Source organism: Streptomyces sp. NPDC017202, assembly GCF_044331705.1.
Classification (GTDB): domain Bacteria; phylum Actinomycetota; class Actinomycetes; order Streptomycetales; family Streptomycetaceae; genus Streptomyces.
In genome coordinates this window covers 1-54,853 of record NZ_JBIRNP010000030.1, presented here as the reverse complement: position 1 = coordinate 54,853, position 54,853 = coordinate 1, and the positions used below count along the sequence as shown (strand labels likewise).

Sequence of the window (54,853 nt, the reverse complement as noted above, 5' to 3'; positions counted from 1 at the left end):
CGCCCGTACACCTCCACCCCACGACGTCCGGCGTCATCGGCCTCACCGACGACGACCTGCACCTGCACACCACCCCGCGCCGGCAGCACCAACGGTGCCGACAGCAGCAGTTCGTCGAGTGTCTCGGTGCCGGTCTGCTCGCCGGCGCGCATCGCCAGTTCCACCAGGGCGGTGGCCGGCAGCAGGATCCTGCCGTCGACGGCGTGTTCGGCCAGCCAGCCGTGGGTGTGCGACGACATCCGTCCGGTGAAGACGTGGGTGTCCCGGTCGGCCAGGTTCATGGCCGCGCCGAGCAGCGGGTGCCGGGCGGACGTCAGGCCCAGGCCGGCGGCGTCCAGCGGGGCGTTCGGGCCGTCCAGCCAGTACCGCTCGCGCTGGAAGGCGTACGTGGGCAGGTCGACCCTGCGGGCGCCGGGGAGGACCCTGGTCCAGTCGGGGCCGGCCCCGCGCAGTCGCAGCAGGGCCAGTGCCGCCGCCACGGACTCCGCCTCGGGGCGCCCGCGGCGCAGCGCCGGGGCGAGCACCCCGGTCTCCTCCTCGGTCAGGCACGCCGCGGCGAGCGCGGTCAGGACGCCGTCGGGGCCCAGCTCCAGGTATTCGGTGACACCCTCGGACTGCAGGAACCGCACACCGTCGTGGAACCGGACGGTGCCCCGGATGTGGCGGACCCAGTAGTCCGGTGACATCAGTTCCTCGTCGGTGGCGAGGACACCGGTCACGTTGGAGACGACGGGGATCTCGGGGGCCCTGAAGGTCAGGTCCGAGATGATGTCGCGGAACTCGTCGAGGATCTCCTCCATGTGCGGGGAGTGGAAGGCGTGGGAGACGGCCAGGAGCCTGGCCCGGGCGCCCTTGGCCCGCCATTCCTCCATGATCGCGGTGACGGCGTCCTCGTCGCCGGAGACGACGGTGGCGCGGGGGCCGTTGACGGCGGCGACGGAGACCCGCTCCTCGCCGTACGGCAGCAGGGAGGCGCGGATTTCGTCCTCCGCGGCCTGGATGGAGGCCATGGCTCCGCCCTCGCGGGCGGCCTGCATCAGCCGTCCGCGCTCGGCGACCAGGACACAGGCGTCGGTGAGGTCGAGAACGCCGGCCAGATGGGCCGCGGTGACCTCGCCGAGGGAGTGGCCGAGCAGGTAGTCCGGCCGCACGCCGTAGTGCTCGAAGAGGCGGTACAGAGCGACTTCGACGGCGAACAGCGCGGCCTGGGTGAAGGCCGTCTGGTCGATCAGCGCGGCGTCGGCGGACGTCTCCGGGGCGAAGAGCACTCCCTTCACGGGACGGACCAGCTCCGGGTCGAGATGGGCGCACACCCGGTCCAGCGCCTCGGCGAACACCGGATTGGTCTCGTACAACTCGCGTCCCATACCGAGCCGTTGGGCGCCCTGACCGGTGAACAGGAAGGCGGTCCTGCCGGGGCGGGCGGTACGGGTGCCGACCACGCCGGGGACCTGCCGGCCGTCGGTCGAACCGGCGAACGCGGCCAGGCCCTCGAGGAGTGCTTCGCGGCTGTCGCCCAGGACGGCGACGCCCTGGTCGAGCAGGGCGCGTCCGGTGGCCAGCGAGTAGGCGACGTCGGCCGCCTCCAGCCCGGGCCTCGCCTTGACGAACCGGCGCAGGCGCTCGGCCTGGTCGCGCAGCGACTTCTCGGTCCTGCCGGTGATGATCCACGGCAGGACACGGGAGGGCGCACCGGATGCACCGGCCGCACCGGCCGCTCCCGACGTGCCGGACCTTCTGGCCGGGCGCGGCTCGGCCGGGGGTTCCTCGATGAGGACGTGGGCGTTGGTGCCGCTGATGCCGAAGGAGGAGATGCCCGCGCGGCGCGGCCGGCCGTCGGTGGCGGGCCATTCCCGTGCCTCGGTCAGCAGCTCCACCGCTCCCGCGTCCCAGTCCACGTGGCTGGACGGCTTGTCGGCGTGCAGGGTCGGCGGCAGTACCTCATGGCGCATGGCTTCGATCATCTTGATGACGCCGCCGACGCCGGCGGCTGCCTGGGAGTGGCCGATGTTGGATTTGAGGGAGCCGAGGTAGAGGGGTTTGTCGGTGGTGCGGTTGCGGCCGTAGGTGGCGAGGAGGGCCTGGGCTTCGATGGGGTCGCCGAGGCGGGTGCCGGTGCCGTGGGCTTCGACGGCGTCGACGTCGTCGGTGTTCAGGCCGGCGTTGGCCAGGGCCTGCTTGATGACGCGTTCCTGGGAGGGGCCGTTGGGTGCGGTGAGGCCGTTGCTGGCTCCGTCCTGGTTGACGGCCGTGCCGCGGATGACCGCCAGGATCTGGTGGCCGTTCTTGCGGGCGTCGGACAACCGCTCCACGAGGAGGAGGCCGACGCCCTCGGACCAGCCGGTGCCGTCGGCGTCGTCGGAGAAGGACTTGCAGCGGCCGTCGGCGGACAGGCCGCGCTGACGGGAGAACTCCACGAAGGTGTTGGGGCTGTTCATGACCGTGACGCCACCGGCGAGGGCGAGGTCGCACTCGCCGTTGCGCAGCGCGTTGACGGCCATGTGCATGGCGACGAGCGAGGAGGAGCAGGCCGTGTCGACCGTGATGGCCGGGCCCTCCAGGCCGTACGTGTACGACAGGCGGCCGGAGAGGACGCTGGAGAGGTTGCCCGCGAGCAGGAAGCCCTCGAACTCCTCCGGGGTGCCCTCCAGACGCGAGGCGTAGTCGTCGTACATGGCGCCGGTGAACACGCCGGTCTCGCTGCCGCGCAGGGTGGCCGGATCGATGCCCGCGTTCTCGAAGGTCTCCCAGGCGGTCTCCAGCAGCAGGCGCTGCTGCGGGTCGGTCGCGGTCGCCTCGCGCGGTGACATGCCGAAGAACTCGCGGTCGAAGAGGTCCGCGTCGTGCAGGAAGCCGCCCTCGCGGACGTACGACGTGCCCGGCCGGTCGGGGTCCGGGTCGTACAGCTTCTCGACGTCCCAGCCGCGGTTGGAGGGGAACTCGCTGACGGCGTCGACCCCGTTGGCGACCAGGTCCCACAGGTCTTCGGGGGAGGACACACCGCCGGGGTAGCGGCACGCCATGCCGACGATCGCGATCGGGTCGTCGGTGCGGGCCCCGGCGCGCTCGCGCCGGGCCTGGTCCTGGTCCCGGCCCTGGTCCTGGGACGCCTGGGTGGCCACCGCCTCGGTCAGCAGGTAGGCGGCGAGGGCGTTCGGGGTCGGGTGGTCGAAGACCGCCGTGGTGGGCAGCCGCAGGCCGGTGGCGGCGGTCAGCCGGTTGCGCAGGTCGACGCCGGCCATCGAGTCGAAACCGAGGTCGTTGAACGCACGCGCCGGGTCCACGGCCGTGGCGCCCGGGTGGCCGAGCACCGCGGCCACGACGGTCCGCACCAGGGTCAGCACGGCGTCGCCCCGCTTGCTCTCCGGCAGGCCGGCGATCTGCCGTGCCCACTCGGAGCCGGAGCCGGAGCCCGTACCACCGGGCGAGCCGCCCCGCGCGGCGCGCCGCGGCCGCGGGCGCACCAGCCCGCGGTACAGCGCCGGGACCGGTACCGCCTCGTCGGCCGCGAGCCTGCCCGGGTCCAGGGCCACGGGTGCCAGCAGCGGCTCGTCGCCGGCCAGCGCCAGGTCGAAGAGCGCGAGGCCCGCTTCCGGGGTGAGCGGGGTCATGCCGGCGCGCGCCCAGCGGGCCAGGTCGGCGTCGGTCAGGGACGCCCCCATGCCGTGCGTGGCGTCCCACAGGCCCCAGGCCAGCGAGGTGGCGGGCAGGCCGTGCGCGGCGCGGTGCTGGGCGAGCGCGTCCAGGTAGGTGTTGGCCGCCGCGTAGTTGGCCTGGCCCGCGGTGCCGGTGAGGCCGGACACCGACGAGAACAGCACGAAGGCCGTCAGGTCCAGGTCCCGGGTCAGCTCGTGGAGGTGGCGGGCGGCGTCCGCCTTCGGCCGCAGGACGGCGTCCAGCTGTGCCTCGGTCAGCGACTGGAGGGTCGCGTCGTCCAGGACGCCTGCCGTGTGCACGACGGCGGTCAGCGGGTGCGCGGCCGGGACCGAGGCGACCAGGGCCGCGACGGCGTCCCGGTCGCCGACGTCGGCGGCGGTGACGGTCACCTCGGCGCCGAGCGCGGTCAGTTCCCGGGCCAGCTCGGCGGCGCCGGGCGCGTCGGGTCCCCGGCGGCTGCTCAGCAGCAGGTGCCGTACGCCGTGCCCGGTCACCAGATGGCGGGCGAACAGGGCGCCCAGTCCACCGGTGCCGCCGGTGACGAGGACCGTGCCGTCCGGGGCGAAGCGGGGGGTGGGCGCCCCGGCCGCCCGGGGGGTACGGGCGAGCCGGGGCGCGTGCAGCCGGCCGTCGCGCACGGCCAGCTGCGGCTCCTCGGCGGCGAGCGCGGCAGGCAGCAGGGAGTCCGCCGCCGGGTCGTCGTCGAGGTCGATGAGAACGATGCGGTCGGGGTGCTCGGACTGCGCCGAGCGGATCAGGCCCCACACGGGTGCGCCCGCGAGGTCCACGTCGTCGCCGGTCCGTGCGGCGACGGCGCGCCGGGTCACCACGGCGAGCCGGGAGCCGGCGAACCGCTCGTCGGCCAGCCACCGCTGGACGAGGCGCAGCACCCGGCCGGTGGTGGGCCGCGGGTCGCCCGCGCCGTCCGGGACGGCGGGCACCCGCAGGACGACCACGTCGGCCGCCTCGACCGAGTCGTCGAAGGCCTCGAAGTCGTCGGAGACGACGGCCTCGGACCACACCGGGGAGGTGTCCGGTGCGGGCGGGGGCAGTTCCTTCCACTCCACGGTGAACAGCGAGCCGGCGCTGGTGTGTGACGCCGCCGCGAGCCGGTCCCGGGGGACGGCGCGCAGCGCCAGGTCCAGGTCGGCGACGGGGGCGCCGGTGCCGTCGGCGACGGTGATGGCGGCGTGCCCGGGGCCGGCGGGCGAGATCCGGGCGCGCAGCTCGGCGGCGCCCGCCGCGTGCAGGGTGACGTCGTTCCAGGCGAACGGCAGTTGGATGTGCGCCGGGTCCGTCTCCGCGACCGCGTCGAGCACCAGCGGGTGCAGTACGGCGTCGAGCAGCGCGGGATGCAGTCCGTACGCGGCGGCACCGCCGGTCTGCGCGTCGGGCAGGCTCACCTCGGCGAAGACGTCGGTGCCGCGCCGCCAGACGGCGCGCAGGGCCCGGAAGGCGGGGCCGTAGGCGTAGCCGAGCGCGGCCAGCCGGTCGTAGACGTCGTCGAGGTTCTCGGCGGTGGCGCCGGCCGGGGGCCAGGAGGCGAGGTCCGCGTCGGCGGCGGGCGCCGCGCCGGCCCGGGCGAGCAGCCCGGTGGCGTGCCGGGTCCAGGGCAGGGCGCCGTCGGTGGTGTCCGGGCGCGCGTGGACGGTGAACGGGCGCTGCCCGTCCCGGTCCGGCGCGCCGACCGCCACCTGGACGCGGACGGCTCCGCGCTCGGGCAGCGGCAGCGGCGCCTCCAGCGTCATCTCCGTCAGGTGCGGGGCGCCGACGTGCCCGCCCGCCGCGACGGCCAGTTCGAGGAAGGCGGTGCCCGGTGCGATGACCGTGCCGGCGATCGCGTGGTCGCCCAGCCAGGGCTGGGCGGCGCGCGAGAGGCGGCTGGTGAACAGCGCGTCCTCCCGCTCGGCGAACTCCACGGCGGTGGTCAGCAGCGGGTGCTCGGCCGGGTCGAGGCCGAGGCTGCGGGCGTCGGTGCGCGGCGCGGCGTTCAGCCAGAAGCGGGTGCGCCGGAAGGGGTAGACCGGCAGGTCGGTGCGGGCCGCGCCGGGGAAGAAGGAGGCGACGTCGAGCGGGGCGCCCTGGGCGTACGCCGCGGCCGTCGCGGTGGCGAAGGTCTCCGCCTCGGGGCGTCCGGCGCGCAGCACGGGGACGGCGGTGACCTCGGCCGCCGGGGTGTCCTCCAGGGTGCGCCGGGCCAGTGCCGTCAGCACGGCGTCCGGGCCGACCTCGACGAGGACGGTGGCCCCCTCGGCCGCGAGGCGCCGGGTGGCGGCGGCGAAGCGGACGGTCTCGCGGATCTGCCGCGCCCAGTAGTCGGGCGAGGTGAGCTGCTCGGCGGTGGCGATCTCGCCGGTCACCGTGGAGACGATCGGGATGCGCGGGCGGTGGAAGGTGAGGCCGGCCGCGACGGCCCGGAACTCCTCCAGGACGCCGTCCATGTGGGGGGAGTGGAAGGCGTGCGAGACCGTCAGCGCGTGGGTGCGCCGGCCTGCCTCCCGCCAGCCGCGGGCGGCCTCCGCGACGGCTTCGGCGTCGCCGGAGATCACCACGGACGAGGGGGAGTTGACGGCGGCGACCGACACGGCGGACTCCTGTCCGGCGAGCCCGGCGGCGATCTCCTCCTCGGTGCCCTCGACGGCGGTCATCGCCCCGCCGGCCGGTGCGGACTGCATGAGCCGGCCGCGCGCGGCGACCAGGACCGCGGCGTCCTCCAGGGAGAGGACCCCGGCGGCGTGGGCGGCGGCGAGTTCGCCGATCGAGTGCCCGGCGAGCAGGTCGGGGGTCAGCCCGTGGTGGGTCAGCAGCCGGAAGAGGGCCACCTCGACGGCGAACAGCGACGGCTGGGTGTACGCGGTGCGGTCGATCAGCCCCGCGCCCGCGCCCTCGCCGAACAGCACGTCGCGCAGGGGCACCTCCAGCAGGCCGTCGAAGGCGGCGCACACCTCGTCGAGGGCGGCGGCGAACACCGGCCGGGCGGCGTACAGTTCGCGGCCGGATCCGGCGCGCTGCGCGCCCTGGCCGGTGAACAGGAACGCGGTGCGGCCCGGGGTGTCCGCGGTGCCGGTGACGGTGTTCGGGGCGCCGGTGCCGGCGGCGAGCCCGGTCAGTCCGGCGAGCAGGTCCTCGGTGTCGGAGGCCACGACGACGGCGCGGTGCTCGAAGGCGGTGCGGGTGGTGGCGAGCGAGAAGCCGAGGTCGGCGAGGCTGGTGCTGGTGCTGGTGCTGGTGCTGGTGCTGGTGCTGGTGCCGGAGTCGGAGTCGGCGAGGCCGGTGCTGGTGCCGGAGTCGGTGACGTGCGCGGCCAGGCGGGCGGCCTGCTCGCGCAGCGCCTCCGGGTCGCGGGCGGTCAGGACGTACGGCGCGGGCCCGCCGGCGAGGTCGGCGGTGCCGCCGGGCCGCGCGGACTCCCCGTCCGTGCCGGCCGGGGCGCCGGCCGGCGCCTCCTCGACGACGAGGTGGGCGTTGGTGCCGCTGATGCCGAAGGAGGAGACGGCGGCACGCCGGGGACGGCCGGTCCCGGGCCACGGGCGTTCCTCGGTGAGCAGGGCGACGGTGCCGTCGGACCAGTCGACGCGGCTGGTCGGCCGGTCCACGTGGAGCGTTCTGGGCAGCACGCCGTGCCGCATCGCCTGCACCATCTTGATGACGCCGCCGACGCCGGCGGCGGCCTGGGTGTGGCCGAGGTTGGACTTCAGCGAGCCGAGGTGGAGGGGGCGGTCGCTGTCGTGGCCGGGGCCGTAGACGGCCTTGAGGGCCTCCGCCTCGATGGGGTCGCCGAGACGGGTTCCGGTGCCGTGGGCCTCGACGGCGTCCACGTCCGCGGGGGTCAGGCCGGAGTCGGCCAGCGCCTGCTGGATGACGCGCTGCTGGGACGGGCCGTTGGGTGCCGTCAGGCCGTTGCTGGCCCCGTCCTGGTTGACGGCGGAGCCCCGCAGCACGGCGAGGACGGTGTGGCCGTTCTTCTGCGCGTCGGACAGTCGTTCGAGCAGGAGCAGGCCGACGCCCTCGGACCAGCCGGTGCCGTCGGCGCCGTCGGCGAAGGCCTTGCAGCGGCCGTCGGGGGCCAGTCCGCGCTGGCGGGAGAACTCCACGAACATGCCCGGCGAGGACATGACGGTGGCGCCGCCCGCGAGGGCGAGGTCGGTCTCGCCGGAGCGCAGGGAGCGGATCGCCAGGTGCATGGCGACCAGGGAGGAGGAGCAGGCGGTGTCGACCGTGATCGCCGGGCCGACCAGGCCGAGCTGGTAGGCGATGCGGCCGGACATGACACTGGTGGTGGTGCCGGTCAGCACGCCGCCCTGGACGGACTCGGGGGCCTCGTCCATGCGCGGCCCGTACTCCAGGCCGGTGGCGCCGACGAAGACCCCGGTGCGGGTGCCGCGCAGCCGCGCCGGGTCGATGCCGGCGCGTTCGACGCTCTCCCACGCGGTCTCCAGCAGCAGGCGCTGCTGCGGGTCCATGGCGAGGGCCTCGCGCGGGGAGATCCCGAAGAACGCGGCGTCGAAGTCGCCCGCGTCGTGCAGGAACCCGCCGCGGCGCACGGAGCTGCGGCCGGGCCGGTCCGGATCCGGGTCGTACAGGTCCTCGGGCCAGCCGCGGTCGGCGGGGAACTCGCCGACGGCGTCGCCGCCCTCGGCGACGAGGCGCCACAGGTCCTCGGGCGAGGCCACGCCGCCCGGGTAGCGGCAGGCCATGGCGACGACGGCGATCGCCTCGCCGTCGGCGCCCGCCGCCGCCGTCCCGTCCGTGACCGCGGCCTCGCCGAGGAGTTCGGCCTCGACGAACTCGGCGAGGGCCCGCGGCGTCGGGTGGTCGAAGAGCAGGCCGCCGGGCAGCTTCAGGCCGGTGGCCCGGGCGAGCGTGCCGCGCAGTTCGGTGGCCATCAGGGAGCTGAAGCCGAGGTCCCGGAAAGGCGTGTGGTCGGGTATGCGCCGACCCGGTTCGTACTCCAGGACCGCGGCGATGTGGGGGTGCAGCAGATCCTCGACGGCCCGCCGGCGTTCCGCCCCGTCGAGCGCGGCCAGACGGCGGCCCAGTTCGCCGCGGGGGGTGGCGGCCGGGGGAGCGGCCGGCGCGGCGGCCTCGGGGGCGGGGGCCGGCCGCGACGGGTCGACGGCCGTGCGGACACCGGCCGGCCAGTGGGGGCGGCGCTGGAAGGCGTACGTCGGCAGCTCGACGTGGCGCGCGGGCCGGCCGCCGTACAGGGCGGTCCAGTCGGGCTCGGCGCCCCGGGTGAACGCGGTGGCCAGCGCGGTCTGCGCGGTCAGCGGCTCGGGGCGGCCGGCGCGCAGCAGCGGTACGGCGGCGACGGCGTCGGCGTCCGCGGCGCAGTCCCCGACCAGGGAGGACAGGACGCCCTCGGGCCCCAGCTCCAGGAAGGTGCGCACGCCCGCGCCCTCCAGGGCACGGACGGTGTCGAGGAAGCGCACCGGACGGCGGACCTGTTCGACCCAGTAGTCGGGCGAGGTGAACTGCCCGGCGGTCACCGGCTCCCCGGTGACCGTGGAAACGACCGGAATTACCGGCTCCGCATAGTCGAGCGAGGCGGCGACCGCGCGGAACTCCGCCAGCATCGGGTCCATGTGCGGGGAGTGGAAGGCGTGCGAGACGGTCAGGCGCTTCGTGCGGCGGCCCCGGCCCCGCAGCGCGGCGGCCACCTCCGCGGCCGCGTCGGCGTCACCCGACAGCACGACGGAGCGGGGGCCGTTGACGGCGGCGACGGCGAGCGCGCCCTCGCGGTCCGCGAGGAGCGGCAGCACCTCGGCCTCGGTGGCCTCCACGGCGATCATCGCGCCCCCCGTGGGCAGCGCCTGCATCAGCAGGGCGCGGGCGGCGACCAGGCGCGCGGCGTCGGCGAGGGAGAACACGCCCGCGACGTGGGCCGCGGCCAGCTCGCCGATGGAGTGCCCGGCGAGCAGGTCGGGCCGCAGCCCCCAGCTCTCGACGAGGCGGAAGAGGGCGACCTCGACGGCGAACAGCGCGGGCTGGGTGGCGCCGGTCTCGTGCAGCGCCGTGTCGTCGGCGACGAGCTCGGCGAGCGGGCGCGGCAGCAGCGGGTCCAGGTGGGCCGCGACCTCGTCGAAGGCGGTGGCGTACGCCGGGAACGCCGCGTACAGCTCCTGGCCCATGCCGGTGCGCTGGGCGCCCTGACCGGTGAAGAGGAAGGCCAGACCGCCGGGCCGTACGGCCCCGGAGACGACGGAGGCGGCGGGGGCCCCGGTGGCGAGCGCGTCCAGGCCGGCGAGCAGCGCGTCGCGGCCGTCGGCGACGACGACGGCGCGGTGGCCCAGGAAGGTGCGGGTGGTGGCCAGCGCCCGGCCGGTGTCCTCGGCCGACTGACCGGGGCGCTCGGCGGCGAAGGCCCGCAGCTTCGCGGCCTGGGCCCGCAGCGCGTCCCCGTCGTGGCCGGTGACGATCCACGGCAGCGGGACGCCGGCCGCCGGGGCGCCGGGGCCGGCGACGGCGGTGGGGTCGGCGGGGGCCTCGGAGGTGACGGCGGGGTCGGCGGGGGCCTCGGAGACGACGACGTGGGCGTTGGTGCCGCCCATGCCGAAGGAGCTGACGCCGGCGATCAGCGCCCGGTCCTCGTCCGGCCAGGCCGACGGTTCGCGCTGCACGGCGATCCCGAGCTCGTCCGGTGCGATCCGCGGGTTGGGGGTCTCGAAGTTCAGGCTGGCCGGGAGCCTGCGGTGGTGCAGGCTGAGCAGCGTCTTGATCAGGCCGGCGATGCCCGCGGCACCCTCGAGGTGGCCGATGTTGGTCTTCACGGAGCCGACGCGCAGGGCGGTGCGGGCCGTGCGGCCGCGGCCGAGCGCGGCGCCGAGCGCGGCGGCCTCCAGCGGGTCCCCGACGGGGGTGCCGGTGCCGTGCAGTTCGACGTACTGCACCTCGTCGGGGGCGATCCCGGCGCGCTCGTACGCCTCCCGCAGCACCGCTTCCTGGGCGGCCGCGCTCGGCACGGTGAGCCCGTCGGTGGCGCCGTCGCTGTTGACGGCACTGGAGCGGACGACGCCGTAGATCCGGTCCCCGTCGGCCCGCGCCCGGCTCAGCGGCTTCAGGAGCACCATGCCGCCGCCCTCGCCGGGCACGAAGCCGTTGGCGCGGGCGTCGAAGGTGTAGGTGGTCCCGTCGGGCGACAGCGCCCCGAAGCGGGACTCGGTGACAACGTTCTCCGCGAGCAGGTTGAGGTTCACACCCGCCACCAGCGCGCCGTCGGCCTCGCCGGTGCGCAGGCTCTCACAGGCCAGGTGGACGGCCACCAGCGAGGACGACTGGGCGGAGTCCACGGTCATGCTCGGACCGTGCAGGCCCAGGTGGTACGAGACCCGGTTGGCGATGACACCGCGGTTGACGCCGGTCATGGTGTGCTGGGTGACGGCTTCGGCGCCGTGCAGGTACAGCAGGCTCGTGTAGTCGTCGCGCAGGGCGCCGACGAAGACGGCCGTCCTGCTGCCGCGCAAGGAGGCGGGGACGACGCCGGCGTCCTCCAGCGTCTCCCAGGCGAGCTCCAGCACGAGCCGCTGCTGCGGGTCCATGGCCGCCGCCTCACGCGGGGAGATCCCGAAGAACGGCGCGTCGAACGCGTCGACGGCGTCGAGGAAACCACCGCGCCCGGCACCGAGGGAGCGCCCGTCCGGGCCCCAACGCCCCTCCGGTACCGGGGTGATGGCGTCGGCGCCGCGGGTGAGCAGGTCCCAGAACGCGGCGGGGGAGTCGGCGCCTGGAAGCCGGCAGGACATGCCGATGACAGCAATGGGCTCCGCCCGGTCCCCGGTCGCGCCGCCCTCCCAGGTGGGTTCTGCGTGGGTGTCGTGCTCGCTGGTCGTCACTGTCGGGTGCCCTTTCCGTTCTGCCTGTCGCAACGGTCCAAGACGTCCGCCTGCGCATTCGGAGCCCGGACGGCTCGGCGCGGCCTCCATCGACGGTATGTACCTGGGGTCTTCCAAAGGTCCAGCGTGTGATCACGGCCCGGTAATCGGAGCCGCGGTGCCGGGTTCCGGCGTGCGGCGTTACCCCTCGGTGAGCCCCGGGTTTCCGGCCTGCGGATAGCTTTTCGGCGTAGTTGTCACCTCATCGCTCTTTCCATCCTCACTTTCCGGAGGACAGAAGAATGTCGAACACCGCCACGGCCGTCGAGCTTCCCAAGGAGCTCGCGGCGCACCTCGAGAGTTATGTCGCCGCCTTCAACTCGGGCGACGCGGAGCGCGTCAATGCCCACTACACCGAAGCCGGCATCATCGCGTGGGAGAAGGGCAATCCGGTGAGCGGCGCGGACCGCCGGGCCGCCATCGAGGAATTCCTCACCACCATGCGGCCGCACATCGAGACCGACCTGCGGGAGGCGTACGTCACCGGCGACACGGCCCTGCTGGTCGTGGACTGGACCATGGAGATCAACACCGCGAGCGGCGAGGGCCGCGAGAGCCTGCGCGGCGTCGGCCTGGACGTCCTGCGCAAGCAGGCGGACGGCTCGTGGCTGTACGCCGTCGACGACCCGTTCGGCGAGGAGCCGCGCGACTGACACCACGCACCGCGACCCAGCGGGCACATCGCGAAGAGGCCGGGCTCCCCTCGGGGGAACCCGGCCTCGTCCGTCGTGCCACGGGTGGTGCGGGTGGTGCGGGTCAGACGGTTCAGACGCTGATGTCGGCGACCGGACGGTCCACCGCCATCATCCACTTGCCGTCCTCGGTCCGGCGGATGACGTCGGTGCAGCTGCCCTTGACCTGGACCAGCTCACCGTCCTCGCCGGGCAGTCCCAGCTCGAAGTCGACCACGATGAGCGTGACGTCGTCGGCGGTGTAGGAGTGCTTGACGACGGACTTCAGCGTCGGGCCCTTGGCGAGCAGTTCGATGATGCCCTTGGTGCGGGCCTCACCGGTCAGCGGGCCGCCCGTCAGGTTGGAGATGGCGTCGTCGAGGTAGAGGTTGTCGAAGGCGGCGCCGTCCCCGGAGTTGAAGATCTTCAGGAAGACGTCGTTCTGGACCTCCGGGTCATCGGTGAGTTCCAGGCTGTACAGGTCGACTTCGGGGGTCGAGGCGGTCATGAGCATCTCCTTCGTGTGATTCGTCGTGTCCGGCCGGTGTGTGCGGCCGGGGTGTGCGGCTGGTGTGTACGACCGCGCGCCGTCATGGCGTGCGGAGTCGTCAGGCGGCCCGCGGGGCGTGGCCGAACTTCCCGTCGAAGAACGTCAACGCCGCGTCGTCGCAGCCCCGTCGGCAGTCCAGCACCCTGCCGACGAAGATCGTGTGGTCGCCCGAGGCGTGCGCGTCGATCACGTCGCACTCCAGCCAGGCCAGCGCGCCGGCCAGGAGTGGGGCGCCCGTGCGCCCGCCCGGCGCCCACTCGACGTCGTCGAACTGTGCGAGCCCGAGGGCACGCTTCTTGTCGGCGAAGTGCCGGGCGAGCGACTGCTGTCCGGCTGCCAGGATGTTCACGCCGAAGTGCCCGGCCCCGGTCAGCTCGTCGAACATGACGGCGCTGTGATCGATGGAGACCAGCACGGTCGGCGGGGCGAGCGACACCGAGCTGAAGGCGTTGGCCGTCATGGCGTGGATGTGGTCGCCACCCACCGTGAGCACGGTGACGCCGGTGGCGAACTGGGACATCACATCCCGCAGCGAAGTGGCCTCGACAGACGTGCGCAGCCCCGTCCGCGAGGCTGCGGGTTCGAGCTCTGCGGATGCAGGAGTCATTTCCCCTCTTCGGATTCGGCTTGAGGGCCCCCTACGCAATAAAGGGGTGGGTGGAAAACGTATCCGCTCGGCACTTTCTCGCGTCTAATCGCCAAGTAATCGATGCCTTTGGCCGCGCCGACGGCCGCCGATGACCGCGCTGTTACCGCACGCTGGCGCGCATTCGGTCATGTTGGCCCCATGACCGATGCTTCGAATGCCCCCGCCGAGCAAACGCAGTTGGCCGAACCCCATCTGGGGGCCGTGCTGGCCTCCGCCGGCCTGGACGCCGAATACGTCCGCGCCGAGGGGAACCTTCTCTACCAGCGGGGCGAGGACGGCCGCGAGGTCGCCGTCGTGGACTACGCGGGGGGATACGGTTCGCTGCTGCTGGGCCACAACAACCCCGCGATCACCGCGTACGCGAAGGAGCTGCTGGACAGCGGCGTCCCGGTGCACGCGCAGTTCTCCCTGCACCCGGAGGCCGCCGAGCTGGCGCTCGCCCTGGACCGGATCGTCCGCCGCGAGACCGGCGACGACGAGCCGTTCTTCGCCGTCTTCGCCAACACCGGCGCCGAGGCCAACGAGGCCGCCCTCAAGCACGCCGAGATGGACCGGGGCGCCCGCCTCGGTGCGCTCCTGGAGTCCGTCCGCGAAGGCCTCGACGCGGCGCGCGCGGCCGTGCGGGACGGTTCGGCGACGGTGCCCGCCGAGGTCCTCGCCCGCTTCGGCGTGGCCACGGACGGCCCGGCCCCCGCCGCGCTGGACGAGCTGATCGACCGCCTCGCCGCCCACAACGAGGAGCTGGCCGGGCGCCCGCCGGTCTTCCTCACCCCGGAGGGCTCCTTCCACGGCAAGCTGGTCGGCACGGTCCAGCTCACCCACAACGAGGGTTACCGCGTCCCGTTCGGGGCGCTGGCCGCGCAGGCGCGGTTCGTCCCGCTCGGCCAGCCGGGCGCCCTGCGCAAGATCGTCGACGAGGAGCGCGCCACGCTCTTCGGCCTGACCCTGGAGGACGGCCGGGTCCGGCTGTCGGAGCACGAGGCGCCCGTCGTCTGCGCGTTCGTCCTGGAGCCGATCCAGGGCGAGGGCGGCATCCGCGAGCTGTCGGCGGAATTCGTCCGGGAGATCCAGGAGGTCTGCGCGGAGATCGGCGCACCGGTCATCGTGGACGAGATCCAGAGCGGCATGGGACGCACGGGTGACTTCCTGGCCGGCACGCGCCTGGGGCTGCGCGGCGACTACTACACCCTCGCCAAGAGCCTGGGCGGCGGCCTCGCCAAGATCTCGGTGCTGATGGTGCGCGCCTCGCGCTACCGCGGCGAGTTCGAGCTGATCCACAGCTCGACCTTCGCCAAGGACGGCTTCTCCAACCGCATCGCCCTGAAGGTCCTCGAGCTCCTGGAGGCCGACGACGGCGCCGCCTACCGCAGGGCCGCCGAACGGGGCGAGCGGCTGCTGGCCATGCTGGACTCCGTGCGGCAGGACTTCCCCGAGGTCGTCAAGGACGTCCGCGGCCGTGGCCTGATGCTCGGCCTGGAGTTCCACGACCAGTCCGAAGCTCCGGTCCCCCCGATCGCCGAGGCGGCCCGCGCCGGGCTGTTCGGCTATCTGGCCGCGGGCCACCTGCTGCGCGGCCACCGGGTCCGTACGTTCCCGACCGCGAGCGCCCCCGACACCCTGCGCTTCGAGCCGTCCGTCCTGCTGTCGGACGACGAGATCGCCTGGCTGGAGACGGCCCTGCGCGACACCTGCGACATCATCCGGGGCGGCTATCAGCGTCCCCTGGCGCTGCCCGCCGCGTAACGGACGGGACGATCCTCACGAGGGCCGGCGGCCGGGACGAAAACCACGTCCCGACCACCGGCCCTCGCCTGTGCCGGCCCTCACCCGCACCGCGCGTGCGCCCGCACCGCGCCCGCGCCGGGCTCGAGCCTGTGCCGGCCACCGGCCACCGGCTGGCGCCCGGCACCGCGCCGCTCGCACCGCGTCGCTGTGCCGGGCTTGTGCCTGGTGCCGACCACCGCGCCTGCGCTCGCACCGCGCCTGCGCCCACGTCCGCACCGGGCTCGCGCCGGGCCCGAGCCTGTGTCGACCACCGGCCATCGGTCGGCGCCCCGCACCGCGCCGCCCGCACCGCGTCGCTGTGCCGGGCCTGTGCCTGGTGCCGACCACCGCGCCTGCGCTCGCACCGCGCCTGCGCCCACGTCCGCACCGGGCTCGCGCCGGGCCCGAGCCCGTGTCGACCACCGGTCCGCGCCCGCGCCCGTACCACACCCGTGCCAACCACCCTGCATACGCCCGCACTTGTGCCGGGCCTGCGCCCGCACCGTCCGCACCCCGCCGCGAGCCGCACTGGTGCGCGCGGCCGGGTGGTACGCCGCTTCGGATCACGCCGCCCGCGGCGAGCCGCTGGAGTCACGCGCCCGCACGCACGCGTCCGGCCGTGGCCGTGGCGGAGCCGGCCAGGGTGAGGTGCGGCCCGCGGCCCGCTGCCCGCATCGCGAGCACGGCGGGCAGCCGGATCGCGCACGGAGGCCTGCCGGGATCCGTGCCCGTCCGGCACGCCGCTGGGCGGGACCCGGCACGAAGCCGTGTCCCGCCCAGCGGGTTCCTGCCTCACCGTGTGCGTGACGTCCCGGCGGGGGACGTCGGGGGTCAGCCCTGCTTGAACGCCTCGACCAGGCTGGCCAGGCTGTGGCCGGCGTGGCCCTGCTCGACGCGACGCTCGATCAGCGCCTGGATGGCGGCCGAGAAGTCGCTGTTGATGCCGAGCTGCTTGCTCGTGGCGACCAGGTGCTCGATCGCGGCCTTGTTGACGCCGAGGCTGGAGATCTCGGTGTCGAAGCTCGCCGAGTCGATCTCCTTGGCGCTCTGCGGGATCGACGGGGTGATGACGTGCTCGATCCAGGTCAGGGCGAACGGGGTGAAGGCCTCCGCCGAGACGCCGGCCGAGTTCACGAGGGCCACGGCGTGGAAGTAACCCGCGAGGCTCGACCACAGCAGCGACAGCAGACCGAGGTCGTAGATCATCGCGACCCCGGTGTCCGCACCCAGGTACACGTTCGTGCCCGCGAGCGGCTTCAGCAGCTCCTCGTGCTCGGCGTACAGCTCCTGCGCACCGGCGTAGAAGATCAGGGCCTGGGGCAGGCCGATCATCTGCGGGACGGCCATGATGGCGCCGTCCAGGTAGCGCACGCCGTTCTGCTCGGCCCAGACGGCGAGGGCGCGGGCGTCCTCGGGGGTACCCGAGGTGAGGTTGATGACCACCTTGCCCTTCAGCTCGTCGGTGGCACCGGCGAACAGGTCGTTCAGCACCTCGTAGGTGGAGACGCACGCCACGACGACCGGGCTGGCCGCGATCGCCTGCTTGATGTCCGCGGCGAAGACGGCGCCCTGCTCGACGAGCGCGTCCGCCTTGTCAGCGGAACGGTTCCACACGGTGGTCGGATTGCCGTTCTTCACAAAGGCGGTGGCCAGGGCGGCGCCCATCATTCCCAGACCGAGAACGGTCACCGGACCCTGGTTCGTGTTCGACATTGACTTGCTCCTCAATTTTCTCTTCGGAATCACCACGCCACCGAAGGCGGCGTGTTACAGGAAAAGGCTGTCGGGGTCGAGGCCGAGCAGCGTGCGGCCGTACACCTCGAGGCCCATGTTCGGGGCCATCAGACCGTGCCGGGACAGGCCCTGCAGGTCCCGGTAGAAGCGCTGGAAGGGCGCCTTGCGGGAGAGCGAGCCGGCGCCGCTGATGGAGTGGAGTGCCTCCAGGGCCTCCTGGGTGAGCAGGATCGCGGCGCCGGCCTTGCCGCGCACCTCCGCCTTCTCCTCCCAGGTCGGCTGCTCGCCGGCGTCGGCGCGCTCCTGGAGGAAGCCGAGGTAGGTCTCGGAGAGCGCCTGGGCGGCCTCGATCTTGCTGTGGGCCAGCGCGATCTGGATCTGGGTCAGAGGGTGCTGCGCCTGGTCGGTGACGTTGCTGTACGCGAGCGGCTTGCCCTTGACCGTGGCGATGAGCTCCTCGTGCGCGGCCCGCGCCATGCCGATGTAGACGGCGACGGACTCGGCGACGACGAAGCTGATCAGGCTGTAGTCGCGCCCCTGGGAGCCGGTGACGGCACCGCCGCCGCTGGTGCCGAGGACGGCGGCCTCCAGGGTGACGACCCGGTGGGCGGGGACGAAGAGGTCCGTGGCGCTGGACGTCGAGCTGCCGGTGGCGATGGCGGCCGAGACGTGCCAGTCGTCGGCGATCGTCAGCTCGTCCACCGGGACCATCGCGTAGACCTCTTCGACGGTGCCGTCGGCGTGCTCCAGCTCGGCGGCCAGCAGGTCCCAGTGGGCGCCGCGGACACCGGAGTTGAAGCGCCAGGCGCCGTTGAGGAGGTAGCCGCCCTCGGTGGGGACCATCTTCGCGGTCGGGGTGAAACCGCCGGAGATGCGCACCGAGCCGCCCTTGAAGATCTCCTCCTGGGCCTCGAGCGGGTACAGCGTGGCCATCCAGGCGCTGGAGATCCAGGCGACGGCCACCCAGCCGGTGGAGCCGCAGCCCCGGGAGATCTCGGTGATGATCTCGACCTGCTCCTTCAGCGGCAGGTCCAGCCCGCCGAAGCGCTTCGGCACGGCGATCCGGAAGACGCCGGCCTTCTCCAGCAGGTCGATGTTCTCCTGGACTATCCAGCGCTGGTCCTCGGAGGCCACGCCGTTCGCCCGCAGGGTCGGGACGATTTCCCGGACCGCCTTGAGAATGTTTTCCGCTTCGGTGGACCTGACGACGGCCATACCAGCTCCTTGGTGATTTCGGCGGGGTGAAAGGCATGGGCGTAGGCCAGCCAGCGCCATTGCCGTTTCGGGGGTCCGAACAAATTAAGCGAGACCGGACCATCCCCCCGCCACCAGCGAGTAACCGTCCCGTCCTCGCCAAGCTAACCAGAAGCGAACCAGACCTCCTGCCCCGCACGGCCATCGAGCGCCCATCGGACGGTAACTCGCCGATCTGCGGCAATCCCTAAACCTGCGAGGGAGGGCGATTATCAGTCAATGGGAAATGGTCGATCGATTTCGGTCAATCGCAACTAGTGTGGTTTCACGTTCAGGTGACCACAGCAGCGCTTGATTCCTGGACAACGGACCACGTTGTGTACGAGGGGACTGGGATGAAGCCCAAGAAAGAGACATTCTTCGGGGGAGCGCGCACCTCGCGTCGCGCGATACTCAAGGCCGGCGCCGCCACGGGCGCGTCGGTCGCCGTCGGCGTCGCCTCCACCCGCCCCGCCTTCGCGGCCGGGACGACCGAGGCCGGCCGCAGCTACGACGCGATCGTGATCGGCGGCGGCTTCGCCGGCGTCTCGGCCGCGCGGGAACTCAAGGCCAGGGGCAAGCGCACGCTGATCATCGAGGCCCGCAACCGCATCGGCGGCCGGGCCTGGTCGAGCACCTTCTCGGGACTGCCGATCGAGTTCGGCGCGACCTGGATCCACCCCAGCCAGACGCTGATCTGGAACGAGGTCCAGCGCCTGGGCATCGCCAGGGTGGACGACCCCAACCCGGACTTCGCGGTGTTCGCCACGGAGACCGGCGGCTACGCCAAGCAGGAACTGACCTTCCTCGACCAGCAGGACACCCTCCTGCGGAGGTTCGTCGAGGGCGCCGAGACGTACCTGCCGAACGCCTACGACCCGTTCTCCCGCGAGGACCTGCTGGTCGACCTCGACAAGCTGACCCTCGGCGACCGGGCGCGCCAACTGCGCCTTTCGCAGCTGGAGATGGACTGGGTGAGCGCCACCACCGGCGCGTACGGCGGCGGCTTCGAGCGCGGCTCGCTCACCCAGCTCGCCCACTGGTGGGCGCTGTGCGGCTACAACACGGAGACGTTCCACGGCATCAACGTCACCCGCCCCGTGGGCGGGATGAGCAACGTCATCTCCCGGATGTTCGCCGAGTCCGGCGCCTCCCTCCTCTACAACGCGCCCGTCACCAAGGTCACCGACACCGGTTCCCGGGTCCAGGTGACGGCGAACGGCGTGGTGTACGACGCCGCGGCCGTGGTGGTGGCCGTCCCCGTGAACACCTGGAACTCCATCAACTTCGCCTCCGGCCTGCCGGCCGAGTTCTCCCGGATGAGCACCCAGACCGTCGGCGTGCCCACCGCCAAGAAGGTCTTCATCCAGGTCCAGGGCGACATCGGCCGCCCGCTCATGAACGGCAAGAGCGGCGCGATGCTCGACCTGGTCCTCGCGCACGCCGACAAGTCGGCCCAGGGCACGATGCTCATCGGCTTCAGCGTCAACCCCAACCTGGACGTCACCAGCGTGTCGCAGGTGCAGAGCGCCGTCAGCGAACTGCTCCCGGGCACCAAGGTGCTGTCCGTCAAGGGCCACGACTGGGGCAAGGACGCCTACGCCAAGGGTGGTTGGACCTTCCGGACGCCCGGTCAGCTGCTCGGTTCGCTGCGCGCCGTCCGGCAGCCGCACGGCCGCCTGGTCTTCGCGGGCAGCGACATCGCGACCGGCTGGGGCGGCTATGTGGACGGCGCCATCGAGACCGGCATCCGGGCCGCCGGCCTCGCGGCCGGCCTGACCGCCGCCGCGGCCTCCGCGACGAGCTGATCCCGAACAGATCCGGACCGGTCACCTCCCCGGGGGAACGGGGCGGGTGACGGGCGACCGGCCGGACACCGCGATCGATCGAGGGGGATCGCGGTCGTCCGGTCGGCGCCCGCGGGGGCCGGCCGGACGGGGGTTCACCAGGAGTTCGGTCCGCGGACGACCGACGTCCCTCCGCGGCGGACCGGCCGGCACTGTCGCCGCCGGGAGAATCACCGACTCGTGAGGGATCGAACACAGATTGCTGTGGTATTGGCTCGTACTCTTAGTAGCATTGGCAGTGTTCCCGGCGTAAAGGGGGGTGAGCCCTGCGCCGCACGCCAACCATGCTGAGGGACTATGTGGTTCAGGATGTTAGGTCCGTTAGAGGTCATATCCGGTGGGCAGCCCATCTCGCTGGGGGGCAGCAAACAGCGGGCGACGCTCGGATATCTCCTCCTCCACCCCAACCAGACGGTACCCATCAGTAAACTGCTGAAGGCGCTGTGGAGCGTCGAAGAAGCCCCGATGACCGCCCGCAAGATCCTGCAGAACTCGATCTGGAGCCTGCGCCGCAAACTCGTCACCGGCCCGACCGCGGAAGCGCCCGTGGCGCTGCGCACCCAGCCTCCCGGCTACTCCCTGGACGTCGCCCTCGAACGCGTCGATCTGCACCTCTTCCACCGGTGGGTGCGCGAGGGCCGGGCCCGGCTGGAGGCGGGGGAACCCGACGCGGCGGCCACACTGCTCAGCGACGCCCTGGAGCTGTGGCGCGGTCCCGCCCTCGCCGACCTGACCGAAGTCGGCCTGTTGTGGCCGGAGTTGACCACCCTCCAGAACATGCGGCTGGACGTCCTGGAGGACGTCTTCGAAGCCCAGCTCGCCTGCGGACGCCACTACGCGGTGCTCGGCGAACTGGAGTCGCTGGTGGAGAGCGAGCCGCTGCGCGAGCGCGCCTGCGGCCAGCTCATGCGTGCCCTGTACCGCTGCGGGCGCCAGTCGGACGCGCTGGGGGTCTTCAGCCGGCTGCGGGCCCAGCTGGTCGAGGAGCTCGGTCTCGAACCCAGCCGGGAACTCCAGCAGCTCCAGCAGGCGATCCTCACCCACGATCTCGCCCTCCAGCTCGCGCCGGCCCCCGGCGGCCCGTACTCCGTGCAGGGCACGGCCGCCCTGCTGCCCAGCGCGATGGAGACGGCGCCCCGGCCGCTCGGCCCGCGAGCCGTCCCCGACAGCCCGGCCCCCGCCTCGCCCCGGCCCTCCTTCCAGGACCCGGCCCCCCGCCCGCACCACCCCGACCCGGCGGCCGTCCGGCCCGCTCCCGTCCCGACCCTGACGCTCGCGGAGGCCCCGCTCCAGCCGCACAGCGCCACAACCCTGACCGACGGCAAGCTCCCGGCCCCGCCCCGGCCGCCCGTTCAGGGTTCGGGCCCCAGCCCCGACCGTCCGGCCCTGAGGGCCGTCCTCTCCGCTCCCGTCACGGCGTCGCCCCCCAAGGTGCTGTCCCCCGCGAACGGTTCGGCGCCGAGGAACGGCACGACGACGCACCACGCCCCCGCCCGGGACCTGCCGACGGCGACGGCGAACACCGGCACACCCACCATCGCTTCCGCGGTACGCAGCGAGGCCAGCCTCCTGCTGGTACGGGCCGAACCCGACCCCGCCTCGACCGACACCTGCGAACTCGACGCCGTGATGGACGGGGTGGGCACCCTGATCCACCAGGAGATCGAGCGCTGCGGCGGTACGGTCGTCTTCTCACTGCACGCGCTCACCCTCGCCCTGTTCCCGGCGGATCCGGACGACACCGAGTACCCGCTGCGCGCGATCCGCGCCGCGACCGCGCTGCGCACGGCCCTGACCGCGTCCGCCGCACGAGCGGGCACCCCCGTGACCGCCCGCACGGAACTGCGCACGGCCGTCGCCACGGGCGCCGTGCTGGTGAGCCAGTCCCTCGGCGGCAGCCGGCCGCCCAGGGTCTACGGCGCCACGGTGAAGGAGTGCGAGGCGCTGCTGGCCCTGGCGGACTCGGACGGGACCCACGTCTGCGACCGCACGCGCGAGGAGACCAAGGAGCACTTCGCGTACGAGGAGATCACGGGCACGCCCGCCCGCTGGAAGCTGCTCGGCCCCATCGACCCCGAGCCCGCCGACGACGACGCCCACCACCGCGAACTCGACCTGCTGCAAGGGGTGATGACCCACAGCAACCGCTGGTCCCAGCCGCACCTGATCACCGTGCTGAGCACCGAGGAAGCCCCCCGCCGCCGGATGCTCGGCAAACTGGGCGACTTCGCCGGCTCGGCGCTCGACGGGGCCCAGGTGCTGAGCTGGAACGGCCAGGATGCCGCCGAGGCGGGCCCCTTCGGCCTGCACCGGAGGATCATCTCCAGGTTCTCGGGACTGTCGAAGTCCGACCCGCCCTGGGCGGTCCGCCGGAAGGTCAGCGCCGCCGTCCAGCGCCTGGACGCCGGAAAGAGCTGCATCAACTGGCTCGTCGCCCGCTGCACTTCGGTCCTCGAGACGTCGAACCGCTCGCCCGAGCGGCTGGGCGCCGAGGAGTGGCGGGACGTGTGGCGGTACTTCCTGGAAGCCGTCGCCCACGACGGCCCGATCGTCCTGATCATCGACAACCTGCACCTGGAGGACACGGCGACCCGAGAACTCGTCGGCCTCATCGCCCGGCTCCCCGTCCGTATCCCCCTCACCGTCATCGCGGGCGCCGCCCCCGAGCTGCTGCGCCACGCCGACTGGTCCTCGGACCGGCGCTTCGCCACCACGGTGCTGCTCGACAAGCCCTCCGACGACGAACTCGCCTGCTCGGACGAGGACTGCCTGTCCGTCCACTGAGGCACTCCACCCGGAAGTGGCCGCCGACGCCCACTGACGGGCACGCCCGCGTCCGACGGCTCCCGGCGAGCGCGAGCGCCCGTATGCCGTGCCTCCCGCGCACGCACGGGCGGGAAAGCCGCTGCCATCGAGATCCCGGCAACGTCGCCGGTACGCACGGCAGTTCCCTGCCACCCTCCTGCTGTCCCGTCACGGGCCGGTCGACGACGACCACCCACCGGGCGCCGGCGTCGACGACGACCCGGCGGTCCGCCGAGCGGCGGCAGTCCTCCGACCGTGCGGGGACGGAACGGCCCCGGACGGACAACGGCGTGCCGTCCCCACGGCACCGACCCCGACAGCCGCGCCGGGCCCCCGGCCACCGCGGGCCCGGCACGAAGAGCTTCCGGCACGAAGAGCTTCCGGCACGACGAGGCGCCGCTACCGGATGGCTGCCCGGCACCGCGGGCCCGCCGCGCGAGACGGCGCGCCCACGGTGCGGTCCGGTGCCGACCACGCGTACGGGCCGGCACCGGACCGAACGCGTGGTCCGCACGGGCCGGCGGGGAGTCCGGGGCTCCGGGCGCAGGGCCGGTACCGGACGGGCGCGCTGCTCCGGGAGGCCTTCCGCCGGCCGGACGCAGGGTCACACCTCGTACCAGAAGGTCCCGTCGAGGCCGTCCTGGGCGATGGTCCGGGTCATGACGTTCCCGTACAGGACGTAGCGCCCGTGCGTGTCGGTGAGGAAGAAGTCGAAGGCGGCCACGGGCGTCGTGGCGTCACAGGCCAGGTCGCCGCGGATGCAGAAGCGGGCGACCGGAATGCCCGCGAACCTCTCGGGGCCGGGTCCCGCGGACGTGAAGCCGAGGGCGCCCACGCCCTGGGGGACCCTGGCCCACATACCGGTGCCGGGCTGCTTCGGGTCGGCGTACAGCATGCCGTTGACCAGTTCCCGCGGGATGTCCGTGGCGCCCGACGCGATGGTCTCCAGCACCGCGTCGGCGGCCTGCGCGCCCTGGGAGCAGCCGACGATCGTCAGCCGTGCGGTGGGGTCCTCGCGGTGGGTCTTCTCGACGGCGGTCAGGAGGTTGGTGTAGCCCTGGGCGACGCTGCTGTCGTAGCTCGGCGCGAACAGGTCCGGCGCGTTGCGGCCGTTGAGCCAGGGACCGGCGGAGGCCGGGTAGCAGACGGGGACGGGCGTGCCGCCCTCCAAGTACCGGTTGGCGTAGCCGAACGTGATGGTGCAGCCGGGCGCGTCCGCCGCGGAGCCGGTGCCGCCGAGTTCGACGTAGTAGTGGTGCGGGGCCTCCTCGGCGTGGGCGACGGCGGGCGTGAGGGCGGCGGCGGCCGCCAGGACCGTCGCGAGGGCGACGGCCTTGGCGCGGCCGTCCACCGGGGCGGACCGGCCCGGCCCCGGATCCGCAGGCGCACGGCGGACGGTGCGACGGCCTTGCCCAGGACCGTGTACGCGAGCCAGTGCACGGCCCCGAACAGCAGGCCTGCCAGGAGCCCGACGGATGCCGCGTCCACAAGACTCGGGGGGAGCGGGAGGTAGAAGAGGGCGGGGACGACGTCGAGGGCTCCGATGACCACTCCGGTGACGAAGGCGGTGACCAGGACGCGGATGGAGCCGCGCAGGCCGTCGCCGAGCCGCCACCAGGCCAGGTCGGGCGTTCCGCGCTCCGTCAGGTGGTGGGCGAGGTGGCCGAGCCACCGCTGGGCGCGGTCCGGGTCCCACGCGCGCGGACCCGGACCGGGCCGGCGGTAGACGGTGGGGAGGAAGTTGTCGAGCAGGTGTTCCTCCAGTTCCTGCGCACTGGCGAACCTCTCGGTGTCGAGCAGGGCGGCCGGATCGTGGTCCGGGGTGTCGCTGTAGACGGTGCGGGCGAGCGCCACCATCAGCGGGGTCGACAGGACGGTGGCGAGCGGGGCCGCCGCCCCGTCCGGCGACGGCTCGCGCAGGTGTTTCAGCACGGTGTCCCAGGCCCCCGCCGCGGGATCCGCGCGGTCGGTCTTGCGGCCCGCGCTCAAGCGCTGTGCCGTCTGCCGCCGGCCAGTGGCCAGCAAGAAGCTTGTCCTTGCCGCGAGTGGGTAACCGGCGCACCGCGCCTGTCGGCCGACCGCGGACCGTTCGTCGACCCGCTCGGCGACTCGACCCGGTTCTGCTCGTGCGCGGAAGGACATCAGCCGCGCCGAACTGTTGAAGAAGATCGAAGCGTTGCGGAAGAGCGACCCGAAAATGAAGCAGGGTGCCACGAAGGCGCAGCCCGCACTCCGTCCCAAGCCGCCGACAGCGCCACACCGCGGCCAACGACCGGTCCCCCCCGCCTCAGCCGTACTACGGCGTGGAGATGAAGTTCATCGACGGCCGGTGGGTACAGATGCACCCTGATTCCGAATAGTGACCGCCTTCTGTGTCGGTCCGGTCCGAAGGCTCGCCGGTATCCCACAGGGACGGAACAGGGTTACTTCCCGATGGGATTGGGGCCGACCTGGACGAGAGGTGTTGACCAAAGGCACGCGGCCCTATCCTGCCCGTATGAGCTTCGGGGGGCGTCCGTCGCCGGCTGAGCAGCCTCGTCCGGTCCGGGATCTGCGCCAACTGGTGCACAAGGACCTGGAGTCGTTCGACTCCCTCCCTGCCGGGGACGGCCCGGACCGGGCCCGTCTGCGAGCGGATGTCCTCCACGCGTCGCTGCGATGGCGGAACGCCCGGGTCAACGTGGCAAGTGAGAACAAGGCACTGGCCATATTCCTGTGCGTGGGTGGGGGGTTGGGCTCATGGGTCCTGATCGCTCCCTTATGGGTGGACAAGGCTGATGGCAGGCACCGAGCGGCCCTGTCCGCCACCGTGTTGATAGCGTCGCTCGTCATCGCCCTCGTCGCGGCGATCGCGACCTCCTTCGCCGTTCGAAGGCGCAGGACCAGCCCTCCCGAGGCCCTGGCAGCCGATGTGGTGATTCCCGTCTGTTCTCTGGCCGTCGCCTTTTCCCTGAGAGACGTCACCCCACGAGGTGTGGCGTCCCTCGGCGCGTTCGGCTGGTCGGCGGGATGCTGTATTTGGATTTCCGTGTGGCTCGGAGGGCTGATCTCGGATGTCATCACGAACAGGGTGATCGTCCGTCGATGTCTCGCGTTCGACGCGTTACTGGTGGACGTCGTACACCTCGCCGCCGATCTGCATCGCAGCAGCCGTTGGCGTCTTTCCGCCCGGTCGGCCCGCCTCGCCTGCGACCGGCTCGAATCGCTTGCCGCGGTCTCGGAGAAGGCGATGACCGCGCCGGGCCGGGCGCCACGCCGTGTGAGGGCCGAACTGCGCCAGGACGGACTGCGGCTGGCGGCGGTGTTCCGCTCCTATCAGAAGCAGGTGGCCACAGCGCACACCGTCGCGGACGTGGACAGGATCGTCGCAGCCCTGCTGGCGGCGGCCGAAGCACTTGCCGCGGGCGACCGGGAGACGCTGTTGGAGCACGCCCCGGACTCGGTGCCGGTGGTGCGCAGGCTCTACCGGGTTCTCGTGCGCACCTGGCCGCCCCTGGTGATGATTGCTTCCGGTGTCGCACTTCCCTTCATTCCGCCCCTCGCGGACCAACCCGGCGCGGCGGGGAGCGTCCGCTGGAGCCTCATCGTCGCCGGTGTGCTCACCCTCGTCGCCGGACGGGACACGGCCGGCCACGTCGGTGGAACACTCGACAAGGCACTTTCCTGGAAGAAGTGAGCGGCGGCAAACCTGTTTGAAGAGCGCCGGGCGTGATGTCGCCGTTGCCCGGCCGTCCTCACGGGACACCGCGTTGTCGGTCCACGGCGGTAGGCTCCACCAGGGATTTGTCGGATCCCGAGGGACGAACCGGTGAGGAGGCCGACGCAGTGGCAGCAACGGGAGGGGACCCGCGGCGGACACCCGGTCCGGCCGTGCCCAAGCCGGGGCCGGTCAAGCCCGCCCAGCAGTGGTTCCAGGAGCGTCCCTCTCCCTACTCCTGGGAGCAGGACGCGCTGGACCACGTCAGGCGTCTCATGCCCGCGGCCGAGCCCTACCGCGCCTGGGCGACCTTCTCCTTCACCGCCCGGTCGGGCCGGGTCAACGAGTGCGACCTGCTGGTCGCGGTGCCCGCAGGCCTCTTCCTCGTCGAGATCAAGAGCCACCCCGGGGAGCTCCACAACACCGGCTCGACCTGGAACTTCCGCGGGAAGGACCGCACGCGCACCCTCACCAACCCGCTGCACTTCAACGACCTCAAGTCCAAGGAACTGCGCAGCCAGCTCCAGTGGGCCGCCCGCAAGCTCTACCAGAGCGACCGGATGGTCCCGCGGATCGAACCGGCCGTCTTCCTGTCGGCCCCCGACCTCGTCAGCCACCTCGACGAGGTCCAGCGCATCCGCGTGTACGGGCGCGACGACGGCGCGAGCGGTCTGAACCGCATCTGGCAGGACTTCCTCGGACTGCCCCCCGAGCGTCCCGAGCGGCGCGTCACGGAGGAGTTCTCCCGGCACCGGCTGCCGCAGTTGCTCAAGGCCGTCGGCATCCGGCAGTCGACCGGCCACCTGCGTTTCGGCGACGCCTGGAAGATGGAGCCGCACCCCCTCGACGCGGGGGCGTCGTGGGAGGACCGCCTCGCCAGGCGCGACGACGGCCTCGCCCGGGAGGAGGGCCGCGTCCGCATCTACCTGGTCAGCCAGGGCGCGACGGAGACGGACCGCAAGAAGACGGAGCGCGCGGCCCGCCGCGAGTACCAGGTCCTCCAGGGCATCACGCACCGCGGCATCGCCGACGCCATGGAGCTGCGCGACCACGAGGGCGGACCGGCGATCCTCTTCCGCCACCGTCACACCGACCTGCGCCTGGACCAGTACCTGGACACCTACGGCGACAAGCTCACCCCCGAGATCCGCATGGACCTCGTACGCCAGCTCGCCGAGGCCGTCCGGTACGCCCACAGCCGTTCCCTGTACCACCGTGCGCTGGCGGCGCGTTCCGTCCACGTGTCCTTCCGGGGCGAGGGCGCGCACCCCGAGCTGCGCATCACCGACTGGCAGACCGCGGCCCGCGACTTCGACAGCAACGCCACCTTCTTTCGGTCCGTCGGCGGCTCCGCGCTGGACGCGGCGCTGATCGAGGATGCCGCCCACGTGTACCTCGCGCCCGAGACGGACCAGCCCTTTCCCGATCCGGGGGACCTGGACGTCTTCGGCCTGGGCGCCGTCTCCTACCTGATCCTCACCGGCAAGCCGCCGGCCCCGCAGCGCAGCGTCCTCAAGGAGCGGCTGCGCACCGAGTCGGGGCTGCACCTGTTCGCGGTCGCCGACGGCGTCTCCGACGCACTCGACGCACTGGTCTTCCAAGCCACCCGCGCCGACGTCAACGACCGGCTCAGTTCCGCGGAGGAGTTCCTGGACCTCCTCGACGAGGCGGAGCGGGCCGGTACCGCGCCCGACTCCGCGGTGGCGCCGACCGTCGACCCGCTGGAGGCGCTACCCGGTCAGGCCCTGGACGAGGAGTGGTCGGTACGCCGGGTCCTCGGCACGGGGGCGACGGCCCGCGCCCTGCTCGTGGAGCGCGCCGTGGAGGACGACGACGGCACGATCCGTGTCGAGGAACGCGTCTTCAAGGTGGCTCTCGACGAGCAGAGGGCCGACCGGCTGCGCGCGGAGGAACGCGCGCTGAAGCTGGTCGGCGGAGGCGCCGTCGTCCAGCTGCGCGGGGACGGCCTGCGCGAGATCGGCGCGCGTACGGTCCTGCAGCTGGAGTACGCGGGCGAGCAGTCCCTCGGCGCCCGGCTGCGCGGCAAGGGGCAGCTCAGCTACGACGAACTGGAACGCTTCGGCGAGGATCTGTTCCTCGCCCTCGACCAGCTCGCCGCACACGGTGTCCGCCACCGGGACATCAAGCCGGACAACCTCGGCATCCAGCGCCGCAAGGACTTCACCTGGCAGCTGAAGCTGTTCGACTTCTCCCTGACGGACGCCTCGGACCGTGACGTGAAGGCCGGCACCCGCGGTTATCTCGACCCGTTCCTCGGCTCGGTGCGCCGCCCGCACTTCGACGACCACGCCGAACGTTACGCCGCGGCCGTCACCCTGCACGAGATGGCGAGCGGTGAGCGGCCGCTGTGGGGCGACGGCCGCATCGACCCGCTCACCAACGAGTCAGCCGAGCTGTACGTCGCCGGTGAGCTCTTCTACCGGCCGCTGCAGCCTGGTCTGAGCGCCTTCTTCCGGCGCGCTCTGCACCGCGACATCGAGCACCGCTTCGACACGCTGCGGCAGATGAAGGACGCCTGGCAGAAGGTGTTCCGGGACGCCGACACGGACCGGCCGCCGACCACCCCCTCCACGGTGGGCACCGAGGCGGAGGACACGGAGCAGGCACGGGACCGGGCGGCACTGGCCGCCGACGCCCGCACGGAGCTGGAGCTGGCCGGCCTGTCGCCGCGTGCGGTCACGGTCGCCGCCGGTCTCGGCGCCACCACGGTGGGCGGGCTGCTGGACGTCCAGCCGTCCGTGATCTCCAAGGCCCGTGGCGCCGGACCGCTGGTGCGCAAGGAGCTGAACCGCCGCCGCAACCAGTGGGTGGCCGCCCTGCGGGGGAAGACCGCGGTGCCGGCGGTGCGCAGGGCCGCCTCGCCGGCGAAGGACGGTGACCCGCGGGCCGGGATGACCGGCATCCTGTCGGTCGACGACATGGTCGACCTGCTGACCCCGCCGCCCGGCCGCCGGGGTTCGCACCGCGCCGACGTGGTACGCCTCACCCTCGGCCTGCCGCCCGGGGACGGCGGCCTGTCGCCGCTCGGCCCCTGGCCCGTGCAGGCGCGGATAGCCGATCACCTGGGCATCAAGCAGCCGCCGGTCTCCCGTCACCACCGGGCCGAGATCAAGCGGTGGGCCGAGGCCGGGTGGCTGCAGGAGGTGTGCACCGAACTGGTCGAGGTCGTCGCCAACTTCGGCCGCGTGATGACCGCCGCACAGGCCGCGCAGGAACTGCGTGCCCTGCACGGCGCGCAGGACGACACCCCCGAGCGTGTCCTGGCCCGGTCACTGGCGGTCGTGCGGGCCGCCGTCGAGGCGGAGACCCGTGAGGAGGAGGGACACGAACCCCGTCTCGCCGTGCACCGGCGCGGTGACACGGTGCTGCTGGCGTCCGAGTCCCTGCCCGGCACCGACGACCCGAACCCCCACGAACTGGCGGACTACGCGGCCGAGTTGGGTGCGAGCGCGGAGAAGCTCGCCGGCCGGGAACCTCTTCCGGGACGCGCCGAGGTGGTGCGCGAGCTGCGCGCGGTGCCCGTCCCCGAGGGCTTCGCGCCGCTCGCCGACACCCGTCTGGTGCAGCTGGCCTCAGCCGTCGCCTCGTCCGCGGTGCGTCACACGCCCCGCCTCGAGCTGTACCGGCGTGACCTGAGCCTGGAACGCGCCCTGCGCATCTCGCAGGCCGGTGCGGGCGTGCGGCCGGACCGGGGGATCACCGCCACCGAACTCGTCGCCCGGGTGCGGGCCCGGTTCCCCGGCCTGGACGTGCTGGCGGACGGCCGCGAGCCGACTCCCGTGGTGCTGGAGGACGCGCTCCAGGCCGCTCGCTTCGACCTGCGGCACGACGACGAGGCCGGCCGGTTCCTGCCTCCGCTGCAGCGGTCGACCGGCCCTTGGCCTTCCACCGGCTCGGTCACCAGCATGCTGCCTCCGGTCCGGTCCGTGGTGCGCCGCGAGCCCGAGGACCCGCACGGTGAGCTGCGCGAACAGCTCTCCGAGAGCGTCCGCCGCGGCGGTTTCCTCGCCCTGACGGTCAAGGCCGCCCGTCTGCAGGGCACGGCCGAGACGATCGCCGCCCGCTTCCCGGTGGTGCCCGTCGACCTGGGGGCGCTGTTCCTGCGGGAGTTCAGGCGGCTCGTCGAGGAGAAGGGCCAGGACTGGCGGACGGTCCTGCGCGCCGACGCGGCCTCCGCGCCGGGCCGGGTGAAGCCGGGCCTCGCCACGTTCGTCCGCGTCGTGTGGCAGCGGGTCGCCGACGACCTCGCCGCCCGCTCCGCCGAGCCGCGCACGGTGCTCTTCCTCCACGACGCGGGTCTGATCGCCCGCTACTGGGACGAGGGCGGCCGTACGTTCCTGGTCACCCTCCAGGCGGCCGCCCGCCGGCCGGCACAGGGGCCCCACGGCCTGTGGCTCCTGTGCCCGATGGAGTCCAGCGTCCAGGACCCGCACCTGGACGGGCAGACGGTCCAGGCACTGCGCAACGACGGGGAGGTGGCCTACCTGGCCGGGGGGTTCCTCAAACAGCCCGCGTAGACGGCCGGAACAGACCGGACTGTCAGAGGGACCGGCAAGAATACGGCCATGGTGGCGATCATCAAGTGCCGTGAAAATGAGGACGAGTACCTGGAGTTCCTCGAAAAGCTGCATCAATCCCGTCGGCACGACTGGGAGTGGTCGTTCACGCGCGGGCGTGATCTGTGGTCCAAGGGCCGTCATCTGCTCCTGATCGCGTCCATGGACGTTGACGGGCGCTTCGAGGTCACCCGCGTGGGGAAGTCCGTCCGCCGACGTGGGGCCAAGGACCAGGACCAGCAACTGCGCGTCACTCATGTGCGCCGACTGCGCAGGCCTCTCCGGCTCGCCGAGCTGCTCGACGGACTGACTGCGGCCCAGCGGCGCCATCTGGTCGAGGAGGGCCACCAGAGCAAGGGGACGGGCGAGGCGATACGTGTCCGGCTGTTGCGGCTCCGGCCGGAACTGACCGAGGCGGTCCAGCTGATCGAGGGGGCCATCGATTCCTGGGACTTCGGCGAATCACGGTCGGCACAGGAAGTGGCACTGCAACGCGACGCGACCCTGGGTGTCGCACGCATGGCCGGGATGCAGGCGCCGCAGCTGGCGGAATGGGACCCGCCCGCCGAGGAACTGTACGACGACACGGTGCCCCCGCTGTTCCTCGACATGGTGGGGGCGGCCCGCCACCCGGACGAGTTGTTCGACCCACCGGAGCAGTCTCCGGGGGACCCTTCCGATCGACCCGACATGATGAGTAATCAGCCGGCCCTCGAGGACCATCTCATCATGCATGACACGCGTGTGATGCATGGGTGGCTCAGCGAAGAGACCAGCCACGTGGCGTGGCGCAAGTTCCGCGAGCACGGTCGCACGCTGCTGGTCGCGAACGCCAACCGCGTCCCGGCCGAGCATGCCCTCGGCTGCGACATCATCTTCTACAACGTCACACGCCACAGCCTCGTCCTCGTGCAGTACAAGAAGCTCAACGCCGCACGAGGCGGCTTCTACTACCCCGACAGCGATCGAAAGAACCTCACCAAGGAACTGCTGCGAATGAGGAGTCTGGACCGGTACGCGGCAAGGCACACCGGTCCGGCCGACGAACAGCGGCTGGACCCCAGCCCGAGTTGGATCAAGCTTTGCCATCCGCGTTCCGTGCTGCCGCACACGACGGAGATGATCCACGGCATGTACTTCTCCCGCCGGCAGTTCGAAGCGCTGCGCGACGACGCGCGACTGAAGGACGGGCGGAAGGGAGCCGTCCGGTTCGGCTACAAGAACGTCCCGGCTTACCTGGACAACACGCTGTTCACGCGTCTTGTGGAGACGGGCCAGATCGGCACTACCGGCACGAGCACCGACCTCGTCCGCCAGCAGGTCATCCGCAGCTTCCGTGGGCAGCGCAACCTCGTGCTCGCCACACTGAGTGGGGAGGAGGCGCCGCAGGCGGCACGGAACGCGCAGCGCAGGGCGGGGCGATGAACAGAGCCCCTGTATGACGACTGATCGACAGCGAGCCGCGATAACCGGTCGCCGGGCGGGACGCAGGGCTCCGCCCGCGATCCGGCGTCAGTTGACGGGCATGCGGGGCACACCGCCCTTGCGGCTGATGTCGAACGCCAGCCGGTAGATGTCCGGCAGGTCGATCGCCTCTCCGCTGCGCCTGGTCATCACACCCAGCTCGATGAGCTCCTCCAGCAAGGCCACGGGGTTCTCCAGATCCCGTGGACCGCTGCCGGAGCGTTCGTCCTTGAGCTGTTCCCGCACCTTGCTGACCAGCGCGCCCTGGTGCCACGCGTAGTGGACGGCCGAAGCCTGGAGAGGGACCTGGGTGTTCTCCAACTGCTCGACCGCGAGGGCCGCCCAGCCGATGTCGTCCTGCAGTTCGGCCACCCGGCTGTCCGCGGCGGAGCTGAGACTCTCGCGGATGGCGTCGTAGTGGAGGGGGACCGGGTGTCCCGCGTGTCGTTCGCCGGTCAGCACGGCGGCCTTGCAGAGGGCCTTCAGCCACGTCCGGGGACTGACCCGGCCCCTGCCGTCCTGCAGGTGGTTCGGTACCCAGGTGTACGTGTGCCCCTTGCGCCGGTCCGTCCCCATGAACGGACCGGCGAGCGTGATGAAGACCTCCTCCTGGCGTTTCCGGTCGGCGATGACGTCGACGGGCGCGACGTGCCGGCCCTCCTCCTGCCGCCAGGTGCCGGTCGCCGTGCGGAACTTCTCGGCCTCGGGAGTGGTGTGGTTGCCCAGCTGGTGGAAGAGCAGCCCGTAGAGGTTCTCCCGGCTCCATTCCAGGTCCGTGGCGTTCGCGCCGAGCTTGGACGCGTCGGGGAACATCTTCGGTGCGTTCTCGTACATGTCCGGCCGTACGAAGATCTTCGCCCGCAGGGTGCCGGTGGTCAGGCGCAGCTCCAGCGCCAGCCGGAACAGCCCGGACAGCAGCCGGTCCGTCTGTTCGCGCACACCGTGCAGGTGTTCGAGGGCGTCGAAGAGCAGCACGCGGGTCTCGCCGCGTTCGCGGCTCTCCCGGTCAGCCGCGGCGATCGCGGCGTCGTAGGCCTCCGGGTTGTCCCGTGTCCAGCGGACGCGGTCGGTCCAGCCCTCGATGCGGCGGATCTCCGGAACGTTCAGGGCCATCAGGACGATCGCCGCCCACAGTTCGTCCGGGGCCGCCCCGTCCTCGACGAGTTTCTCCCGTGTCCGCTTGTACGGGAAGGGCGGTTCACCCGTCTCCTCGCTCTCCAGCCCGAACGCCGTGGTCACCCTGGTGCGGCGGAGCCGGGGCATCATGTACGAGGCGGCGGCGATCTCCCTGAGCCGCTCGTCGACCAGTGCCTTGGCCCAGAACGTCTTGCCCGTGCCGCGTGCTCCGCGCACCACGGTGACGTCCGGGTCCAGGGCCAGCCGGTGCGAGGACGGGGTGAACAGGGTCCGCAGACCGGGACCGGTGGTGTTCGCGTCGGGAGCCGAGCCGAGCGCTTCGATGAGCAGCTTGCGGTAGTCGGCGGGCGTCGGTTCGCTCATCACGCGTCCTCGTGCGGTTCGGGCAGCAGGCGTTCCACCGTAGTCGTGAACTTGCTGTACGCCGCCTCCACGAAGGGCAGCTCGGGCCAGCGGCGGCTGCGCAGCGGGTCGAGCCCGACCAGGTCGTTGCCGAAGAGGATGGGGATCGCCGCGTAGGGAGCGTCGTCCACCTGGCCGTCGGGGGTGTAGAACGGCTCGGGCTCGTCCTCGTCGGGCAGGTTGTACAGCGTGTCCACGAAAAGGTCGTAGGCGTTCTTGCGGAGCGTGCCCAGCCGGCCGGTGTCGCCCGCCGAGTGGAACATCGCGCCCACGATCCTGATCCTCTCCCGGAGTTCGCGCGCACGGTCCGGCCGACGCTGCCACTCGGAGAGCAGCATCCGGTAGCCCTCCCAGGTGGAGGGGTTGTCCACGGCGAACAGCAGGGCGAGTCCGCTGAGGCGGGTGAGCGTGACGGCGGCGATGTCGTGTATGCCGGCGCGGCTGTCGAGCAGGACGTGGTCGGGGCGCCGGGCGAGCCGCTCGACCTGGTCCTCGCACGCGGCGATGGCCTGTTCCAGCCGGACGGCGAACGGGCGCGGCGGCGCGCCGTCGCCGGTGGCCGGGAGGTCGGTGTAGATGCGGTTCAGCTTCGACAGGTAGCTGTACGCCTGTCCTTCCAGCGGCAGTCCGCAGGCCGGGGCGAGGAACACCTCCCCGTTGCCCTGGTAGTTCAGCAGCGAGGCGCGTCCGACGAGTTCCAGGTTGTCCGCGTTGCCGACCGCGGCCTCCACGAGGTGGTCCACGATGCCGTGCCGCGGTCTGCCCGCCTCGTCCGACAGCAGGTTGGACACGCCGGGCGACTCCAGGTCGAGGTCGACGACGAGCACGCACCGGCCCAGGTCGGCGAGGTGGCGGGCGAGGACGGCGGTGGCGGTCGAACGGCCGACGCCGCCCTTGAACCCGTACAGGGCCACGCGCCGGTCCCGCCGGGAGACGGGGGTGCCGGAGGCGCTGTCGTCGTCGCGCTGGAGCCAGTCGGTTCCGACGACCGTGCGTTCCAGTGTGCAGATCCTGCCGACGCCGTCGGCGCGCGGGCTGACCTCGGTGAGTTCCGGCGCGGTGAAGAACAGTTCCGGCGCGAACATGGAGCGCGCGGTCTGTAACGGCTCCAGTCCGGTGAACGGCCGGGTCACCTCGACGAACCGCTCACGCAGGGAGACGAGTTCGGGGGAGTCCGGTGCGAGCCGTTCGCCCATGTCGTCGATGAGGAGCGAGGCCCGGCCGAGCAGGTCACGGGCGAGTACGACGTCACGGCCGAGCGCCGCGGCGTCCTCGGCCACCTTCTGTGCGGCCAGCCACGAACTGTCGAAGCCCGCGCTGGGTGTCGTCATGCGAGGGCCCCGGTTCCCAGGACGCGTGCCTGTTCGTGAGCGGCGAGGAGGTCGTACGCCGCCCGCAGGTGCCGGTCGAGGTCCGCGTCGCTGATCGCCGTGCCGTCGCAGTACCTTCCGGACACGTCCCAGTCGTGGAACGGGTTGTGTCCGATCAGCCGCAGGAACAGGACCCCTGTCTCGCGTGCCCGCCGACGGTCGAGAATCGTGGTCAGCTGTCCCCACAGGTCGGGGAGATGCTCGTGCAGGTACTCCTTGCGGTCCTGCTTGCGCCACTTCCCGCCGGGCGGGTTCGGCTGCGAACTCAGCTCCAGGTCGCCGTTGTAGGGCCGCTGCTTGTCGTTGAGCCGGGAACCCAGGTAGTCCAGGAGGATCGCCTTGATCGCGCATTCGGCGGCCAGCCCCGCCGAATGGTCGGCGGCGATGGTTAACCGGTCAGCGGCGGCCAGCCTGGCCGAGTGGTAGTGATGGCCGCTCGCCGCCCGGAAGGCCGGTGGCGGGGCGGCGGAAGTCGTCGGTGCCGTCACGACGATCACCTTATCGGCGTGACCGGTGGGAGACGGAGCGTTTCCGGGAGGAGAGGTTCCCTGCCTCCACCGGGTGTGGCCTGGCAGGATGGGCATTCGAGCGCGGACGGCCACGGTGGTCGAGGGAGCCGTGGGGAACGCGCAGTGCGACAAGAAGGAAGCGGAACGTGACGGACGTCAAGGCTGGTGTGGACCCGGCGGCCCTGCTCAAGGACCTCAAGCAGCAGGTCGCGGCCCTGGAGGACGACCTGCGGGCGCGCACGGAGTCCGTGGACGAGATCAGGGGCCGCCTGGAGTCCGAGCATCAGCAGGCGTGGGGTGCGCGCCGTACGCGAGTGCCATACGAGTCGTGGCGCGACGAGCGGGTCACCCAGTCCGCGGCGGCCTGGGTGCTGGCCTGCGTCTTCGTCCGCTTCTGCGAGGACAACGGCCTCATCGACGAGCCGTTCATCGCGGGCCCGGGGGAGCGGCTCGCGGAGGCGGAGGCCCGGCACGAGGCGTACTTCCGCGAGCACCCGACCAAGAACAACCGCGACTGGCTGTTCGCCGCGTTCCACGCCGTGGCCTCCGCCAACGACACGGCGGCCGGCCTCTTCGACGAGGCCCACAACCCCCTGTGGGACATCACGCCCGGCTACGAGGCGGCGACCGAGCTGCTGTCGTTCTGGCGACGCTGGGGCGCCGAGGGCGAGATCCGCTACGACTTCACCGACCCCGAGTGGGACACCCGCTTCCTCGGCGACCTCTACCAGGACCTCAGCGAGCACGCCCGCAAGACGTACGCGCTGCTCCAGACCCCGGAGTTCGTGGAGGAGTTCATCCTCGACCTCACCCTCGAACCGGCCGTCTCCACGGACGCGTTCGGCCTGAACCCGGTGTGGGAGGGCCCGGACGGGAAGGAACGGCGCGGCCTGCGCACCATCGACCCGGCCTGCGGCTCCGGTCACTTCCTGCTGGGCATCTTCCACCGGCTGTTCGACAAGTGGCGCGCGGCCGAGCCGGGCACGGATGTCTGGACGCTGGTGCGCCGCTCCCTGGAGTCCGTGCACGGCTGCGACAAGAACCCGTACGCGGTGAGCATCGCCCGGTTCCGGCTGCTGGTGGCTGCCATGCGTGCGGCGGGGGCGGAGCGGCTGAAGGATGCGCCGCCGTTCCCAATCAACGTGGCGGTGGGAGACTCGCTGCTGCACGGGCGGGACGCGGCGGGCATCCAGACGGACCTGGACACATACCTTGCGGAGATGACTGCTGGTCGGTCCGAGGGAGCATTCGCCTATTCGACTGAGGACGTACGGGAGTACGTCAGGCGGGTGGACTTGTTGGGGCGGGGCTCCTATCACGTTGTGGTGGGGAATCCACCGTACATTCAAGTGAATGACAAACAGGAGCGCGTTAACTACCGAGTCTATGCCTCTAGCCATCGTGAATACGCTCTATCTGCGCCATTCGCTGAGCGAATCTTCGATTTGGCAATCCGGGAAGGTGTGCGTGGTGGCTCTTGTGGATACACGGGGCAAATTACTTCGAACTCTTTCATGGGGCGAGAGTTTGGTAAGAAGCTGATTGAGGATGTTCTCCCTACAGTCAATTTGACTCATGTGATTGATACGTCTGGCGTCTATATTCCCGGGCACGGTACCCCCACGGTTATTTTGATTGGCAGGAACAGGCTTCCGAGGCAAGACCATCCGGAACCGGTGCGGGCTGTTCTTGGCATTCGTGCCGAGCCGGCGCAGCCGAAAGGCGGGGAGCTAGGCAAGGTATGGTCTGCAATTCTGAAGCAGATCAATCGTCCCGGTAGTGAATCTGAGTGGGTTTCGGTTGAGGATGTCGAACTTGATCGCTTCCTGCGTCATCCGTGGTCACTTTCCGGGGGTGGTGCGGGGGACCTTAAGCAGTTCATCGAGAAGAATCGTACAAAGCTAGGTGGGAATACGGAGAGTATTGGGTCGGCTGTAATCACTGGGGAAGACTCTGCTTTTGTAGTCCCTTCGAGCAGGTCCCTGCTGGCGCGAGGGGTTCGGTTGCAGTTGAGCGCAGAAGGGACTGATGTGCGAGATTGGGGGTTGCGGGCTCCGACTTGGATGGCTTCCCCCTACGACTCCGAATGGCGTGTCCGACCTCTGAGTGAACTCGGGACGCTCACTCGGTGGCTATGGCCATTGAGGCAGACGCTGTTCGAGCGTAAAAAATTTAGCATTTCGCTACGAGATCGAGGAATTCCATGGTACGAGTGGCGAGAGGTCTATATTTCGAAGCTAAATGCGGACTCTTTGGTTGCGCTGCCGTTGGTGGCTACGCATAACCATTTTTATCTAGAGCGCGGTAATGTCGCTTTCAAGCATTCGGTAACAGTAATTTGCTTGTCGAAAACTTCTAATGAAGATGATCATCTCGCCCTGGTGGGTGTACTGAATTCTTCGACTGCTTGTTTCTGGTTGAAGCAGGTCAGTCATGATAAGGGAAGCCAGGGGGTTAATGAAGGGTTTAAATCGCAGGAGTGGGAGCGATTCTACGAGTTCACCGGGACCAAGATCCGCGAATTCCCCCTGCCGGAGCGGCTACCATTGGATTTTGGGCGGGAGCTGGATCGTCTTGCTCAAGAAATGGCGAAACATGATCCCTCTGCAGTGAGCGAAGTAGGCACTCCCGCTCGGAGCGCGCTGCATGAGGCGCATTCCAGCTACGTTGCCACGCGAAACCGGATGATCGCCAAGCAGGAAGAGCTGGACTGGGAGGTCTACGGGCAGTACGGATTGCTCACGCCGTCAGAGGTGGCTCGTACAGTTGTGTCCGATCACAGTGCTGATCTGCCCGAAGTGCAACTTGGTGAGCGAGCCTTCGAGATCGTGCTCGCGCGGAAGGTGGCCGCCGGGGAGGCGGAGACCGCCTGGTTCACCCGGCACGGTTCCACCCCCGTCACCGAGATCCCCGCCCACTGGCCCGACTGGTACCGCGACATCGTTCAGGCACGTATCGACATCATCAACTCCCGCAAGGACATCGCCCTCATCGAGCGTCCCGAGTGCAAGCGGCGCTGGGCTGCCGAACCGTGGGAGAAGAAGGAACGTACCGCGCTGCGGAACTGGTTGCTGGACCGGTGTGAGAACCAGGAGCTTTGGTACGAGGTCCGGGAGGGGCTCAAGCGGCCCCGGCCGATGACCGTCAACTATCTTGCCGATCAGCTCAGTACAGACGAGGACTTCGTCTCCGTCGCCGCGCTCTACGCCTCCGACCATCTCGGCAAGCCTGATCTGCCCCTCGCGCAGATACTGACCGAGGTGATCGCCGACGAGCACGTGCCCTACCTCGCCGCGATGCGTTACAAGGACCCCGGTCTGCGCAAGCGCGCGCAGTGGGAAGAGGTCTGGCGGCAGCAGCGCGAGGAGGACAGGACGGGGCAGCGGCTCGACATCCCCGTACCGCCCAAGTACACGTCCGCCGACTTCGTCCGCGCCTCCTACTGGTCGAACCGCGGCAAGCTCGACGTGCCCAAGGAGCGGTTCATCTCCTACCCCGAGGCCGGGCCCGACAGCGACTCGACGCTGATGCTCGGATGGGCCGGGTGGGACCACAAGGACCAGGCGCAGGCACTCTTCGAGCTGCTGTCCGCCCGCACCACGCGGGACGGCTGGAGTTCCGAACGGATCGTTCCGCTGCTCGCCGGCCTCCACGAGGTCATGCCGTGGGTCAAGCAGTGGCACGGCGAGTACGACGACGAGTGGGGCGACGTACCGGCGGACGAGCTGGAGGCCGAGTACGAGAACCAGCTCCGCAAGCACCAGGTCGGTGTGGAGGAGCTGAAGGCCTGGCGTCCGGTGCGGAAGACGCGTGGCCGTAAGCCCGCGACGAAGCAGCCCGCCCTAGATGCCGAGTAGCCGCAGAGGTGGGTGGGGCAGCGACGCACGCTGCCCCACCGGAAGATCAGACGTGCGAGTCGGCCGCCAGTGTCGTGAACGCCGACCAGGCATCGCGAGAGACAGCCAGTGACTGCCTCTCAGTGTCCTTCGAGTCCCGGACAAGAATGGCCTCAGCGCGCATAGCGACCTCGATGCAGTTGTCGCCCTCGCTTCCGCTGTAGCTGCTCTTGAACCAGTCCTGTTGAGTGGTGCTCATAGCGCTCCTCGCATCTGCTCCAGCAGGCTCACCGTGGCCCTGCAATCATGGGCCTGCGAACGCAGCTTGCCATAGCGCTGGAGCAGAACGCTTACGTCGTCGAGAGCGCTGATCAGGTTGCTCGACCGCTGGCCTTCCGTATAGCCGAGCCATCGGTGGTCGGGCGTCTCGGCCAAGTACATGTGTCCGTCGACTCCGCAGTGGTCTTCCTGGCGGAGCGGCATGAGTTGGATCTCGACGTTGCGTAGTCGGCCGACGGCCAGCAGGTGGTCGATGACTGCCTTTGTCACCTCGTTCCCACCGAGGCCGCGCTCCAGGACTGCCTGTTCGATGACGAAACTGAACGCGGTGTTGGGCCGCTGCGTGATGATCTGCTGGCGATCGAGTCGCGCGGCGACTTCACGGTCGAGCTGTTCCTCCGTGACTGGAGGCAGCCTGCGGTCGAAGATGGCCCTGATGTACGGCTCAGGCTGCAACAACCCCGGAATCGCCCGGCACTCGTACGTGTAGAGCGAGATCGCCTCCTCCTCGATCCCCGCCCACTGCCGGAACCACGACGCCAACCCCGCCTTCCGCGTCAGGCTCTTCGCCGCCGCCCTCAACACCCGCCCCGCGACCGCCCCCAGCGCCTCCTCCGACCGCTCCAGCAGGTCCCGTGGCGGGAACCGCTTGCCCTGTTCGATCTTGGCGACGTACGCGACCGAGTACCGCACCAGCGGTGCGAACTGCTCCTGTGTCAGGCGGGATTCCTCCCGCAGGGCCTTGAGGACCGCGCCGAAGGTCCTCAGGCTGTCCGAGAGTTCCGGCTCGCAGCCACCGCCCCCGTTCCCGCCTCCGCCCTGCCCGGCGTTCCCACCTCCGCCCCCGCTCCCGCCCTGCCCGGCGTTCCCGCCCGCCCCGCCGCCGTTGCCCGTCGCCATCGCAGCCGCCTTCCCCTGTGCCGCCGGGCCGTACCCGTGCCGGGCCCGGACGCTTGCCGTACCGTCCGCCGTACGCGCTGCGCCACGCTCGGCACACCCATCGTCACGTACGGCTACCGACCCAGTCCAGCGAGCCGACCAGTACAACGCGATCTGTATCGGTGCCGGACCTGCCGACGGACCGTCACCTCCCGGCAGGGTGGCGGCCATGCCAGCCCCACGCACCCCCAGCCCCGCCCGGCCGCACACCTTCACGCAGCGCTTCTCCGCCACCCGCCGCGGCGCCCGCCTCGCCCGGCTGCTCGCCGCGCACCAGCTCACCGAGTGGGGCCACCCGCACGGCACCGAGGCGCACGACACGGTCGTCCTCGTCGTCGCCGAACTCGCCGCGAACGCCGTCCTCCACGGCCGCGTCCCCGGACGGGACTTCGCCCTGTCCCTGGCCCGCGACGAGAGCCGGGGCGTCGTCCGGATCGAGGTGACCGACACCCACCCCGCCCGGCCGGCGCGGCTGACCCCCGGCACGGACGAGGACGGCGGCCGCGGCCTGCTCCTCGTCGACGCGCTCGCCGCCGACTGGGGCGTGCGCGACCGCGTCGGCCCCGGCAAGACGGTCTGGGCGGAGTGCGCCCTGGCTCGTCGTGCGGAGCCCGAGCGCTGACGCCGAGCCGTGCACCCGTGGCGGGCCGGCCGGCCGACCAGGCTCGGCGCTGTCCCGGTCGGCCGCCGGTCCTCCGGAGCCGGCGTGGCGCCACGATGAAGGCGGTGGCCGGCGTGGAGCCGTGATGCGCGCGTACGGAGTTTCCGGCATGCCGGGATTTCGGCTTTCCGGTATTGACTCGATTGCCCGCGGTAGGAAACAGGCCTCACGCGGATACACCTGCACACCCGTCATCGGCCAAAAATTCACCCTCATTCAGGAGTGTCCCCGCGGGCGGTGCGGGCCGCGGCTCCACAGTCTGTCCGAAAGGCCGACCGGCTCGCGGCAGGGCCGAAAAGTGAATCGATTTCCCGCCATGCGACCCCTCGCCGTGTCGACCGCGGACGGCTACGCGCCGTCGCCGAGCAGGGGGGCGTTGTCCGATAGTGCACTGGACACCCGTGTCATCCGCGTCCTACGGTAACTCTGGTTACATCGGGTAATCGCACTGGGTGACGCCGGATGAGATGGCGGGTGGGGTGAATCACCGGGCACTGGTGGGCGCGAATCCGCGCGGGTCGCACCGGAGGCAATTGTTTGCCCGACGGTGCTGCAACTGTGCCGAATTCCGTGATGTGACCTTCCCCTTCCTTTCTTCATCGGCGTTGACCGACAACGGAGGAATTCTGTGAATCTGAAGCGCAAGTCGGCTGTGGCGCTCTCCACCCTCGCTCTGGCGTTTGCCGGCATGGCGGCCACCGCCACCCCCGCGGCAGCCGTCGGGGGATGCCCTTCCGGAAAGCTCTGCCTCTACGAGGGCACCAACTACACGGCCCTCACTTTCACCAGCGCCAGCACCAAGCTCTGCTTCGACCTCTCGACGTACGGCAGCGGGTTCGGTCTGGGCGTCCGTTCGTACGTCAACAACCTTCCGGTCAAGGCTGAGATCTTCCACCGCACCAGCGCCGACACCATCGTGCTGGACGGAACCATCAGCCCCGGCGGGTTCAGTTCCAACACCGGCAGCGGCTCCTTCGGGAAAAGCGGCGTCGTGTGCACGGGCGGAGCGCGATAACCCGCTCGGTCTTTCCTGACGGGCCGCCGACTCGGTCGGCGGCCCGTCGCGTTGCCGGTGCGGCGATCCTGCCCGGCCTCAATGCCAGTGACTTGAGGGACCGGGTCCCGGCTTCGTGGGGCCTTCGTCGACGGGCCGATCGAGGCTGTGCGTCAGTGCGGGGCGACGGCCTCGGCCGGGCCCCGGCCGACATGCGGAGGGTGCCGGTGTCTGTCGCGTTTGACGCCGAAGCCGGACATCCTGCGGGTGAAGGTCAGCCGCGGAACCCACGGTTCCTTTCCCGCGGCTTGACGTTCGGGCAGGGCTTTGAACCCACACCTCGACTCAACTCCTGCCCCCACCCCCCTGATGTCCTGGTTCCAGGCGTCGCTGCGGCCGTTGCGCCCCGTTTGCAGACCGCGTCGTAGCAGCGCCAGAACCAGACGCCGTTCCTGTGGCGGCGCAGTTCGATGTTCGTGCCGCCGCTGGGCCGTCTCGGCCAGGCGCTCGCGCACCATGAGCGGCAGTGACACCCCGGGGTCGTCGGCGACCTCCCGCAACTGCGGCGGGCCCACGCGGGCGATGTCACCCGGACCGTGCCTGTTCTCCTTCACGCCCCCCCGACAGGGCGTTGTCCACGGCGACGTTGGTGGCGGACACCAGCAGCACTCGGTCGCCGCGGGCCGTCAGGTCGCCGATGGCACGCTTCAGCACCGTCGTCTTGCCGGTACCCGGCGGACCCCACACCAGATGCACGCCCTGGCCCGGGCACGCGCGGTAGGCGTCACCCTGCGCGGGGTGGAACCCCGGGGGTCCGGGACGGGAGCGGACGTGCCGCCGACCGACCCCGCGGCCAGGGCACTCGCCGGCGGCGCCTCGCCCAGCCCGGCGACGCCGTCGCGCAGGGCCGTGACGAGGAAGGCCGGCGGCCTGCCCCACCCGGTGCCGGCGCGGCTGCCTGCCGGCGCCGCCCGTGATCGCCACCGGTTCGCCCGAGGCCGCGGCGGTCTCCTCGCGCCACCCCACCCGTCGTCGCCCCTGCCCCCGTACCGCCGACAGCTCCCGCGCCGACCCTGCCCGGCGGAAGCCGCCTGTGATCCCGTGGGCACCCTCGGTACGGAGAATCCGCACCGACGGACATACGTGTCGGTGCCACCTGGCAGGATGGGAACGCGTCGAGAAGTGCGCGAGCCGTGCAGCCGAGCCACGAGCCGAGAGAAGGAACGACCGCCTGATGCCCACGAGCGAGCTCCTGCTGAAGGACGTCATCGAGATCAAGGAAGACGTCCACGCCGGCGACTTCAAGATCGAGCTCTCCCAGGGTTTCAGCGAGACCGACGCCCGGGTCGCCGAGTACGTGGTCACCGAGCAGCTCCAGAAGGCCTTCCGGGAGGCACTGGACCTCGTGGCGGCCTGCGTCAGGTCGGGCAATTCGGAAGCCGCCTACCTGCACGGCTCCTTCGGCTCCGGCAAGAGCCACTTCCTGACCGTGCTGCACGCCGTGCTCAACAACCACCCGGCCGTCCGCACCAAGCCCCGGCTGGTGGAGGTCGTGGCGCCGCACGACGAGTGGCTGCGGCGGAGCAACTTCCTCATGGTGCCGTACCACCTCGTCGGCTCCGCCGACCTCGACTCCGCCCTGCTCGGCGGCTACGTGCACACGGTGCGCGAGCTGCACCCCGAGAAGCCGCTCCCCCCCGTCTACCGGGCCGACGCCCTGCTCGCCGACGCCCGCACCCAGCGGGAGTTCCTCGGCGACGACGCCAAGTTCCTGCAGTGGCTCGGCAAGGGCGCCGCGGCCCTCACACCGAGCACGGCCGCGCCCGTGGAGGCCGACCCGGACGACATGCCGATGATCGACGGCGAGGCCGCGGCGCTGCCCGCCGGGACGTGGACCGGCGCCGACCTCGACCGGGCCTTCGCGGGCGCACCCGACGACCCCTACCGCGAGCGGCTGGTCTCCGCCCTGCTCAGCGGCCCCATGGCCGCCTACGCGCAGGGCATGCGCGGCGAGGCCAGCGCCTTCCTGCCGCTGGAGAACGGCCTCAAGGTCATCTCCCGGCACGCCCAGTCCCTCGGCTACACCGGGGTCGTCCTCTTCCTCGACGAACTGGTCCTGTGGCTCCAGGCGAAGATGGGCAACCAGGACTTCGTGCGCGACCAGGTGCAGCGGCTGGTCAAACTCATCGAGTCGGGGGACAGCGGCCGGCCCGTGCCGATCGTGTCGTTCATCTCCCGCCAGCGCGACCTGTCCCAGCTGATCGGCTCGGACGTCGTCGGCGCCGACGTGACCAACCTCGAAGCCCAGATCGAGTACCTCGCCGAGCGGTTCAACGTCGTCGACCTCGAGGACAGCAACCTCGTCGAGATCATCAAGCACCGCGTGCTCGCCCCCAAGCCCGGCATGGAGTCCGTGCGCGACGACGCCTTCAAGCTCGTCGAGTCGTCCAATGACGAGGTCCGGCAGATCCTGCTGGACGCGCAGGGCCGCACCGAGGCCTCCTGGGACGACTTCCGGGAGCTGTACCCGCTCTCCCCGGCGCTCCTCAACGTCCTCGTCGACCTGTCGGGCGCCCTCCAGCGCGAACGCACCGGCCTCAAACTCGTCCAGGAGCTGCTGCGCCGCCGCCGCGACGACCTGAAACTCGGCGAACTCATCCCGCTCGGCGACCTGTGGGACGTCATCGCCCACCGCTCCGGCGCCGCGTTCACCCCCCGGCTGCGCAAGGACGCCGAGACCGCCGACGACTTCCACGGACGGGTGCGCGAGGAACTGCTGCGCAAGTACAAGAACCCCGACGACAAGCGGTTCCAGGCCGACGAGCGGCTCGTCAAGACCCTGCTGCTGGCCGCGCTCGCCCCCAACGTGCCCGCCCTGAACCGGCTCACCGGCACCCGGCTCGCCGCCCTCAACCACGGCTCGATCCGCACCCGGGTCGGAGACGCCGGCTCCGTCGCCGCCAAGCGGCTTCGGGAACTGCAGGTCTCCTTCGACAGCGAGCTGCGCAGCGAGGGGGACAGGACCGACCCCGTCTTCCACCTGCACCTGTCCGACATCGACGTCGAACCGCTCCTCGAAGAGGTGCAGGGCGTCGCCGACCAGCTCGGCTACCGACGGCAGTGGATCAAGGACCAGCTCTGGCACGAGCTGGGCATCCAGGACACCCAGCCCTTCGTCTGCGAACGGGACGTCGTCTGGCGCGGCACCAGACGCACCGTCGAGTTCGTCTTCGGCAACGTGCGCGACACCCACCTGCCCGACGACGAGTTCGCACCCCAGCAGCGCGGAAACCTCCGCATCGTCTTCGACTACCCCTTCGACGACGGCGACCACGGCCCCATCGACGACCTCCAGCGCGTCAAACGGCTCCGCGGGGCGGGCCGCACCGAGCCCACGCTCGTCTGGCTGGCCGACTTCTTCTCCGAACAGACCTCCCGGCAGCTCGGCCGCCTGCTGAAGATCAACTACCTGCTGGAGCGCGACCGGCTCGAAGAGCACACCGCCACCCGCCCCGCCGAGGAGCGGGCACAGATCCGCAACCAGCTCAAGGCGTCCCGCGACAACATCAGCGGCCACCTCACCGAGGTCCTGCTCCAGCTCTACGGCATCAACCGCGCCGAGCCGGAGAGCGTCGGGGCGACCCTGCCCGACGGGGAGCACCTGGTGTCCCTGCTGCCGGGCTTCACCCGCACCCGCCCCGAGCCGTCGGTCGGCTTCGAACAGAACCTGCTGCTGCTCGCCGACGGCATGTTCGCCGCCCGCTACCCCAAGCACCCCGACTTCGACCCGCGGCTGACCCGCAAGGCCATCACCGTGCGCGAGCTCAAGACCACCATGGAGTGGATCGCCCGGGCGATGGAGGACGGCTCCCGGCGGGTCGTCGTGGACAGCCACCAGCTGCCCGTCGTCAGGAAGATCGTGCACGCGCTCGGCCTCGGCGAGGTCCACGACGGACCGCTCAACGTCAGCAACGACTGGCGGCTGCGCATCAACAAGAAGGCCGCCGAGAACCCCGACACCGGCGCCGACCTCGCCGTCGAGACGATCCGCGACTGGATCACCGAGCTCGGCTACGAGGGCCTCGACCGCAACGTCGGCAACCTGATCATCGCGACCTACGCGCTGCTCGACGACCGCACCTGGATCTACCAGACCCAGACCGTGCCGCAGGCCCCCGAACTCGACCGCATAGTGCCCGGATACGGTCTGCGGGCCGTCGCCCTCCCCGACGAGGACACCTTCGCCACCGCACTGCGACGCGCCGGAGCGGTCTTCGGGCAGACCGTGTCGCCGGTGCTCTTCGCCAGGAACGTCTCGCGGCTCGCCGCGCAGGTGCGCGCCGTCGCCGAGGAACACCGCACCGCCGTGGGGGAGACCCGGACACTGCTCCAGGACAACGCCGTACGGCTCGGTCTCGAAGGACCCGGCGGCGTGGACGCGCCGCGGCTGAAGTCCACGAAGGCCGCCGCCGACCTGATCACCCGGCTGCTGCGCGCCACCGACGCCACCGGACTCACCCGGGAACTCGCCCAGGCCACCTATGAAGTGACGGACCGTCAGATCGGTGCCGCGCTCAAGCAGGCCCCCGAGGTACTGCGGGTGCTGAGGGCACAGCGCGACGGCCGCTGGTCCGACCTGGACATGGTCCGCGAACTCGCGGGCCGGGCCGACGGCGTCGGCGACCGGGCGCAGCGGCTGCTGGACACCGTCCGCCGGGCGGCCAACGCCCACGAGGAGGACGAGTCCCTCGTCCCGGTGCTGGACTCGCTGCAGGAGTCGGCCGTGGCCCTCATGCGGGAGGCCACCCGGCTCGCCCAGGCGGCCCGGCCGGCCGAACCCGTGCCGCCCGCCGAGCCGACCGCGGAGGACGTACGCCTCACCCGGCACGGCACGCCCCCGGTACCCGTGGCCCCCGCCGTTCCCGCCACCGAGCCGGACCGGGACCCCCCGGCTTCCCGACCGGGCCCGCGGGACCCGCGCGTGGGCTACGCCGCCGATTCCGCCCGCCGCCCCGCCGCGTACGTCATCGAACCCACCCAGGTGGAAGCCACCCTCGCGGCCACCGTCGACGGACTCAGCGCCGACATCCGCCACTTCCTCACCGCGCACCCCGGAGCCCGCGTCCAGGTCACCTGGCAGGTGATCGAGGACGCCCACGGCGAGACCGGAGCGGCCGGCCGGGACGAGAAGGAGACCGAACGCTGATGGCGCTCCTGCCACAGGTGGGACGGCGCACCGTCGAGGCGCTCCTGGACCGGCACGCCAAGAAGCTCGCCGAGCACAGCCTCGTGCTGGTCCACGGACAGTACGCGGCCGGCTCGGCCACCACCTTCACCGCCGAGGTCGGTGAGCGGACCCGCCGTGTCACGGTGCGCGACGAGTCCTCCGTCCTCGGCATCCTGGCCGCCTGGCACAGCCACCGCGACGAGGCCGCCCCCGACGACCTGCTGGTGGTCACCACCGGCGTCGACGACGACCAGCTCGGCTGGGACCTGCGCGGGCACGCGGTGCACCGGCGCACCCTCACCGTCGAGAAGGCCGAGATCGTGACGCAGCGCTTCGCGGCCTCCGGACTCGACGTGCGCATGTACCGCGAGGACTGGCTGCTGCAGGCCCTCGTCGACGCCGAACCCGCCGGACGGGGATGGCCGCGCACCGCGGGAGTCCTCACCCGGGACGCCGCCCTGCGCGCCCTGGTCGTCGAACGCCTCGGACTCGACCACCCGGACATCTCGCCCCACGCCCCGGCGGAGGCCGCCGTCGACGCGGACGTGCTGCTCGCCTGGTCGCGCACCCCCGCCGGGCCGCGGCGTTTCGCCGAACTCGGCGACACCGAACGCGCGGAGCTGAAGAGGTGGCTCGGCGAGATCGCCGGTCCCGCCGTACCCGTCCTGCTCACCCTCGCCGAGACCGGGCGCGGACACGACGCGATGGCGCTCGGCCTGCTCGGCGCCGCGCTGCGCGACCCCGCCGTCGACCCCGACGTGGCCCTCGCCGTCGGCGGCCTGTTCGGCAAGGCCGGCCCGCGACGGGGCGAGATCGGCGCCTTCACCGACGCCGTGGAGGGCACCCTCCTGCGCTGGATCGCAGAGGCCGCAGGTTCGGTCGACGCGCGCCACAAGGTGTTCGCCGTGCTGCAGCGCGCCGACGACCTGGCCCGGGACGCAGGACTCACCGCCGGTCTCGGCGGCAGCCGTTTCCTCCTGTCCAGCTTCGCCGCCCAGCTCGCCGCCGTCGTCGAGGGCGCCCACGCGTCCCCCGCCCGAGGCGAGTGCGCACTGGCCGAGCTGACCGGACACGCCCTGGCCGGACTCTTCCCCGACCGGGTGCGCGTCGCCGAGATGGCCGTACGACTCGCGCGGTGGCTGCGCCAGGGAGCACCCCCGGTGACCTCGGTGGCCACGGGCGTGCGCGACCACCTCGCCGAGTGGGGGTGGGCCGACCGGGCGCTGTCCGTTCTCTGGGCCGGCGACCCCGGCGGCGACCCGGCCGTCGCACGGAGCCTGCGCGACCTCTACGAGGACGGGCGCGCCCAGCGAGACCGGCTCGACGAGCAGTTCGCCCGGCACCTGGCCGGCTGGACCCCGAACGCCACCGCCCAGCAGCCGGGCGGCTGCCTGGTCGTCGAGAACGTCCTCGACACCGTCGTGCGTCCCCTGACGGCGGGCGGAGCACCCCTGGTGATCGTGCTCGACGGAATGAGCAGCGCCGTCGCCGCACAGCTGGGAGAGGAGGCCGAACGGGAAGGCTGGCAGGAGATCGTGCCCCGGCCCGACGAAGGCGCCCGGAGCACCCGTCTCGCGGCCGTCTCCATGCTGCCCTCGATCACCCGCACGAGCCGGGCGTCCCTGCTCAGCGGCACGGCCGTCCAGGGCGGACAGTCCACCGAGACCTCCGGGTTCGCGGCCTTCTGGAAGAAGCGCCGCAAGGACGCGGTCCTCTTCCACAAGGCGTCGATAGGGGGAGACGCGGGCCACTTCCTCGCCCAGGAACTCACCGCCGCGCTCGCCTCCGACGCGGTCGTCGGCGTCGTCCTCAACACCATCGACGACGCCCTCGACTCCGGTCAGCAGGGGCAGCGCACCGTGTGGTCCCTCGGCGACATCACCTACCTGCGGGAGCTGCTGGCCGCCGCCCGCAGCTACGCACGTCCCGTCGTGCTCGTCGCCGACCACGGACACGTCATCGACCGTGGCCGCGGCCGGGTGACCCCGGCCGCGGACGGCGGCGGGTCGGCGCGCTGGCGGCCCGACACCGACGCCGGCGACGGCGAGGTCGTGCTGCGCGGACCGCGCGTCCTCGAAGGAGACGGCACCATCACCGTTCCCTGGCACGAGGACATCCGGTACGCCGCACGCCGGGCCGGCTACCACGGCGGTGCCTCCCTCGCCGAGATCACCGTCCCGGTCCTCGTCCTCCTCCCCTCGAAGGAACTCGCTCCGCGCGACTGGGAGCCGCTGCCCCGCGAACAGGCCGCCCCCTCCTGGTGGAAGGCCGTCGCCACGCCCCCCGCCGAGGTGCCGGAAGCCCGGACGCAGAACACCGCGCAGCCGGTGCGCAGACCGGCGAAACCCGCACGCCGGCAGGACGAGGAACTGTTCGGCACCGACGACGTGGTGATGCCCGAAGCGGCACCGCAGACCACGCCCGCTCCCGCGACCCTCGGCGGGCGCGTGGTGGCGAGCGAGGTGTACGAGGCGCAGAAGGAGTACGTGCGCAAGGCCCCGGAAGGCAAGGTCGTCGCCGCCGTGATCGACGCGCTCGCCGCCGCCGGGGGCACCATGTCACCCGCCGCCCTGGCCGCCGCCATCTCGGCGACCGGCCGGGTGCGGCGCAACATCGAAGGCTTCGTCGCCACCGTCCAGCGCCTGCTCAACGTCGAGGGGTACCCGGTGCTCGGCTTCGTCGACGCCGGTCACGCCGTGAAGCTCGACGTCGCCCTGCTCCGGGACCAGTTCCTGCTGGACGGAGCGAAGGCCGGGTCGCCGAAGAAGGAGACGTCATGAGCGCCGCGGCCCCCGCCAGCCCCGTACGCATGCGGGAGGTCGTGGACGCGCTGCGGCGCGGCACCGTACCGCAGGCCGGGCTGGACCTGCTCGCCGTCGGCCTGGACCGGTTCGAGACCGCGCTCGACGACGACCTGGCGGCAACGGCACGGGGCGGAGCGGCGTTCCACGCCGTCCGCGGCGAGTACGGCTCGGGCAAGACGTTCTTCGCACGGTGGCTCGCCGAGCGCGCCAAGCGCGCGGGACTGGCCACGGCGGAAGTGCAGATCTCCGAGACCGAGACCCCGCTGCACCGGCTGGAGACGGTCTACCGCAGACTCACCGAGCGCCTGACGACCGCCACCCATCAGCCCAGCGCACTGCGCGCGGTCGTCGACTCGTGGTTCTACACCCTGGAAGAGGAAGTCCTCGACGCCGAGGAGACCGACGAGGAGGACGAGGCGGCACTCGCCGCGGCCGTCGACGCGCTCATGGAGCGCAGACTCGCCGACGTCGCCAGGACCACCCCCGCCTTCGCCGCCGCACTGCGCGGCTACCGGCGGGCCGTCGCCGCCGGAGACGGGGCGACGGCGGAAGCACTCATCGCCTGGCTCGGCGGCCAGAAGTCGGTCGCTGCCTCCGCCCGTCGCAGTGCCGGCGTCCGGGGGGACCTCGACCACTTCGCGGCCCTCGGCTTCCTGCAGGGGCTGCTCACCGTGCTGCGCGACTGCGGTCACCCGGGCCTCCTCCTCGTCCTCGACGAGATCGAGACCCTCCAACGCGTACGGGGCGACGTCCGCGAGAAGGGCCTCAACGCGCTGAGGCAGCTGCTGGACGAGATCGACGCGGGCCGGTTCCCGGGACTCTTCCTCGTCATCACGGGAACCCCGGCGTTCTACGACGGACAGCAGGGCGCCCAGCGGCTGCCCCCGCTCGCCCAGCGGCTGGCCACCGACTTCACGACCGACCCGCGCTTCGACTCGCCGCGTGCCGTCCAGCTCCGGCTCCCGGGATTCGACCTGGCCCAACTCGGCGAACTCGGCCGTGCCGTGCGCGACCTGTACGTCCGGATCGCACGCCATCCCGAGCGGGTGACCGCGCGGGTCGACGACGCGTATCTGACGGAGCTGGCCAAAGCCGTCACCGGCGGACTCGGCGGCAAGGTCGGCGTCGCGCCCCGCGTGTTCCTGCGCAAGCTGGTGGCCGACGTCCTCGACCGCGTCGACGAGTTCGAGGACTTCGACCCCCGCACGCACTACGCGCTCACCATCACCTCGTCCGAACTCACCGAAACCGAACGCAACGCGGCCGCCTCCGGGGACGCCGGCGCCGTCGAACTGGAACTGCCGTGAGCGGCGGGGACCTCGACCCGGCGCTCCTCCACCACATCGTCAACACCCTGGGATGGCGGAGCCTGCGTCCCCTCCAGGAAGCAGCCGTCACCCCCCTGGTCTGCGGGGACGACGCCGTCCTGCTCGCCCCGACAGCGGGCGGCAAGACCGAGGCGGCCGCTTTCCCCCTGCTGTCCCGGATGGCGGGGGAGCGGTGGAGCGACACCTCCGTCCTCTACGTGTGTCCGCTGAAAGCCCTGCTCAACAACCTGCTGCCGCGGTGGGAGACCTACGCATCCTGGCTGGGCCGCACCGCGGCCCTGTGGCACGGAGACACCACGGCCGGTGCCCGCAAGCGGATCCTCACCGCACGTCCCGACGTCCTGCTCACCACGCCGGAATCACTCGAAGCGATGCTGGTGAGCGCGAACGTCGACCACACCTCGTTCTTCTCGGGCCTGCGAGCGGTCGTGGTGGACGAGGTGCACGCCTTCGCCGGTGACGACCGGGGATGGCACCTCCTCGCCGTACTGGAACGACTGCAACGGGTCGTGGGCCGACCCGTGCAACGTGTCGGCCTCTCGGCGACCGTCGGCAATCCCGACGCACTGCTCACCTGGCTGCAGGGCTCAGGAGCGGGCAAGCGGCCGGGACAGGTGATCGCCCCCCACCTCGGCGAGCCCCCGCCCAGGGCGACCGAGGCCGCGTTCCCCTCCGCCGCAACCGGTGGACCGGCCACCGTCCCCCCGGGAGACGTCCAACTCGACCACGTCGGCTCGCTCGACAACGCGGCCACCGTCATCGCCGCACTGCACCGCGGCGAGAAGCGCCTCGTCTTCTGCGAGTCACGGCGATACGTGGAGGAACTCGGGGAGAAACTCCTGGCGAAGGGCATCACCACCTTCCTCTCGCACGCCTCGCTCTCCCTCGACGAGCGCCGACGTGCCGAGGCCGCCTTCGCCGAGGCCCGCGACTGCGTGATCATCTCCACCAGTACGCTGGAACTCGGCATCGACGTCGGAGACCTGGACCGGGTCATCCAGATCGACGCCCCCGCCTCGGTGGCCTCCTTCCTCCAGCGGCTCGGCCGTTCCGGACGCCGTGAGGGCACCGCACGCAACTGCCTGTTCCTCGCCCTGGACGAGGAAGGCCTGCTGGGAGCGGCCGGACTGCTGCTCAAGTGGTCCCAGGGATGGGTGGAGCCCGTCGTGGCGCCACCGGAGCCCCGGCACATCGTCGCCCAGCAACTCCTCGCCCTGTGCCTGCAGGAGAACCATGTGGGCGAGCACCTGTGGCAGGAATGGTGGAACGGACTCGGCCCCTTCGGCGCGTCGGCCGAGCCGATCGTGCGCCACCTCGTCGACCAGGGATACCTGGACCGGGACGGCGGCATGCTGTTCATCGGCCCCGAGGCGGAACGGCGCTTCGGACACCGCCACTTCATGAACCTCACCGCCGTGTTCACCGCACCACCGCAGTTCACCGTCCTGCAGGGACGGACGGAGATCGGCCGGACCGACCCCAGCCTCCTCACCGAACGGGTCGACGGCCCGCGTCGCCTTCTCCTGGCCGGCCGGAGCTGGCAGGTCACCTACATCGACTGGCGGCGCAAGCGCTGCTTCGTCGAACCCGTCGACGGGGGAGGCAAGGCCAAGTGGAGCAGCCCCGGCTTCGGTTCGGCGGGGTCCTACGAACTCACCCGTGCGGAACGCCGGGTACTGCTGGGTGAGGACCCGCCCGTGAAGATGACGGGGCGGGCGACCAGCGCCCTGCGACGTGCCCGTGAGGAGCACCTGGAGCGGGTGCATCCCGGCGGCACCCTGATCATTCAGGACGCGGGGGGACAAACGCGTTGGTGGACCTGGGCGGGCCACCGCGCGAACGCCACCCTCGCCGCCACTCTCGACACGGTCGCCGTACCGGGACAGCACGTCGACGACCGCTGGATCCGGCTGCGCGAGGACGTCACCGTGGACACCTGGAGTGAGCTCAAGAAGGATGCGGCCGACCGGTTGTGCCTGCCGGACGTCGACGAACGTGCGGTACGCGGCCTGAAGTTCGGCGATGCCCTGCCGCCACGCCTCGCCGAGGCCACCCTGTCGGCCCGGCTGGCCGACACGGAGTCCGCCGCCGCCGTGCTCACGGAACCGGTGCGGTTCGTCCGGCGCGGATGACGACACCACCCACCGTTGCGGCCGGGCGAGGGGAACGAGCAGCCTGCCGCTCCGGCGAGGGGGCCGACGGGGCGGTGAGTCCTCCCGGTGAGCCGGAGCAGACCGACATCGTCGACGGCGCCGGCGGGCAGGGATCCCTGTGGACGTGAACCGTCCGACACCCCTCCCGGTCGTGAGGGAGACCGGGCGACGAGGGGATCGTCACTGCCGGAGGCCCGAACCGGCGTCGATGCCGAGCGTCTCGCCCGCCTGCCCGGCGACCCCGGCCTCGCCTGGTCCGTGGACCGCGTTCGGGAACGGCTGCTACGCGGACGGCCGCTGGGGCGGTGTACGCATCGCCACGGCACTGGCGAGAAACGTCCCTTGGCGACCCTGGCGCTACGGGGCCGCCGACTACCGGGCAGCGGTGGCCGCAGCGGACCGGGCCCCGGATCTGACGGGCCCGTCCGCCGCGACGCCCTGGGATCCTGCCCTGGCCGCCGCCCTCGTCGAACACGGTGTCCGGGTCGAAGAGGAGGCGGTGATGGACGACCTGCTCGCGGACCTCGGTCCAGGAGCCCATTGAGGGGCGTCCCGAAAGGGACCGTGCTCGTCAGCGGCCCCGGCCCGGACACCCCGGTTCCGTCCCGTGAAAATTTCGGGGAATGGTCGTGGGAGTCGGGGGTAGGCGGGTGCTTGCGGGGAAGACGGGCCGGCGACGACGGACCGGTGGTGTC

General features: G+C 71.7%; 27 protein-coding genes. 15 read left to right on the top strand and 12 right to left on the bottom strand.

Annotated elements, in window-relative coordinates; all coding sequences use genetic code 11:
- A partial coding sequence (locus ACH4N1_RS33020; protein ID WP_398103777.1) for a type I polyketide synthase occupies positions 1–11,489 on the bottom strand: 11,489 nt, incomplete at its 3' end.
- Positions 11,490–11,770: 281 nt separating this feature from the next.
- Here ACH4N1_RS33020 and ACH4N1_RS33015 point away from each other — a divergent pair.
- Positions 11,771–12,181, top strand: coding sequence for a YybH family protein (locus ACH4N1_RS33015; RefSeq protein WP_382784508.1), 411 nt, complete (start codon positions 11,771–11,773; stop codon positions 12,179–12,181).
- Between the two features lie 112 nt (positions 12,182–12,293).
- On the opposite strand, the gene ACH4N1_RS33010 is transcribed toward ACH4N1_RS33015, so the two are convergent.
- Positions 12,294–12,707: a YybH family protein gene (locus tag ACH4N1_RS33010; protein ID WP_398103774.1), complete on the bottom strand. Its 414-nt coding sequence runs from the start codon at positions 12,705–12,707 to the stop codon at positions 12,294–12,296.
- Between the two features lie 100 nt (positions 12,708–12,807).
- Complete coding sequence (locus tag ACH4N1_RS33005; RefSeq protein WP_398103771.1) at positions 12,808–13,269, bottom strand: flavin reductase family protein; 462 nt, start codon at positions 13,267–13,269, stop codon at positions 12,808–12,810.
- A 267-nt stretch (positions 13,270–13,536) separates the two neighbouring features.
- On the opposite strand from ACH4N1_RS33005, the gene ACH4N1_RS33000 reads away from it, so the two are divergent.
- A complete protein-coding gene (locus ACH4N1_RS33000; protein ID WP_398103768.1) occupies positions 13,537–15,141 on the top strand; it encodes an aspartate aminotransferase family protein in 1,605 nt (534 codons plus the stop codon).
- Between the two features lie 852 nt (positions 15,142–15,993).
- Here the strand turns inward: ACH4N1_RS33000 and ACH4N1_RS32995 are convergent.
- Positions 15,994–16,875 carry an NAD(P)-dependent oxidoreductase gene (locus tag ACH4N1_RS32995; protein WP_398103765.1) on the bottom strand — a complete coding sequence of 294 codons (882 nt, stop codon included), beginning with the start codon at positions 16,873–16,875 and terminating at the stop codon, positions 15,994–15,996.
- A 54-nt stretch (positions 16,876–16,929) separates the two neighbouring features.
- Positions 16,930–18,111, bottom strand: a complete 1,182-nt coding sequence (locus ACH4N1_RS32990) for an acyl-CoA dehydrogenase family protein (RefSeq protein WP_398103763.1) — start codon at positions 18,109–18,111, stop codon at positions 16,930–16,932.
- A 374-nt stretch (positions 18,112–18,485) separates the two neighbouring features.
- Between ACH4N1_RS32990 and ACH4N1_RS32985 the strand changes: the two genes are divergently transcribed.
- Positions 18,486–19,937: a flavin monoamine oxidase family protein gene (locus ACH4N1_RS32985; RefSeq protein WP_398103760.1), complete on the top strand. Its 1,452-nt coding sequence runs from the start codon at positions 18,486–18,488 to the stop codon at positions 19,935–19,937.
- A gap of 348 nt (positions 19,938–20,285) precedes the next feature.
- Positions 20,286–22,760 (top strand): BTAD domain-containing putative transcriptional regulator, encoded by a 2,475-nt coding sequence (locus tag ACH4N1_RS32980; protein WP_398103757.1) that lies wholly within the window; start codon positions 20,286–20,288, stop codon positions 22,758–22,760.
- A gap of 625 nt (positions 22,761–23,385) precedes the next feature.
- Here the strand turns inward: ACH4N1_RS32980 and ACH4N1_RS32975 are convergent.
- Entirely contained in the window at positions 23,386–24,132 is a 747-nt protein-coding gene (locus ACH4N1_RS32975) for a PE-PPE domain-containing protein (RefSeq protein ID WP_398103754.1), read from the bottom strand.
- A gap of 1,146 nt (positions 24,133–25,278) precedes the next feature.
- On the opposite strand from ACH4N1_RS32975, the gene ACH4N1_RS32970 reads away from it, so the two are divergent.
- From ACH4N1_RS32970 to ACH4N1_RS32960, 3 genes are all read left to right on the top strand, one after another.
- Positions 25,279–26,457: a hypothetical protein gene (locus tag ACH4N1_RS32970; protein WP_398103751.1), complete on the top strand. Its 1,179-nt coding sequence runs from the start codon at positions 25,279–25,281 to the stop codon at positions 26,455–26,457.
- A gap of 149 nt (positions 26,458–26,606) precedes the next feature.
- The gene (gene pglW, locus ACH4N1_RS32965) at positions 26,607–31,016 is read left to right on the top strand and encodes a BREX system serine/threonine kinase PglW (RefSeq protein ID WP_398103748.1); all 4,410 of its coding nucleotides are present in this window, start codon (positions 26,607–26,609) and stop codon (positions 31,014–31,016) included.
- A gap of 48 nt (positions 31,017–31,064) precedes the next feature.
- A complete protein-coding gene (locus ACH4N1_RS32960; RefSeq protein WP_398103745.1) occupies positions 31,065–32,480 on the top strand; it encodes a hypothetical protein in 1,416 nt (471 codons plus the stop codon).
- Positions 32,481–32,567: 87 nt separating this feature from the next.
- Here ACH4N1_RS32960 and ACH4N1_RS32955 read toward each other — a convergent pair whose 3' ends face one another.
- Genes ACH4N1_RS32955 through ACH4N1_RS32945 form a run of 3 tightly spaced genes read right to left on the bottom strand, consistent with a single transcriptional unit; the run spans position 32,568 to position 35,916 of the window.
- Complete coding sequence (locus ACH4N1_RS32955) at positions 32,568–34,019, bottom strand: hypothetical protein (RefSeq protein WP_398103742.1); 1,452 nt, start codon at positions 34,017–34,019, stop codon at positions 32,568–32,570.
- Positions 34,019–35,389 (bottom strand): KGGVGR-motif variant AAA ATPase, encoded by a 1,371-nt coding sequence (locus ACH4N1_RS32950; protein ID WP_398103739.1) that lies wholly within the window; start codon positions 35,387–35,389, stop codon positions 34,019–34,021. The genes ACH4N1_RS32955 and ACH4N1_RS32950 overlap by 1 nt, the downstream gene beginning before the upstream one ends.
- Entirely contained in the window at positions 35,386–35,916 is a 531-nt protein-coding gene (locus tag ACH4N1_RS32945) for a hypothetical protein (RefSeq protein ID WP_361455316.1), read from the bottom strand. Before ACH4N1_RS32945 ends, ACH4N1_RS32950 begins: the two co-directional genes overlap by 4 nt.
- A gap of 167 nt (positions 35,917–36,083) precedes the next feature.
- On the opposite strand from ACH4N1_RS32945, the gene pglX reads away from it, so the two are divergent.
- Entirely contained in the window at positions 36,084–39,794 is a 3,711-nt protein-coding gene (pglX, locus tag ACH4N1_RS32940) for a BREX-2 system adenine-specific DNA-methyltransferase PglX (RefSeq protein WP_398103736.1), read from the top strand.
- 46 nt (positions 39,795–39,840) lie between these two features.
- Here pglX and ACH4N1_RS32935 read toward each other — a convergent pair whose 3' ends face one another.
- On the bottom strand, positions 39,841–40,032 hold the full coding sequence (locus ACH4N1_RS32935; protein WP_398103734.1) for a DUF397 domain-containing protein: 192 nt from the start codon (positions 40,030–40,032) through the stop codon (positions 39,841–39,843).
- Positions 40,029–40,952, bottom strand: coding sequence for a helix-turn-helix domain-containing protein (locus tag ACH4N1_RS32930; protein WP_398103731.1), 924 nt, complete (start codon positions 40,950–40,952; stop codon positions 40,029–40,031). The genes ACH4N1_RS32935 and ACH4N1_RS32930 overlap by 4 nt, the downstream gene beginning before the upstream one ends.
- 208 nt (positions 40,953–41,160) lie before the next feature.
- Here ACH4N1_RS32930 and ACH4N1_RS32925 point away from each other — a divergent pair, with 208 nt between their 5' ends.
- Together ACH4N1_RS32925 and ACH4N1_RS32920 are read left to right on the top strand one after the other, a co-directional pair.
- Positions 41,161–41,613 (top strand): ATP-binding protein, encoded by a 453-nt coding sequence (locus ACH4N1_RS32925; RefSeq protein WP_398103728.1) that lies wholly within the window; start codon positions 41,161–41,163, stop codon positions 41,611–41,613.
- Between the two features lie 667 nt (positions 41,614–42,280).
- Positions 42,281–42,667: a peptidase inhibitor family I36 protein gene (locus tag ACH4N1_RS32920; protein ID WP_398103725.1), complete on the top strand. Its 387-nt coding sequence runs from the start codon at positions 42,281–42,283 to the stop codon at positions 42,665–42,667.
- Positions 42,668–43,231: 564 nt separating this feature from the next.
- On the opposite strand, the gene ACH4N1_RS32915 is transcribed toward ACH4N1_RS32920, so the two are convergent.
- The gene (locus tag ACH4N1_RS32915) at positions 43,232–43,393 is read right to left on the bottom strand and encodes an AAA domain-containing protein (protein ID WP_398103722.1); all 162 of its coding nucleotides are present in this window, start codon (positions 43,391–43,393) and stop codon (positions 43,232–43,234) included.
- Positions 43,394–43,880: 487 nt separating this feature from the next.
- Here ACH4N1_RS32915 and ACH4N1_RS32910 point away from each other — a divergent pair, with 487 nt between their 5' ends.
- From ACH4N1_RS32910 to ACH4N1_RS32890, 5 genes are all read left to right on the top strand, one after another.
- Entirely contained in the window at positions 43,881–47,852 is a 3,972-nt protein-coding gene (locus ACH4N1_RS32910) for a PglY protein (protein WP_398103719.1), read from the top strand.
- A complete protein-coding gene (pglZ, locus tag ACH4N1_RS32905; RefSeq protein WP_398103716.1) occupies positions 47,852–50,653 on the top strand; it encodes a BREX-2 system phosphatase PglZ in 2,802 nt (933 codons plus the stop codon). Before ACH4N1_RS32910 ends, pglZ begins: the two co-directional genes overlap by 1 nt.
- Positions 50,650–51,984, top strand: coding sequence for a BREX system ATP-binding protein BrxD (gene brxD / locus ACH4N1_RS32900; RefSeq protein WP_398103713.1), 1,335 nt, complete (start codon positions 50,650–50,652; stop codon positions 51,982–51,984). Before pglZ ends, brxD begins: the two co-directional genes overlap by 4 nt.
- Positions 51,981–54,137: a DEAD/DEAH box helicase gene (locus ACH4N1_RS32895; RefSeq protein ID WP_398103710.1), complete on the top strand. Its 2,157-nt coding sequence runs from the start codon at positions 51,981–51,983 to the stop codon at positions 54,135–54,137. The genes brxD and ACH4N1_RS32895 overlap by 4 nt, the downstream gene beginning before the upstream one ends.
- Positions 54,138–54,366: 229 nt before the next feature.
- Positions 54,367–54,702: a DUF2399 domain-containing protein gene (locus ACH4N1_RS32890; protein WP_398103707.1), complete on the top strand. Its 336-nt coding sequence runs from the start codon at positions 54,367–54,369 to the stop codon at positions 54,700–54,702.
- Positions 54,703–54,853 lie beyond the last annotated feature (151 nt).

Bases quoted from the DNA above. Each gene is read 5' to 3' on its own strand.
- ACH4N1_RS33015 (WP_382784508.1), top strand. From the start codon at position 11,771: ATGTCGAACACCGCCACGGCCGTCGAGCTTCCCAAGGAGCTCGCGGCG.
- ACH4N1_RS33010 (WP_398103774.1), bottom strand. From the start codon at position 12,707: ATGACCGCCTCGACCCCCGAAGTCGACCTGTACAGCCTGGAACTCACC.
- ACH4N1_RS32980 (WP_398103757.1), top strand. From the start codon at position 20,286: ATGTTAGGTCCGTTAGAGGTCATATCCGGTGGGCAGCCCATCTCGCTG.
- pglZ (WP_398103716.1), top strand. From the start codon at position 47,852: ATGGCGCTCCTGCCACAGGTGGGACGGCGCACCGTCGAGGCGCTCCTG.
- ACH4N1_RS32955 (WP_398103742.1), bottom strand. From the start codon at position 34,019: ATGAGCGAACCGACGCCCGCCGACTACCGCAAGCTGCTCATCGAAGCG.
- ACH4N1_RS32930 (WP_398103731.1), bottom strand. From the start codon at position 40,952: ATGGCGACGGGCAACGGCGGCGGGGCGGGCGGGAACGCCGGGCAGGGC.
- ACH4N1_RS32890 (WP_398103707.1), top strand. From the start codon at position 54,367: ATGCCGAGCGTCTCGCCCGCCTGCCCGGCGACCCCGGCCTCGCCTGGT.
- brxD (WP_398103713.1), top strand. From the start codon at position 50,650: ATGAGCGCCGCGGCCCCCGCCAGCCCCGTACGCATGCGGGAGGTCGTG.
- ACH4N1_RS32910 (WP_398103719.1), top strand. From the start codon at position 43,881: ATGCCCACGAGCGAGCTCCTGCTGAAGGACGTCATCGAGATCAAGGAA.
- ACH4N1_RS32935 (WP_398103734.1), bottom strand. From the start codon at position 40,032: ATGAGCACCACTCAACAGGACTGGTTCAAGAGCAGCTACAGCGGAAGC.
- ACH4N1_RS33005 (WP_398103771.1), bottom strand. From the start codon at position 13,269: ATGTCCCAGTTCGCCACCGGCGTCACCGTGCTCACGGTGGGTGGCGAC.
- ACH4N1_RS32985 (WP_398103760.1), top strand. From the start codon at position 18,486: ATGAAGCCCAAGAAAGAGACATTCTTCGGGGGAGCGCGCACCTCGCGT.
- ACH4N1_RS32925 (WP_398103728.1), top strand. From the start codon at position 41,161: ATGCCAGCCCCACGCACCCCCAGCCCCGCCCGGCCGCACACCTTCACG.
- ACH4N1_RS32970 (WP_398103751.1), top strand. From the start codon at position 25,279: ATGAGCTTCGGGGGGCGTCCGTCGCCGGCTGAGCAGCCTCGTCCGGTC.
- ACH4N1_RS32990 (WP_398103763.1), bottom strand. From the start codon at position 18,111: ATGGCCGTCGTCAGGTCCACCGAAGCGGAAAACATTCTCAAGGCGGTC.
- ACH4N1_RS32995 (WP_398103765.1), bottom strand. From the start codon at position 16,875: ATGTCGAACACGAACCAGGGTCCGGTGACCGTTCTCGGTCTGGGAATG.
- ACH4N1_RS33000 (WP_398103768.1), top strand. From the start codon at position 13,537: ATGACCGATGCTTCGAATGCCCCCGCCGAGCAAACGCAGTTGGCCGAA.
- ACH4N1_RS32950 (WP_398103739.1), bottom strand. From the start codon at position 35,389: ATGACGACACCCAGCGCGGGCTTCGACAGTTCGTGGCTGGCCGCACAG.
- ACH4N1_RS32960 (WP_398103745.1), top strand. From the start codon at position 31,065: ATGGTGGCGATCATCAAGTGCCGTGAAAATGAGGACGAGTACCTGGAG.